The organism is Clostridium sp. UBA4395, assembly GCF_002390995.1.
Lineage (GTDB): Bacteria > Bacillota > Clostridia > Clostridiales > Clostridiaceae > Clostridium_J > Clostridium_J sulfidigenes.
In genome coordinates this window covers 115,343-173,013 of the sequence record NZ_DGRF01000077.1, presented here as the reverse complement: position 1 = coordinate 173,013, position 57,671 = coordinate 115,343, and the positions used below count along the sequence as shown (strand labels likewise).

Genomic DNA, 57,671 nt, shown 5'->3' with positions numbered 1-57,671 from the left:
AACTACTCTTCCTTATCATCAAATTAAATTATATTTATTTTTACCATTGTATGTTTTTACTATTATATATTTTATAAAGTGGATATGTCAACACTATATTTAAAAGATTCTGTTGAAAATTACAGTGATAAAATATACAAACTATGTTGATACACCTTTACATTATTGCATAGAACTGTTTATTCTACGATATAAGTTATAACTTACATAAACTTTTAATGGAATGGCATATTTTAATATAATATGGATATATTTCTTTGTGAGGTGTTATTTTATGAATTTTATTAAATTTACAACTAAATCAGAAGTTACAACTTCAAAGCCTATAAGAAAAAAATTACTTTTTATTCTTTTTTTAAATATTAGTGATTTACTTTTTACTTGGCTCTTTGTGGGTAAGTACAGTGGTATATTTTACGAGGCTAATGCTATTGCAAAAGTCATTGTGACTAACTTTCCTCTATGTTTCTTTTTGAAAATATCTATAGTATTATTAGTTATCATTTACTGGAACTATAGGCTTAAAGGCGCAACCTTAAAAGGGCTTTTCATTTCAAATATCACTGCTAATTTAGTGCTTATAATGTATATATTAATCAATGTTCTTCACCTATTTAATCTCTTAGTTTTATTATATACAAAAGGATTACTATCTTAAATGCACTTATAACTAATTATCCATTTTTCATTACCATCCTCTACTTTTTATTTTATCATTGAATTTTTCATATAATTTTATCATATTAGGCTCATTACTATGTTTGTGAATTTCATCAATAGGAAGCCATTTAACACCACTATTTTCATCTTCTTTAATTTTAACTTTTTCCTCTTCATCAGCTTCTAGCAAATATGCAAGAGATAAATGAAGATGGGCTGAGACGTATTTACCTCTTTTAAAATGTCCAATAACCTCTATTATATCTAGAGATAATAGCTCTGGAGTAATGGCCCTTATATCTTCTACTCCTGTTTCTTCCTTTGCTTCCTTTATTGCTACATGAAGTAAATCTTCATCCCCATCAGCATGTCCACCTGTCCAACACCAAGTTTTATAAATATTATGGTGAATCATTAAAACTTTAGTTCTATTTTTATTAACAATATATCCTGAACTGGTTACATGAATTAATGGATTTTCTCTAGTTAACAAATTATTAAATTTACTTATACTTAATAAAGCTACATTTTTATCCTGTGACTCTTCCTCATTATGTGGAGTATAATTTTTTATATCTTCAATCCATCCCATGATTAACTCTCCTTTATAACACGCTATGATTTTAAATTTATATACTTAATAGTAACATAAAGGTTCAATACAGTGTAGAAATACTGCATTGAACCTATTATTAATCTAATTTTATATGGCAATATCCATTAGGATTTTTCTTTAAATACTTTTGATGATATTCTTCTGCTCTATAATAATTTTCTAAAGTTTTTACTTCTGTAACTATTTTCTTTATATAATTTTTCTGTATTTTTTCTATATTTTTTCGAATTATTTCTTCATCGAATTTATCAACATAATAAACTCCAGTTCTATATTGACTCCCTATATCATTTCCCTGTCTATTCAGTTCGGTTGGGTCTATTATTCCCCAAAATTTATTCAGTATTTCCTCTAAGGAAATTATATTTTCATCATAATCTATCACACATACTTCTGCAAAATATGTATTCCCATAGCACACATCTTCGTAGGTAGGATTTGTTGTTCTACCATTGGCATATCCTACTTCTGTATTTGTTACACCGTGAATTCTAGAAAAAAATTCTTCTACACCCCAAAAGCATCCTCCTGCTAATACAATCCTTTTCATCTTCTTAACTCCTTTATATTTTTCTTTAATCTATATTTTATATTACCATTACATATGCCGTATATTATTATTAAAGTCTTCATATAGATTCAATATAGATTCTATATTTTCCTTTTTAACATTTTCATTTTTCCCATATACTATTAATACCTTATATCCTACCTGTATCACATATTTATTATTAATAGCTATAAATTTATTAATCTTATCATCATTGTATTGAAGATTTCTCATATATAGTTTTTGACATAAAAGCGTAGAATGGATAATCAAATCCCTTATTTCATGAATCTGCTTATTACTTTGTAAAAATTCCATACTATCTTCTATAAGCTTTTTATTCAACCTAGCAATTTTATCTATAAGTTGTTCTACTCCATCCTTTAGTCTATATGGGAAAACAACTCTATTGACTATGACCACTACAGCTACCCCTATAATCACGTATACTATTCTATATAAAATCAATACATTTATATTTTCTGTTAAAGAGGCTATACATATAGATGCCATAGCTGCAAATAGTGATATTTTATAGTATTCCTTAAAGGCGTAGATAAGATAAAGAGATATAATTAAAATTCCCAAGGTAATTATTTGAGAACCTGCCACATTAATAAGTATACCTGTAAATAGAATTCCTAATATATTCCCTATAACTCTGTCTTTAGCCTTTTTAATGGTATCTTCATAATAAGGTTGCATAATAGACATTATTGTTATTGCTGCCCATATTATTTTATAAAATCCTAAAAACCCTCCTATTAGTAATGCTATAGTAAGAGTTATTGCCATTCTAATAGCAAATTTAAACCTTATAGTGTTAGGTCTGAAATATTCTTTAAAGGTTACTCTAGTTTTATCTATGTCAGCTCTAGCCCACTCTTTATATACCTTATTAGAACCTGTTTTTTCTATGGAGTTCAATTCTTTAATACTACCAAGAAGATTTTCTAGTATTATAGATATCTCTAAATGATATTCCTCACCTTTACTCCACTCTTTTATAAAGTTATCAGTAGATTCTTTTATAGTTTGAAATTCTATATTATCTTTACATAACTCTATTATTGCTTCTACTATTTCTTTTAATTTTTCTACATATTCCTTAGAAATACTTAGATTTTTAATACCTCTATACAATTGAATTATATATAAATTAAAGTATTCTACATTAATAAATATTTGAAATTGAACCTTTCCTAAATTAGTGGTCAAATATCTTCTATGCCTTGTTACATATACTTTATAAGCAATATCTCTCATTATTTTAGAACATTTATCTTCTATGGTATGATCATACTCTTCCTTTAAGATATTTATAAATTGATTATATATTAAAATAAAAGCCTCTTCCATGCTTTTTCCTAAAATGGATCTTTCATTTACTCTATTTATATAACTTGCCCCTACTACTATTAAAACTCCAAATATTACAGATAAAATCCTAAAAGGAAGTTCTCCTAATGATACCTGTGCATATTGAGTAAATACATATAGCATTATAAAGGGTTTGTAAAAAGTTAAATCATAGGGCGATACGATAGTATACATTATAAGAAAAATAGCAAAAAAGTTTATAGGTATGCCCCAAAATATATTCATGGATGAAAAATATGCTGTTAAAACAATAACTAAATCAATAAGGATTATTTTAATTGCTTTGTTAAAGGTCTTAACCTGAAAATTTTGCCTTCCCATAACTGTTGAAGTAAGGGCTATTGGAAAAGCAATCATTATATTCTTTATTCCAAATAATATACCTACTCCAAATAGAGTTATTACAGCTACAGAGCCATGCTTTATCATGGAATATGTATTTATATTGAATTTCTTTACTAGTTTATTATACATGACACTAACATCCTTATTATACATATTTATATACTTATTATTAGCTAATTTAATTTAGGTATTCTATATAATATCCTAGTATTTATCTACTTGTTATATATCATGCTCTATTTCATTAAGTCTATAACCTCTTCCTCAGTAAGATACCTCCACATACCTTCTTCTATTCCTTCTATATTTATAGAACAAATTCTTATTCTTTTTAAATCTACCACATTATATCCTAATGCCTTACTCATTCTCCTAATTTGTCTATTTAGTCCTTGAGTTAATATAATTTTAAATGTACATTCATCTACTTTTATGATGCTACAAGGTCTAGTTTTTTCTCCTAGTATATATACTCCTGCAGACATATTCCTAAGAAAATTATCATCTATAGGTTTATCTGCTTTTACTTCATATTCCTTTTCGTGGTAATTATCTGAATTTAATATTTTATTTGCTAGGTCACCATCATTAGTGATGAGAATTAATCCATGAGATTCTTTATCTAATCTTCCTACTGGAAATATATATTCTTCATAGTTTATAAAATCAATGATGTTATTTTCCACATCACTAGCTGCAGTGCATGTAACTCCCATGGGCTTATTAAAAGCTATGTAAATTTTCTTTTTAGCTATGATAGGCTTATCATCAATTAGAATTTCATCCTCTAGTTCTACCCACTGCCCAGGAATAGACAGTTCTCCATTTACTTTTACTCTTCCTTCTTCTATAAGCCTATTAGTATCTTTTCTTGAGCAAATTCCAAGATTACTAAATAATTTATTAATCCTCATATGTTGTCCTTTCCTTTGTCATACTAATATTTATTAAATAAACCAAACAAAAAAATATGATTACTATATATTTAGTATAGCAATCATATTTAAACAATTATATCATTTTATATTTATATTTTTCTAAAGTTTTTTAATGAAATATCAAAGGCTTTTACAGAATGCGTTAATTCTCCAGAGGAAATATAATCTACTCCTGTTTTGCCGTAGTCTGTAACAGTATCTAAGGTGATGTTTCCTGAGCACTCTGTTAATGTTCTTCCATTAATTAGTTTAACCATATCCCTTGCTAAGTCTGGACTCATATTATCAAGCATAATTATATCGGCCCCTGCTTCTAGAGCCTCCAAAACCTGATCTTTAGTTTCAGTTTCAACTTCTATTTTTCTTACAAAAGAAGAATTCTTTTTAGCAAGCTCAATGGCTTCCTTTATACCACCTGCATATCCAATATGATTATCTTTAATTAGTATTCCATCGGATAAGGAAAATCTATGATTTACTCCTCCTCCAATTTTAACTGCATACTTTTCAAGAGCTCTTAAATTAGGTGTAGTTTTTCTAGTATCTAGTATTTTTGTATTAAGTCCCTCTAGCTTATTTACATATTTGTTAGTTAAAGTAGCAATACCACTCATTCTTTGAAGTAAATTGAGGGCTATTCTTTCTCCTATTAATATATTGCCTGCGTGTCCTGTTACTTTACCAATAACCATAGTATTCTTAACTAGATCTCCATCTTTAACAAAGAGATTCACTTCAACTTCTCCTAAGATTTCAAATACCCTTTTAAAAATATCTAATCCACAAATTATCCCATCCTCTTTAGCTATTAAATCAACCTCAGCTCTTTCTAGGGGCGAAACTATGGCTGATACAGTTACATCCCCATAGGGACTATCTTCTTTTAAAGCCCTCTTAATAATATCATCAACAATTAAAAAGTTTAACATATTCACCATTTACCTTTCCCTTCAAATAACTAATAAACTTATACTTATATTCTTCATTTGCATTTTTAACATCACTTATAGCCTTAAGATTAATTCTTTCAACTAATTCTCCACTTAGTTTATCATCACCTTCATCTACAAGTAAATTAATATGCTGTGCTGCCTTTCTACTGAAAACTAAGCCCTCTAATAAAGAATTGCTAGCTAGTCTATTGCTACCATGTACCCCAGTACAACTAACTTCTCCTATAGCATATAAATCTTTCATAGATGTTTTTGAATTCAAATCAACCTGAATTCCTCCCATGCAATAATGATGAGCTGGAGCAATTGGTAATAAATCCTTCTCCATCCTATAACCACGTTTTAAACATTGCTCATAAATATATGGGAATCTATGTATTAAAAACTCCTTAGATTTATTAGTCATATCTAAAAAAACATAGGGTGTTTGTGGAGTCTTGCATATTTCCTTTAAAATCTCTCTTGAAACTATATCTCTAGGTAGTAAAGGATTTACAAATTTCTCTCCCAATGCATTTCTTATTACTCCCCCTTCTCCTCTAAGGGATTCTGATAGTAATAACTTTCGCCCCCTTACTTCTTCTTCATATAATGCAGTGGGATGAAGTTGAAGATAGGATATATCCTTCATAAGAATATTATGCTTTAATGCAATGCTAAGTCCATCACCTGTGATAGTTTCTATATTTGTTGTAGAATTAAAAATCCCCCCAATGCCACCAGTAGCTAATACTGTAGCCTTAGCATTAATAGGTATAATCTCACTTGAGTGTTCTATAATTCCACCTATACATCTATTTTTATATTGAATTATATCTAGTAATGTAGTGTCTTCCAATATAGTTATATTTTCTTTACTAGAAACATAATTTATTAGTTTTTCAATTACTTCCTTACCTGTTTCATCTTTAGAATGCACTATTCTAAACTTACTATGACCACCTTCTCTAGTATAGTTTAATTCATCAATATCCTTATCAAAATCTACTCCCAAACTCAATAATCTATTAATATTATCAGTAGAATTTTCAACTATCTGAGTAACAGCCTCCAATTTATTTTTATAATTGCCAGCTTTTAAAGTATCCTCTATAAAAGCTTCCTTGTCTCCAATATCCCTTAGGGTTGAAATGCCACCTTGAGCTAAATAACTGTTGCAATCTCTTAGCTTATTTTTAGTTATTATTAAAACTCTAAGATTATCCTTTAAATTACAAGCAGTATAAAGGCCTGCAATACCTGTCCCTATAATGAATACATCATATTTTATATTCATTTTACTTATTAGATAGAAGATGCATATTTTCTAAAGATTTATGAGCTTTCAATCTTAGCTCCTCTTCAATATGCACTTCAAACTCCTCATTAATTAAGCAATTATATAGATCTTTCATTGATATTTTTTTCATATTGGGACAAATCATTCCACTTTCTATAGGGATAAAGGTTTTATTGGGACTTTTTTCTTTCATCTGATAAAGAACGCCTTCCTCTGTTACTACTATAAATCCATTAGTTCCATCTTGAAAACTATAATCTATAAGTTCAGAAGTACTTCCTATAAAATCTCCCAAATCTCTTACTTTTTTAGAGCACTCTGGATGAACTAGTACCTTAAAATTTGGATATCTATTCTTTAAAGTTAAAACCTCTTCCTCTTCAACTCTCTCATGAACTGGACAAAACCCATCATAAAGTATAAACTTCTTGTTCTGTATATTTTCTTGCAAATAACTACCTAGATTTCTATCTGGAAGGAATATTATTTCTTCTTCCTCTATGTTATTTAAAATTGCCTTAGCAGAGGATGATGTAACACAAACGTCAGATAACGCTTTAATATCTCCATTTGAATTTATATATGTTACTACCTTTGCTTTAGGATTTCTTAATTTCATAGCTTTTAATTTATCTACTGTAGCCATATCTGCCATTGGACATGTAGTATCATTTACTGGAATTAATATTCTTTTATTAGGTGATAATATTTTGGCACTCTCAGCCATAAATTTTACTCCACAAAATACTATTATATCTTTAGAACTTTCCATAGCTTTCTTGCTTAAAAAATATGAGTCTCCTACTATGTCTGCAACTTCCTGTATTTCTGCTTTTTCATAAAGATGAGCTAAAACTAAAGCATTCTTCTCTTTTTTTAACTTTAATATGTCTTCTTTTAAACCCAAATTTTACACACCTCCGTCATGTAACTATACATCTGTATATACACCTAGTATAGCACCATCTTGGAGCTTGTCAATAATATGTGAAGTTATATTAGAAAATATTTATATAAATTTTCCTCTCCCTAGTGCTTCTTATAATAATTGAATAACCTAGTTTTATTTATGAATATGTTATATACTATTAATACATTTCTAATTGTTGTAAAAATATAGATATATTTGAAAATGAAACGGAGGAATAACTTTGAGTACTCAAATTATAATTGTTTTAGTTTTGAATTTTATAATTGCCATAATAGGAACATTAGCTTACTCTGTAAGACTTGTAGGTGTTAGAACAGGTAAAATAGCAATAACCTTTGCTGTATTTAATATATTATCTTTAGTATCAAGAACAGCCTTAACCTTCCAAGCTCCTTTACTAACAAAGTTTGTTGAGAATAGTGCAGGTGGAAATGATGTATTAAACCTTTTTAAGTTAATTATAATAGTTTCTGGTATAGCTACCATAGTAGGCGCCTTTTTAATTCCTACTTTTCAAAGATTATTTTATAAAGGTGTCATCCGATTTTCTATTGATAAATCTATACCCAAGCTAATTATGCACAGTTTTTCAAAGGCAGGTGTCCATTATATGAGGGACTGTATTTCAATTCCAGTGAAAGAAAGTGTAACTAAGATTAATTTTAAAAAGTTACCTTTAAAAATAATAATTTATAATATAATTGCAGTTGCAATATTAACTGTAGGAGCCTTAGCACCAATTTATGCTGGTACCATAGTTCCTGATTTAAGGGCAACTTGTATAACCCTATCCTCAGTAATAAATGGATTTGCTACAATCCTAATGTCTATTTTTATAGATCCACAACTATCCATTATGACAGATGATGTAATAGACGGTAAGTGTCCTGAAGAAGATTTTCGTAGCTGTGTTATTGCCATGATAGGAAGTAAAACTATTGGAACCTTCGCTGCTCTTCCACTACTTATACCAGCTTCTTATATAATAGTATTGGTAGCTAAAATTCTTTAATTTCTCAATGTAAAAATAGCTAGGCTTGTATGAATATAACCCTAGCTACTTTACATCTTTAGAGAATTTATTTTATTTTTTTGTACCATAAGATATAAGGGTACATGGCGTTTGAATAATATATGCACTATCTTTATTACTCATAACATATTCCCCTATTTTTGATTCACCATCTACGAATACATTAGCTTCCTGCTCACTTAATCCTCTATTAATCAAAGAATTTATATAGTCAACCTTCTCATTCTCTGATAGCTGTTTATTCCAATTCCAAGCAGCCGTAATTGCATCGAATTGTTTATCATGTTCTTCTTTATTACCATGGGGATTAATAAATTTAACCCTATCATTCATTCGCACATCAACATTATGTAATCCTAACTCTTGCATAATTTCAGGAATTTTAACACCAACTCTATAATCTCTACCTCCATTTTCTAATTCCTTCTTATACATTTTTCGATGTAAATGTATAATTCCAAGTTCAGTGTAATCTAATCCACTAAAATATTGACCTGTCTTTTCTATTTCTAGATCTGCTTCCATACAAACAACTAAACCACCACTTACAACTGATTGTATCATTTTATCAAGAATATTCTTTGTATTTGGAATATGTCTTAATGCTGCTTGCGATATAGCTAAATCATAATCTTCAGTTGGTATGTACTCATTCAAGTCTGCCTTTATAAATTTTGTTATATATCCTGAATTTGCAAAAATCTCTTTTGCATCATCTAAGAGAGTATCACTAATATCAATACCTGTATATGTACTTCCTTTAGGTAATATGGGCAATAATAGTAATCCAACATATCCAAAGCCACACCCAAAATCAATGATATTTAAAGGCTTATTAATTTTCCAAACCTTCTCTACAAGGAATTCTATATAGTCATCATTACACCATCCAGTACGTATAGCTTTTAAAAAATCTAATCTCCCATTCCAATATGATTCATTCACAATTTCCCCTCCTTAATATAATAAAGATAATATTACCTGTTCTGTCTACTCAACAAGCTCCTCAAATTATTTCTTTTAAAAAAGATTTTCTATTACATATAATTGAAATTTATAGTTTATATGGTAACATATTCTATTATAAATATCTATACATTAAAAAGAAACTACTTCAAATTCTATTTATTTTGAAGTAGTTTACTATACTAATATATTATAAAATTTAAATTTTTTATTAATTTCCTTTAATCATTTTTTTACTACCAGAATAGGTTGCTAAGAAGTATCCACCATAAACTATTACTAATACCACCGATGCAACTACTATATGATCCACCATGCTTGCACCTCCAAATATAGCTACTATATCTGAAGCCAATTTTAATCCTACTATAGAGTGAACTATAGCTAAAGATAAGGGCATCATAAAGTAAATTGCTACTTGGGTTAATACAGAGTGATTTATCATAGATTCATCTACTCCAACTTTTCTTAGAAGATTATATCTTTCTGTGTTATCTGCAGATTCTGATAACTGTTGAAGGGCTAGTACTGCTGCTGAAGTAATTAGGAATATGATTCCCATGTATATGGCAAGGTATGATGCTAAAGCTCCTAGCCCTGTAGACTGCTCCTTAATCTCTTCCTTAGTAATATATCTAGTATTTAAATCATCATTGCCACTATATTCTCTAATATTAACATCTAAAGCTTCTCTTATCTCACTACCATCCCCACTATAGTTTAAATTCAAATATCCCCTAGTGGGAGTTAGTCCCTCTACTATAGAATCCTCTACTAAAAATACACAAATATTTTGCTTCATCATAGAAGAATAAGTTACCGCCTCTAAAACATTACCATGATATGGTTTTAGTTTATTACCACCTATAGTAATTTCTTTTCCACTATCTACAGTTTCTTGTAAACTTTTAATCATATCGCTTATATCACCAAAGACCGCATATTCTCCATCCTTAAGTTTTACTTCTTCTCTATTTAACATTTTCATTATTTTATTAAAATCCGATACCTTCATAACACTAATTGGTAAATTCTTAAATACAGGATAATATTTATTTCCATCTTCTAAGCTTTTTTTACTTAAAAAATCTCTATAGTTAACTCCACTATCATATTCCTTATAGCTTACATAGTTATCTTCATATTTTGATATATCTACATTATATTTTTTTAACACAGTGTCTATATCTTCTCCTTCATTGTCCCAAAAGCTCATATCGAATTGAGTTAAATCCTCAATTTCAGTATTCATAGCGGTACTAATTCCAAGTCCTCCTGAAAGAGTACATATAGCTACAAATAGCATCAAACATATAAAGGTCATAGATATAAAGGTAGTGTTAATTTTACTATTTATTTGTCTTAACACAAACATATTTAAATTTCTTAAATAAAACTTCTTACTGCTTTGAACTACCTTGAGTAAGAATCCTGCAAGGGAAAAGAAAAATAGAAAAGTTCCTACTGCTCCAAGTGCAATGGCTATTAATATATTTTTATCAAAACTAGATATTCCATTTTTAAGCACTATGTAATATCCACTGCCTATGGTTATTACACTAATTATAAATATAACTACAGAAGTCCATATGTTTTTTATTTTCATTTTTTCATTAAACTTAGCAGAAGTTAATAGATTAATTAGTTTTACTTTTCTTACTATAATGGAATTAAAAATAAGAATTATAAGGTATATAACACCGAAACAAAGAATAGTTTTTATAAAGGCATCCATAGAAAATATAAATCTAAACCCTGTTAAATCCACTTTAAAAAGTTTTGCTGTAACTACAGATAGTCCTTGTGATAAAAATATTCCTAATATAAGACCTAATGCTAAAGAAATTACTCCTATCATCATAGTCTCTATAAATAATAGGGAGGATAATCTAGAGTTTTCCATACCTAAGGTCATATAAACTCCAAATTCCTTTTTTCTTCTTTTAATTAAGTAATTATTGGCATAGACTATCAAAAATCCTAATATAAAGGAAATAAATATTGATGCCACTCCCATAATTTCACTTATTAGGTGAAACATATTTTTATGCATTTCACTAACTTCCATTAAAATACTTTGAGCTTCAATGGAGTTAAAGGTGTAAAATATACATACCCCAAATACTAAAGTTAAGAAATATATAGTATAATCCTTAAAACTTCTTTTTAGATTCCTAGCAGCTAATTTAAAATACATCTCTTTGGTCACCTCCAAGTAGAGTTACCACTTCAATTATCTTATTAAAGAATTCCTTCCTTGAATCCTTTCCTCTAATTAACTCGTTAAATATCTTACCATCCTTTATAAATAGAATTCTACTAGCATAGCTAGCTGTAAAGGCGTCATGAGTTACCATCATAATAGTAGCTCCTAAATTAGTATTAAGCTCCTCCAAGCTTTCTAGTAACATCTTTGCAGATTTTGAATCTAAAGCACCTGTAGGCTCATCTGCAAGAACTAAAGATGGATTTGTAATTATAGCTCTAGCTGATGCGACTCTTTGTTTTTGACCACCTGACATTTCATAGGGATATTTATTTAAGACTTCCTCTATATTTAAACTCTTAGCAACCTCTTCAACTCTTCTATTAATCTCTTTGTGATTTACCTTTCCAATAGTTAGTGCTAATGCAATATTTTCATAGGCAGTTAAGGTATCTAAAAGATTAAAGTCTTGAAATATAAAACCTAAATTTTCTCGTCTAAATCTAGCTAATCCCTTAGAATTTATTGAAGTTACATCCTTTCCTTCAATATGAATATGACCACTAGTTACCTTATCTATGGTGGATATACAGTTTAATAAAGTTGTTTTTCCACTACCGGAAGCACCCATTATTCCTATGAATTCTCCCTCTTCAACAGAGAAACTAATATTATTTATGGCCTTAGTTATATTACCATTACTTCCATAGTACTTTTCTATATTACTCACTTTTAATACTTCTTTTTTCATCTTCTTTCCTCCTGTTCTCTATACCTATATATTACATGTATAGAAAATATCCATCCATAGAAAAACCTAACAGAAATCTTACATTTTTGTTAGGTTAATCTTTTAATATGAACATTTTATTTATAGGAAATAAGATAGATACTGTAGTACCTTTATAAGTTTTAGACCTTATCTTTATACCAAGCCCTAATTTCTCGCAGAGATTTTTACAAAGATATAAGCCTATTCCTGTAGATTTTCCAAAGATTCTTCCATTTTCTCCAGTATACCCTTTTTCAAATACTTTACCAATAGAGCTTTCGCCAATACCTATACCATTATCTTCTATGCTTAAAATAATGTCCTCTTCCTTTTCTATGCAATATATTTTAATAGTATCTTGGTTTTTATGCTCTTCACCTAATGAGTTTTCTCTACTACTCTTAGGGAATTTCATATATTTAATAGAATTTGATATAATCTGATTTAATATAAATTCTACCCATTTACTATCTGCATAAACGATTTTATCTACATTACCAATTTCAATTTTAATTCCTTTTTCAATAAGGACTCTAGCATTTTTTTTTATTGTTGCATTAATACAGTTTTTAAGACTTATCTCTCTAATCATATAATCCTTCTCTATATTATTACTTCTAGTATAAAAAAGAGCTTGTTCTATATAATTTTCTACCTTATCTAAATCTTCCTCTATGCTCTTTGTAATTGGAGATGGGTTATTTTCTATGGTTAATCTACTAGAGGCAATAGGTGTTTTAATTTCATGAACCCATAGCTCTATATAATCTTTATACTCACTATTTTTAATGGTTAATGTAGATATTTCATCATTCATAGCCTTATCTGTCTCTTGAATTACTTCATATAAAATTCTTCCCTCTAAGAAGTTAGGCTCCTCTATAACTTCAGAAATAAGATATTTCTTATCTAGATTATTTAAGCCTTGCAAAAGATTATTATAAAATTTTCTTTTTGTAAAATAATCATATATATAAAACAGGGATGAGCCTATAAAATTCAGAACCTCCACAAAAAAAATGGCATATATATCTACCTTTAATGCTTTTAACAATATTCCTGTAAATAGAAAAATTATTGCATTTATAATCAAAAAAACAATTTTTTCTTTTATATACTCTTTAAAACTCATTAAAATTTCCTTCCTTTAGTTTTAATTTATCCTAATGTTTTAACCTAAAATATACCCTTGGCCTCTTTTAGTTTGTAAATAGTCAACAGCTCCTATTTCATCTAATTTTTTTCTTAGCCTATTTATGTTTACAGTTAAAGTATTATCATCTACAAACTCATCAGATTGCCATAGACATTTCATAAGTTCATCTCTGGATACTATTTTTTCTTTACTTTTAATTAATGTATATAGAATTTTACTTTCATTTTTAGTTAATTCTTGTTTTTTATCCTCAAACTCTATTTCACTAGTAGAAAGATTATATTTAAGTCCTCTACAAGGAAAAATCTCCATATCACTACTTCTATACGTTCTTCTAATAATTGATGCAATTCTAGCTAATAATATTTCAGTATTATATGGTTTAGTAATAAAATCATCAGCCCCTAGATTCATACTCATTAATTCATCCATATCACTATCTCTACTAGTTACAACAATAATAGGCACACTAGAAGTTTTTCTTATTTCTCTACATATATAGTAGCCATCATAATAAGGTAAATTAATATCTAACAATACTAAATTAGGTTCTGCCTCTAAAGCCTCCTCTACTATGTTCTGAAAATTATCAGAGGTTATAATGTCATACCCATATCTATTTAAAAAAGTACTTAGCTCTCTTCTAATCTTTTCTTCATCTTCAATAATAAAAATCTTTTCTTTCATAAGTTAACCACCTCATCTATGATTATATGTATTTTGGTTTATTTTAACAAAATCTATTATATTTTTTCAAAGAAAATTTTTATCTTATTCTAAGCTTTCCATACTCTCTTAATATCTATTATACTTTTTATATCATTAGTTTCAAATCTCAATAAATATACATCTGGATTACTTAAATTTTTCCAAAAATCAAAACCTGAAACCTTATCAAAGTACCTCATTATTAAAGAAAATAACTCTCCATGGGTTACTATTACTACATTTTCCTCTTCCAACTTTAAAATATCAGTTAAAGCTTCAATGGCCCTTTTAGTAGCTTCATTTGAAGATTCTCCTCCATGAAAGGTTATATCCATATCTTCATAGGCTGCTAATAAATAAGGTGTGTAATCATCTACCACATAAGGTATCAATAACTTTTCTCTCACTCTTTCATCAATATTTACTTCTAACCCTAAATGCTTTGCAAAAGGTGTTATTGTCTTTATAGCCCTTACATAGGGACTAGATACTATATGCTTAATACTATACTTTAGTAAATAGTCCTTTAATTCTAATGCTTGATCTATACCAACCTCTGTTAACTCTGCCTCAGCTGGCTGTCCAAATGCCTTACAATGTCTAATTAAATAAATGTTCTTCATGCTATCTCTCCTATATTGTCATTTAAAATTACTTATTCTCATCTATTAAAATTTGAATTTGTCCTAAAGCTTTTTCCTCTTTGTCTATCCCGCATCTTGTCATTATGTATATCTCATAAAAACTTCCACTAACTATTATATTATTTTTTTCAATATACTCAACTAACTTTTTGTAATATTTACTTGTATCTTTATAATCATCATCAAAATTTATTGTAATATGATTTCCTGATTTTAGTGTAATTACTTTCTTTTCATCTATATCCATGTTTTCATTTATACTTATCATTAAATTATTATAAGTTAACTTTTCTTGATTTTTAAAGTCTTCATAGGATGTTGGAAAAACTAACTCTTTATTAGTGCTTCCATACTTTTTTTCAATATATCCTAAGGTTTTAGATAGATTTATTTCAAATTCTTCTGTATATCTATGGGTATTACTATATTTTATAAATTTTCTTTCAGTACAATATTTTATAAAAGGCTCATTTATTCCCTCTTTTAATACTGTTTGAATTCTATCCTCTAAGAAACATATATTATTTTTTATGCTATCTAACTCTTTTATCTTTTCTTCTACTATTTCTTTTTGCTTTGTTATTATATCTAAAATAGAGTTAATGGAAGTGTAATTATTCACTAGTATTTTTATTTCATCTAGAGATAACCCCATAGCTTTACATTGTTTTATCAAATCTAAAATTATAAAGTGTTTTACTGAGTAGTATCTATACTTACTCTTTTCATTTACATAGGCCGGCTTTAACAATCCAATTTTGTCATAATGCCTCAATGTTTGTATAGAAATATTATGTAATTTAGATACTTCACCAATTGAAAATCTTGTATCCATATACTCTCACCCCATTATTATTATATCCTAAATTTCAAAAATAGGCTGTCCAAAACCCTTAAATTTTGGACAGCCTTCTACTATTCTAAATTTTATGCACTTAATACTTCTTTAGTAGATACTCTTATATTAGCCACTATACTTATAGTTATAAATGTAAGGCTTTCCGATAATATTGTACCTGCCCAAATTCCATTCGCTCCAAAGACTTTATAAAGTATCATTAGTGAAATTGGCAAGTATATAACAGACCTTAAAAGACAACTTAAATTTGAGTACTTTGGCATCTCTAAGGCTTGGAAATAAACTAATGTATTTAAATTTATTCCAACGGCAAAATAACTTACACTTGCTATTCTAAGTGCTATATATGCAAGATTTGCAATTACAGGATCTGCTGTAAATATACCTATAAGTGCTGGACCAAATATAAAACATATTATAACAGAGAAACCACTAATTATTGTTGAAGATATACATGTTATCTTGAAAAATCCTAGCATTTGTTCTCCATCTTTTTTACCAAAATTATAGCTTATTAGAGGTTGTACTCCTAAAGTCAAGCCATAAAGAACCATATATATATTTGTTGTTATATAGTTAATTATACTATAGGCTGAAATTCCTTTTTCTCCAAGAAACATAACTAAAACAATATTATGTATTAATACCATTATTGAATAACTTCCTTGAGCAAAAAAGGACGGAAATCCTATTAAACAAAATTCTTTTAAATCCCTTTTATTTATTTTTACATTACCAAAGGTTAAATAACCTTTTTTCATAATAAAATGTGGCAATAACACAGATACTGTAATAATTTGACCAAGACCTGTAGCTATTGCAGCTCCCCTTATACCTAATCCAAATTTAAATATAAATATATAATCTAAGATAATATTAGTTATTGCTCCTGCAATTGTTGATATCATGGCAAGCTTTGGCCTTCCATCATTTCTTACAAAACTACTTAGTACTATTCCTATCAAGTTAGGGATACAAAAGATTGCATAAAATCTTAAATATTCCACTGCTAATCCTTTTAAACTAGTTGTTGCTCCTAAAATAGTTACTATCTGTTCTGTGAATATAATACAGGTAATACTTATAATACCGCTAGCTATTAAAAGAAACTTAAATACTTGTCTAAAAATAATTACTGCTCTATCTATATTCTTTGCACCTATGTTTTTAGACACTAAAGTTCCTCCACCTATAGCAAACATTGAAGCAAGTCCAAATAACATCACTGTAAAGGGAAGTACAATATTTACTGATGCCAATGCTAAATCCCCGACACCTTGCCCAACAAATATTCCATCTACTACTGTATATAAAGATGATATGAACATTGCAAGGGCAGAAGGTACTGCATATTTAAAAAACTCTTTCAATCTATTCTCTTTTCCCATACTTTATTCTCCTTTGTTTTTTATACTACCTTATACATAATAAAGTCTATCCTTAGTATAGAGTCAATAGTTTTTTTCATATATATCCATAAATCATATATCTATCTAATGAATAGATTGTTATTATCTTTAGAAAAGGCTGCAGTAAAGAAAAAGATTTCATAAATAATCAAAGAATATTAGTAAACAGCATATATTATAATCACTTATCATTTAATATGAAAAAATGCATTAGTGAACTTTAATGTGGTTGATAATTTTCTAAACACATAATAGCAATTTTTATATTGCAATAAAAAATAAAGATGATTTCAAAGTGCATAATTACTTCAAAATCATCTTTATTTACTATTATAACCTAAAAAATCTTAATATATTTAAATTCACTTTCCAATATTCCAGGTATAATTTTTCTTATAATTCTTTTTCAAGCATAGCCAAAAGTTCATCAAATCTATTAATAGTATCTTCTAAAGGCTTTGGTGTAGTCATATCTACCCCAGCTTTTTTTAGTATTTCAATTGGATAGTCACTACATCCAGCTTTTAAGAAGCCTTTATATTTTTCAACTGCCTCTTCCCCTTCATTAAGAATTTTTTCATAGAAAGAGTTAGCTGCTGCAAAACCTGTTACATATTGATATACATAGAAATCTCTATAAAAATGAGGAATCCTTGCCCATTCAATGTCAATTTCACTATCCACCACCATAGTATCTCCAAAGTAGTTAACATTTAAGTCATGATAAATCTTGCATAAATCATCACTAGATAAAGCTTCACCCTGCTCCATTTTTTCATGGACAATCATTTCAAACTCTGCAAACATGGTCTGTCTGAATACAGTAGTTCTAATTCCTTCAAGTTGTTGATTTATTAAATATAATCTTTTAGCTTTATCTTCTTCATTTTTTATTAAATAGTCTATTAATAAACACTCATTAGTAGTAGATGCAACCTCAGCACAGAATAATTCATAATCAGCATATGTATATGGTTGATTATTTCTTGAATAATAGGAGTGTATGCTATGCCCCATTTCATGAATTAAGGTAGACACATCATTCACTTGATTTTTATAGTTTAATAAGATATATGGCATAGAGGTATAGCTACCACTAGAGTAAGCTCCGCCTCTTTTTCCCTTGTTCTCATAAACATCAATCCAACCTTCTTTAACACCTTTACTAAAGATATCAATGTACTCTTTCCCCATTGGCTCTAGAGCTTTTTGACAAAGAGCTACTCCTTCTTCAAAAGCTATATTAAACTTTGGTGCATCAATAATTGGCACATATAAATCATACATATGAATTTCATCTAAGTTAAGTAATTTCTTTTTTAACTCTACATATCTATGAAGGGAATCTATTCTTTTATTCACTGTGTTTACTACATTTTTATATACTTCCACAGGAATTTTATTAGGTTTTAAAGATGCTTCAAGACAAGAGTTATATTTTCTAATTTTACTTTCAAAAATAAAGTTCTTAACAGAAGCAGTATAGGAAGTTGACACGGTATTTTCATAATTCTTATAAGTTTTAAATAGAACCTCAAAGGCTTCTTTTCTGACTTTTCTGTCTTTACTTGTGATAAATACTGAATAATTTGAAGCTGTAAGCTCTACTTCGTTACCATCTTCATCCTTTATTTTTGGAAAGGTTATATCAGCATTAGTAAGCATAGTGAATATATTACTTGGCGCACTTAGACAATCACTAACATTTGCTAATATATTCTCTTCTGCTTCACTTAAAATATGAGGTTTACCTTCAAATATATTTGTAATATATCTTTCATAATGTTTTAATCCAGAAGTATTTTCTATAAGTTTCTTAATATCTTCCACTTCCATAGCTAACAGTTCTGGAAGGAAAAATGAAATTAATCCACTAAATTCAGCTCCAAAAGTAGATATTTTATCCATCATAACTTGATATTTAGAGTTAGATTTATTTTCATCACTTCTTAAGTGAGCATATACTATTAAATCCTCATATAAACTTGCCATCTCTTCATATTGATGTAAGTAATCTAATAGTTTAGCTCCTATACTAAGGTGTCCCTTAAATTCTAAAAGACTTGGAGATTTTTCCTTTAATTTTTTAAAATCTTCTTCCCACTTTTCATCAGTGGCGTACATTTTATCTACTTTCCATTTATATTTTTCTTCGACTTCTTCTCTTGTCTTTATCTTTTCCATTGTTGCCATATTGCACCTCCATATTACTATTTAATGATAAAATTTTCCTTAATCACTATTATACCCTAATATATTTTTTTGTAAAATATCTACTTATTTATGCAGAAACCTCTAGTGTTTTCAATAACAGCTGCTCTAATTTTCTCCTTTATGTATGGATTATTATATATATGATCAGAGTTAAATTTACAACTATTCATTAATGAAATAAAAGTAATTCTTCTATTTCCTTTATTTAATCTAGCTATGGCTCTATCTATTTTTTTATCTATAGCTTGAATTTCCTTTTCAAACTTTATTTTTTCTAAAATATATCCTCTTAATTCAGGATACTTAAAAACAGTAATATTAGTAATATCAGCTACCTTTACTACACTGGCAAAAACTAATCTATCTTCCTTAGAAATTATAGCTTTGATTGCTTCATCTATGTCTAATTTATACTTACTTAAATTATCTGCATTCTCCACATCATTATAAAATTCATTATCTTTAGTTATGTAGTTTTCCATCTTAAGCTCCTTTTTAATCCTCTTATGTGTTTGCTTTTTAACTTATCATACTAATGAAAAGAACTAACAATATAGCTATTAGCTCTTCATGTTTTGGCATATTTTTAATGCTCTATTTAAATGACAAACTCCTGAAACCGGCATGAACAGAACAACTATTTAAATAGTTATATAGTTATATAGTTACCTATTTAAATAGGTATATTTTGAAATAGATTCATATTTAAATAGTTTATATTATCATTTCTAATAATCATTATAACTTATTTTATTAATACTTTAAAACCTGAATTAAATTGTAAGCTTAATATAAAAGGATATCTTAGCTTATTTACTTTAATAGCTTTAAGATATCCTTTTTATTTTTTTAATTTCCCTCATTTATATTATAATCTTACTTGCAAGGCAAATTTTTTTCACCCCACAAAACCATTTGCTCAATAGTTGGGAGTAAGGATTTCCCCTTAGGTGTAAGATAATAAACTGACTCTACTTGATTGTTGTTTATCTCTTTTTCATTATCTATGATCTCGCTATTTATAAGAATTTCTAGCTGCTGAGATAGCATTTTCTTACTACAACCCTTCATTCGTCGATTTAATTCTCCAAATCTTTTACTATCCTTACTTAGTGACCAAATTATATTAGCTACCCACTTCTTGCCTAAAATATTTGCTAAAGCTTCTACTGGACAGTGATATTCTTCATTATTTGCTACAAACATAACTTCTCTCCTTTAGTATATACCTCTAAAAACTTTTATATAATTAAATAAGTATACGCTATTAAGTATATATTATACCTGTATCATTTTTCTTTAGCTACTCTTAATACACTTTTTTCACTAATTATTAATAGTTTTATCTATTTCTTAATCCTCTCTATCATAGCATCTAAAAATTCTTCATTGACTATCCCAATTCTTTCCATAGTAATGAATCCATCCTTATCTATAAAAACAGTTCTTGGTATACTTGCAACATTGTATTTATTAGCAAAATCTAAATCCGTATCATATAAAGTTAGCATATCATATTCATTATCTGCCATGAACTTTTTAGCACTTTCTACAGTTTCTCTTTGCCCATCTGTCATATTTATCATTAATATTTTAACATTGTCTCCATATTTATCATTTGCCTCCTTAAACAGAGGCATTTCACTCTGGCAAGGATCACACCAACTAGCCCAATAGTTTAGTACCACTGGTGTACCCTTGTAATCTGATAGTTTAACTTCCTCTCCATCTTCATCATATACTGTAAAATCTACAGCTTTGACCTTTGTATCCTCTGTATTCCCTTCCTCACCAATGATAAGACTATCACTTATTCCTTTATTGCTATTTTTGTCATTTTTATTATATCGAGATGATAGTTCATTATATCCTAAATAAACCAATATAAAAAATATAATGAAACCTATAATCCATATAATTATATTTTTATTTTTCATAACTTCCTCCTAAAAACTTAAAATTGAAAGTATTTTATTTAAATATCCTGTCATCATTGCAATTCCTATGACTACAAGAATTATTCCAGAAATCCTATTAATTATTTTATAATTTCTTTTTATAAAATCTAAGGTTCCCTTTAATTTTCCTATCAAAATAGCAGATATAATAAAAGGGATTCCTAATCCTATACTATAAACAAATAGCATTAAAGCACCCTTTAAAACCTGCTGACTATTAGCAGCAATCATCAGGGCTGATCCTAAGAATGTACCTACACATGGCGTCCATCCTATGGCAAAAACTACTCCAAATAAGATTGAAGAAATAAATTTTAGAGACTTAATCTTCATATCCATCTTAAAGCTTCTCTCCAAAAATGGAATTCTAAGTAAACCCATGTAGTTTAGACCAAATATAACTATTATTGTTCCACCTATTATATTAAGTAGTGTATAGTAATTTCTAATAAAGCTTCCAAAAGTCCCTGCTAAGGTTCCTAACAATGTAAATATTATTGTAAAACCAATTACAAATCCTAACGCATTTATTAAAGTATTATTTTTCTTTCCATCTTCTAAATTATTATCTCCCGCAAAGTAAGAAATATATATAGGCAACATTGGTAAAATACATGGAGATATGAAGGTTATAATTCCTTCTAAAAATAATAAAATATATTCCATATCTTACTCCTTTCAAAGTTATTTATACTAAATATATCAATATACACTTAACCTTTCAATTGGTCACCTTTTAGTAACCTTTATTATGATATACCTATATGTAATAATTAATTCTTAATAATGTTAAACTTTATAAATTCATTGAAACATATTAAATAAACTTAAATACACTAATATTAAGTAATGAATAGGAGAGTATTTATGAGTGATTTCAAAGAATCTTGCGTAGATTTATATCCAGCTCTAACAAATACACAAAAAGGAAGCCTATATGGATATATTAATTCTAAAGGAAATTTTATTATATCACCTAGCTTTTCTACAGCATCAAGCTTCACTGAAAATAGATTAGCTATAGTTTGCAAATATAATAACTGTGGTGTTATTAACATTAATGGGGAATATGTAATTCCACCTATATATAATTCTATAGAACCCTTTGTTGAATCTAGAGCTGTGTATGTACAAGGAGACATTATGGGTGTTATAGATGAAGAGGGAAAAATAATTACTAAAAATCCATATACCTTTATCTCTAGCTATAGTGATTCTCTAGCCCTTGTTAGTATTAAAACTTCTTCAGATGACCAACTATATGGTTATATAGATATGGATGGTAATGAAGTGCTACCACCAAATTATTTGGAAGGTAGTGACTTTAAAAATAACTATGCACTAGTTAAATCTCGTGATGGTACCTATCAAGTCATTGATAAAAGTGGAACTGTTATTACAACCTTTCCTTATAAATTTGTAGGTAATTATAATGAAGGTGTATTTACTTTTTCTGAAAGCCTAGGAGGGCTTATTGGTTATGTAGACATATATGGTCGTGTTCTTATAAAGCCTAAATTTACATCTGCTTCTCCTGTAAATGATGGATACATGGTAGTAAGCACCGCACCTAATTATAAAGGTAATTATGGAGTTGTAACTTTATCTGATCATATTCTATATCCTTTCATTTATGACGACATAAGATATGTTGGAGATAATAGATTTGCCCTAGGCATTTATCGTGGTAATAATGTTAATACTTCTTTTAATAGTATCTACGCGTTAGGAGACAACAAGGGCAATACCCTTACAGATTTTAAATTTTTAGATATTCAAAAATTTAAAAATGGATTAGCCTCTGCTTATAATCTTGAAAATAGTTTCTTTATAGACCTTAGTGGTAGAATTGTTAGAAACCTACCTGTAGTTAAAGGAACTGGCACCTTAGAGCTTCAATGTGACATTGTTTATGGCGATATAGACTATATTCCTTATTACCTGAATACGAAGGGTGATATAATCTATAAACCCAATAATCGAATTAAATTAAATGATGAATATACTATACTAAAACTAAAATATAAGCCTAATGTAGATTATTTAGTATATTATCCTCAAATTAATCAGTCTACTCCATCTACAGTAATTGAAAACATCAATTCAAAATTAAGGGAATTGTGTGCTCTTAAGATAGTTGATAGTAATGAAGTTTTAGATTATAATCTCTATGGAAATTTTGAAACTTTATTCTTTAAAAAAGACTTATATATTCCAGAAATAAATACCTATTATTATCCTTTTGGCGCTGCTCATGGAATGACAGCTAGAAGCACACCAAATATTAACTTAAGAACTGGAGAGTTTTATTCCTTATCAGATTTATTTGATTGTACTACTCGTTGGATAGATGAAATAAATAAAATCATAGAAAATATGATAGAAACTGATCCTCAATATTCTTATGTATATGAAGATGGATTTAAAGGTATTACCAGTAACCAAAATTTTTATGTAGATGAAGATAATCTATATATATATTTTGCACCTTATGAGATTGCACCTTATGCTGCTGGTTTTGTTACCTTCAAAATTCCTTTTGCAGATATAGATTCTCTACTTTGTAAAGACGGAAGTTTTTATAACTCATTTAATTGATGAATAAGGATGTCTCCAAAGCCTTACCTTAAGTTTATTTTAGTAAACTTATACTTTGGAGACACCCTTTCATATCCTTAAATTTTAATGTTTATATTATTATTTATCAGTTCCAGTATATATGAATATAGCATCCCTTAAAAAAGCTGCCATTCCTGGTTGTTTATCATCATAATATGCTGTAAATCTTTCATCATCCACATACATTTGGGCAATTCCTGCATGGGCTTCTTTACTGTAACTGCTCCAGTAATATTCTATCCATTTGCGATGTAATTCTGCTGTTTTCTGAGCTAGTTCTCCAGCTGGATTACCTGTTTTAAAAGCTGCTACTAAAGTATTCATAATTTCTTCTGCAAGGTTTGTTACTTCCTCATATTCTTTTTCTGACATACCTTTTACTTTTGCATTAGATTTATTTACTTCCTCATCACCATATTTTTCTCTTATTTCTTTACCGTATTTCTTCTCATTTTTATCTATTAGTTTTTGTTTGAACCCTTCAAATTTTTCTTTATTACTCATCTTAATTCCTCCTTTTTTGTTAGCTATGGTCTTTTCAACATTAGCTATTAACAAATCTATTTGTTTTCTTTTTTCAAGGAGTTTAAGGCGATGTTCTATAAGTGCATTAATCCCATCAAAGGAAGGTTCATTTATTATATTTTTTATATCTATTAAACTAACCCCTAATTCCCTATAAAACAGTATTTGTTGCAGTCTATCAAGTTCTGATTGCCCATAAATTCTATATCCTGATGAATTAATTCTTGCCGGCTTAAGAATTCCTATTTCATCATAGTATCTAAGGGTTCTTGTACTTATCCCTGCTAACTTACCTAATTTTTGCACTGTATATTCCATATTCTCACTCCTCCTAATATTTAATATACAGCTTTACGCAACGTGAATGTCAACAGTTTTATTAAAATTATTCCCCTTATAATTTTAATACACTTATCTCATGTCTTTCTTTTAAGTTATGTTGAAAATTACAGTGATAGAGTATTTTTATAATTGACTTACTTTACTATAGTTTATTTTTTCTTCAACTAACTTGTATACACCTCCAAATACTATACCAATTAGTGCTGGTATCACCCATCCTAGTCCTTTAGAATAGAGAGGTAACTTGCTAAATAAATTCACAATAAAGTTCCATTGAATTCCAACTTGTCCTAATGCATCAGCAACACTTACAATCCCTGTAAACAATATCGTTAATCCATATACCACCGTACTTCCATTAAAAAACTTATCTAACATTGCAAGGACTATAAGCATTATTGCTATTGGATAAATTGCATTTAATACCGGTACTGATATAGCAAGAATTTTTGTTAATCCCATATTGGCAAGAATCATACTAGAAAGTGATAATATTCTAACCCAATTTTTATATGATAATTTACTAGTTAATGCGGAAAAATATTGACTACAGGAAGTTATAAGTCCAACACAGGTTGTAAGGCAAGCTAATGTAAATATCACTGCTAACAGTACAGCACCTGGTTTTCCAAATATATAAGTCATGATATTTGTTAAAGTTTGTGCTCCATTTTCTGTAGCTCCAAATCTTCCTCCACTAGTTGCTCCTAGATGTGCCAGTATAGAATAAACTACTAATAATAATCCGCCTGCACCTACACCAGCCTTTACAGATGTAGAAATAATTACTTTTTCATCCTTAATTCCTTTAGATTTTATAGCTAAGGCCATAACTATTCCAAAATTTAAAGCTGCTATGGTATCCATAGTTAAATATCCATCTAAAAAACCTTTAACAAAAGGTGAGTTTACATACTCTTCTGTGACTACTCCATAACTACCTAATGGTCTGAAAATTGACGCTATAAAAATTAGTGAAATTAGTACTAATAGGATTGGTGTCAAAAACTTACCCATACGATCCACTAATTTAGCAGGGGTTAATGAAAGCCAATAAGCCACTGAAAAGAATATTAAAGTAAATATAAAAAGTGCCCAAATTTTTGATATACTTTCTGGCAAATATGGTGCTACAGCCATTTCAAAAGGTAAACTTCCAGCTCTTGGAATACCTAAACAAGGTCCAATAGATAAATATATAAGTACTGTAAATACCCCTGCAAATAACGGATTAACTCTTTTAGCCAAATTATGTAGTCCCCCTGATTTAGCTACTGCAACTACTCCTAAAACAGGAAATCCTACTGCCGTTATAAAAAATCCTGCCATAGAAATCCAAGTTGCTCCCCCTGCTAATTGTCCTAGAAATGGTGGAAATATTAAATTTCCTGCTCCAAAGAATAATGAGAAAAGCATTAAGCTTATTAATATTAAATCTTTTTTTGATAAGTTGTTCATTTTTATTCCCCCTCGTTTATGCTGTGAATTTTCTACTAGCTAATAATATCACCTGTAATATCCATAATATTCCCCCTTTTCAGTTTATTAGTGCCTTAGTTCCTTTCTTTTAGCACTGATATACATCCAAAAGATCTTCTATGCCTTTACTTATTTACATTTTCAAATTTTAATGTAAAATAAAAAACCCGTCCCTTGAAAAACAAGGGACGGGTTAAACCGCGTTACCACCCTAATTCTGTAAACAAATCTAAAAACAATACATTAATAGATTCAATTACAACACTTAGATACGTATCTAACAATACGCTTTTCTTTTAACGGTGAAAGACTCCGGCAAAACCTACTAAAATATTTCGGCGTTGCTTCTCAGAGATGATTTTCAGTTGTATATTGAACATTGGCTTTCAGCAAAATGCCAACTCTCTTTGGAACAAAAATACTACTTACTTTTTCTCTTCATAGAATTTCTTGAATTTATATGCTATTAATATTATATTCATATTGAACTTCTGTCAATACTTTTTAATATTTTTTAATTATTTTTAATTTAGTCTATTACATATTCCCTATATTTTTCATAATCTATATTGGAACACTCAATAGATAACTCAGTACCATCATTTCTATATTTTCTATCTATAACTCTTGCATTATCATTTAAATAAGATAACAAATTTCCTTTATCATAAGGTATAAACATATTACAATTTATATAATTATTAAATACCTTATTAGATATAGTTTCTACAAGTTTATCTATACCTAAATTTTTCTTTGCTGATATATAAACTCCATTTTTTTCAGTTAAATAATCATCTACTAAGTCAATCTTATTATAAACATAAATCATAGGAACTGATTCTGCTCCTATCTCTTTTAATGTTTCATTTGTTACTTTAAGATGATGTTTATAATCTGGATTAGAAATATCTACAACATGGAGTAATAAGTCAGCTTCACAAACTTCCTCTAGGGTAGATCTGAAGGCCTTTATTAAATTGTGTGGTAAGTTACTTACAAACCCTACTGTATCTGACAATAAAAATTTTTTATTATCATCTAACTTTATGCTTCTTATAGACGTTTCTAAGGTTGCAAACAACATATCTTTTTCAAAAACCTTTTTTTCTTCACTATCTTTAAATGTATCTATCATACTATTCATAATTGATGATTTCCCTGCATTAGTATATCCAACTAAGGCTATTTGAGGCACACTAGACTTTCTTCTTAAATTACGCTGTGTTTCTCTTTGATGTTTTAACTCTTCAAGCTCCTTGTTTAAGGCAGCTATTTTGGCCTCAATCTTTCTGCGATCAAGCTCTAACTTTTTCTCTCCAGCACCTTTGTTTTTTGTTCCTACACCTCCACTTTGACGACCTAAATTTTCATTAGCCCCAATTAGTCTTGGTAATAAATACTGAAGTCTTGCTACCTCTACCTGAAGTTTTGCTTCTCCAGTTTTTGCTCTTTCAGCAAATATACTTAGTATTAGTGCAGTTCTATCAATAACTTCACATTCAATAGTCTTTTCTATATTTCTTAATTGTGATAATGATAGCTCATTATTAAAAATTACTATGTCTACTTCTTCACTATTTACTAATGATTTTAATTCATCTAGCTTTCCACTTCCAATATAATGTGCCTTATTGATTTGTTTTGAATTTTGTACAAGCTCTCCCTTAGTTTCAATATCACAGGCCACACATAAATTCTTAAGTTCAACCATAGATTCTTCAAATCCATTTTCATTATTTATATTTATTCCTACTACTATTCCTTTTCTTTCCATTTCCATAATCTCCTTTAATCATACTATTTAAGCTACTATAGTACGGATTCATGATTATAGAATTTTAACTTTAAAGTTTACTTCTTTAAAGAAATCTCCATGATATATACGGAGTAAATTCTACTATCTAAATCATATGTTTAGATAGCCACATTTAAGGCAACTCATAAATCCACCTTTTAGCCTCTTAATCTAACACTAAAAATTCCACTCTTAATTCTCATCTTACACGCCTCCATAACCTTGAATTATTTAATAAAAAAATACCTTGGCATAGAAAATTATCCATTTCTCTGCTCAAGGTATTATAATTACTTAATTAAAAAATATTATAAATTACATAAATAAAGCCTTAAATAACCCTATTATTATAAGCAGTATGGATTTTATTAAATTTCTTTAAAACTATAAATAATTTTTTCATTTCATACCGCTCCTTTTCTTTGTAATCATTTACCAATAATATAGCATACATTACTTAAGTTGTAAACATTATAATAAATTATTTTATTTCTTAGGTCTACAAAATTTATATTTTATATTTCTTACTCATAATCGTTTTAATGAATTATTAATTGCAAATCACTTTCATTTTATGTATAATACATGTTAAATAACCATAAACTTACCTAGAGGAGGTAATAAAATGTCTGTATATCAAATAACTTATTATATAGCTGAAACTCATAATCATGAATGTGACCATGATCACCAGCATGATGAGAATTGCAACCACGACCATCATCACCACCATAGTAATCTGCCTAGAAAAATTAAATCTTTAGGGGCTTGGGCAAACATTATGCCAACCACATTTCTTTTACATACTGAAATGAATTCTAAGGATATAAAGCTAGCTTTAGATGAAGTAAAAGAAGATAATGAAATATTTTTCATTTCTCAAGTTACTTTGGATAATGATGGTTCTATGCATCCAGGTGCCCTAGCTTGGATTGAATCTCGACTTAAATAAAGAAATCTATACTAAATTAAGAGGTTCACTAGAATATTAATTTTAGTGAACCTCTTTTAATAGTTACATATTGGGCTTAATTATATATTTATTTTTTCAACTACATTTCCATGAACATTTTCATATCATCTTCTACATTAGTGATTCCACCTATTCCAAAGTTTTCAACTAAAACATTAGCTACATTTGGAGATAGGAATGCTGGAAGCGTTGGTCCTAAGTGAATGTTTTTTACTCCTAAGTGTAGTAGAGATAATAAAACTATTACAGCCTTTTGCTCATACCATGCAATGTTAAATGCTATTGGTAATTCATTTATATCTTCTAACTCAAATACTTCTTTTAATTTTAAAGCAATTAATGCTAGTGAGTATGAATCATTACATTGACCTGCATCAAGTACTCTTGGAATTCCTCCAATATCACCTAAGTCTAACTTGTTATATTTATATTTCGCACATCCTGCAGTTAAGATTACTGTATCTTGTGGTAATGCCTTTGCAAAGTCAGTGTAGTATTCTCTTTTCTTTTGTCTACCATCACAACCTGCCATCACAAAGAATTTCTTTATAGCTCCAGTTTTTACTGCTTCTACAATTTTATCAGCCAAGGCTAATACTTGATTGTGTGCAAAACCTCCAATGATTTCACCATGTTCAATTTCTATTGGAGCTTCACAAGTTTTAGCTAATTCTATCAATGCTGAAAAATCTTTATTTCCTTTTTCATCAGCTTCAATATGTGTACATCCTGTATATCCTGCAGCACCTGTAGTAAATACTCTTGCTTTGTAGCTATCTTTAGGTGGTACAATACAGTTTGTAGTCATAAGAATTGGTCCATTAAAGCTCTCAAATTCTTCTGTTTGCTTCCACCATGCATTTCCATAGTTTCCTATGAAGTGTGAGTACTTTTTAAATGCTGGATAGTAGTGAGCTGGTAACATCTCTGAGTGAGTGTATACATCTACTCCTGTACCCTCTGTTTGAATTAATAATCGCTCTAAGTCTTTTAAGTCGTGTCCAGACACAAGAATTCCAGGCTTATTACTTACTCCAATATTTACTTTTGTAATTTCTGGATGTCCATAGCTTTCAGTATTAGCTTTATCAAGTAATGCCATACCGTCTACTCCAACTTTACCAGTTTCTAATGTTAATGCTATATACTCATCTATTGTTATCTTATTATCTGCTGTTGCAGCTAAAGCTTTTTGCATAAATGCACATATGGCTTCATCATCATATCCTAATGCATTAGCATGTTTAACATATGCAGCTAATCCTTTCAATCCATAAGTTATCATTTCTCTTAAGCTTCTAATATCTTCATTATCAGTAGACAGTACTCCTACTAAACCAGCTTTACTATCCATTTCAGCTTCTGTTTTAGCTGTCCATAATGCAGCGTCACTTAAACCTTCTTTATTGCTTAATTTTGAAAGTAATTCTTCCTTAAGATTTAAAGTTTCTTTAACCATTTTATAGAATACTGCATCATCAAAATTTGCATTGGTAATTGTAGTGAAAAGATTCATAGTCACAGCTCTATTTATTATATTAGAAACAGTTACTCCTTCTTCCCTAGCTCTTGTAGCTACTTCTGATACTCCTCTTGAACTGTATATTAATAAGTCTTGAAGTTTTGCAAGATCAGGAGTCTTACCACAAACTCCTCTTACAGTACATCCGCTGCAACCAGCTGCTTCTTGACATTGAAAACAAAACATCTTATTCTCCATATTTAACTCCCCTTTATTTCTTAATAATATTTTTTACTTTGTTGATTTAATAATTGAATTCATTTGAACTATGGTCTTATTGTACATAAAAAAAATACAGGAGTCCGTAACCTATGTTACGAACTCCTGTAATAATATATTTTTTAAATGTTTTTATTTACATTATTTGTATTTCATATTTATTAATACTTATCTTTTATATAATGTTTAATTAAACATTTCTTCTTCTAAAGCTTCTATATCTAATATTTTTATATTGCTTCTATCAAAATCTATATATCCCATATCCCTAAGATTTATTAGCTCCCTTGACAATGATGGTCTTGGTATTCCTAAAGCTGCAGCAATACTTTCTTTACTTTCTTTTAATTTAATTGTACTATTCTTCTGTAGTTTCATAGCTTCTAATATGTAATTTATAACTCTATGCCTTATATTCTTAAAAGATATATTTTTAATTTTAGAATTTAGCATTAGCACTTTATTACTAAGAAGTTCTAAAAAATTCTCAAGAATTCTTTTTTCTCTTGAAAATAGTTCTAACATATCTACCTTATCAATGTATAATATACTGCATTGATTTAGTGCAATAACTGTTGCTGGATAATTCTCTTGCTTTGAAAATATTATGGCTTCTCCAAATACATCACCAAGGGTAAGTTTATTTAAAACTATATATTTACCACTTGGATATATCCTTTGAAGTTCAATGGTTCCTTCTAATATAAGTCCTATAGTACTGCATTCTTCTTCTTCATGGGCAATAATTTCCCCTTTATCATATTTATTAATATGATATTTTGTTTCCTCATAAATTTTTTTTAGATTCTCAGAATCAATTCCTTTAAAAAGGAAATTGTTTTGTAGTAATTTTAATATATCTTTCATTATTCATCCTCTTCTTTTATTGTATTAACTTATTTTATTCTCGTATATGATTATCTAATTTATTTGACCTTAATACTACTCTTCCTACCCATAGAATTACTCCAATAATCCAAGGTATTATAAAGTAATATAGTCTAAATAAAAGCGTTATAGATAAAGCTGAGTTAGGCGAAAACCCCAGAGTCTTTAGTCCTATTATAGCTACTAAATCAAAGGACCCTACACCTCCTGGTATAAAGCTTATAAGTGCAGCAATACATGCTAATATATTTACTCCTGTAACTGATACAAAGCTTGCATCACCTTTAAAATATTTAGCTATGGTAAAAAACATCATGCTTCTCACTATCCACTCACAGGTAGATAGAAGGGTTAATCTTACCTTTAAATTTATACTTCCTTCAAAGTATAAATTAAATTTTTCAAGTTTATTGCTTAACCAAGTGAACCTATCTAAAAAATAATATATAGGTAGAAAAGCACAAAATATTAATATTACTATCCAAAGCCACTTTTGGTTATGTAATAATGGATATATTTTAAATACGTCTAATACACCTAAATAGCACATAACTGATAAGCCCACTATAGTTGTAGGTATTAGTATCATATTAAAATTTATCATGTCCTTAGTATCAATATTTTCATCTTTAAATAAAACAGTTCTAAGTGTAGCTCCTGTAAGCCCTCCAAACCCTATTATGTCATTAAAGCTATGAGCAATCCATGCAACTACAAATACCTTAAACTTATTTATATTGTATCTATAATGATCAGCTAGTACTACATCATAAAAGCATAAAAATGATATAGATATAATTGCAGATATTAAGAATATTACAAGATATGTATTAGGTATATTTCTTAATATGTCTAGAACCTGATTTATATCTATCTCCTTAAATATACTCCTAGCTTCATAAATTACAAAAAGCATAATTATTATTGGAATTAAAATCTTTCCTCCACTTTTCACTTTACTTTTTCTTTGATTACCGCTCACATTATGTCCCCCTAATCCAATTTGAAAGCTAAATAAAATATATATATTTTACTTAGCTTATATTTTCAACATATTACCATTCTACTACTTATATGCATTAAAATCTATATTTTAGATTATATAGATACTTTTATTTATTTTATCTCCTTGGAGGAGAGACTTTAGATCTCTCCAACTTTTGTTTTACTCGAGGATTTTTCTCAGTATTGCATGATACTCATTTAAAACCACATCGAGTTTTTGGCTTGCGATGATTACTTCTGGATCTAGTAAATTAGTTTTTTCACTAATTAACTTTTGTAAATTTTGTCTCATTTCACAAACCCTTTTATCCATTTCATCAATTTTTCCCATATCGCCCCTCCTTTCGCTATAATTATAGCAATAAGAGGTTAATAACTTGAATATAAAATTAATTATTTTATAGGGTTATAAATATTAAAACAAATAAAGCAAATCTACTTATTTATAAAGTAAATTTGCTTTCCCCTAGATATAATAATTTCAATATATTAATCTTCTAATGTGTTATAAAGATATCCTTCTCCCTTTTCTATGGAATTTTCTATAGACTCCTTGTTCCTCTTTGTATTAGCTTCACTCTTTAATTCATTATCACTAACCTTATTTCTTACTTCCCTTCCAAGATCTCTTTCTATAGTTCCTGGATTATTATTTAATAAAGAATGATGTTCACTTTTTAAATTCATAATCTTACCTCCTAAAATGTAATTTATATTATTATCTTCATTAAGTAAGATTCATATACTTATTTATATAATAGAAAAACTTAATTATTATCTATTCTTTAAAAGTTATTTTCAATATAAAAAATTAAAGGACTTAACTATAATAGCTAAATCCTTCAATACAATATGGTAGCCTGTAGGGGGATCGAACCCCTGTTTCCACCGTGAGAGGGTGGCGTCTTGACCACTTGACCAACAAGCCTTATTAACAGTTTGATTACTTCTTTTCTCTACCTGTTAATAATATCATACAATTTAATTTAATTCCATATTATGAATTATTTTATTATACAATAGATTTCTTAATATCTATTCAGATTTATAATTAAACAACTTTTTTAAAATTTGTAGTTTTACACTAATGCAATTTCCTTATCTATATCACTATTAATATCTTTAGGATTGATATTAAGTTCCTTATGATCTAGTTGTTCCTTTGCAATGGCAAGCATAAGTTTAATTCTATTTTCCTGATTTACTCTAGTAGCACCAGGGTCATAATCTATAGGTACGATATTAACATCATGATGAATGTTTTTTATTTTTCGTACCATTCCCTTACCTACTATATGATTGGGCAAACATCCAAAGGGTTGAGTGCATATAATATTTTTATATCCTAAATTATTCAATTCTAACATTTCTGCTGTAAGAAGCCATCCTTCACCCATATTATTACCATATCCAACTACACCCTTTGCTAACTTTTTAGTTTCTTTAAAGGATGATGGTGGTATAAAATCTGAATTTTCCTTTACTGAAGATATAAGTAAACTCTCAATTTTAAATAGGTAATTCATAAATTTTTGAACAATAAACTTAACTGCCTTACTTCCACCATAAAGATTTATATTGTCTATTCTTTCATCTGTACAATAAAATACAAATCCAAGAATTCCCGGTATCATAACTTCACAATTCTGTGTAGCTAAAAATGCTTCTAAATCATTATTCCCTAAGCTTGCATATTTAATATATATCTCTCCCACTATACCCACCTTTACTTTAGGAGTTTTTTCAATTTTTATATTTGCAAAGTCTTTTGTTATGTTATCCATATTGGTCTTAATTTTTTTTAGAGAATAAGCCTTATTATTTTTAAATTGCAAAGTCAACTCTTCAATCCATTTTTTTATTACTTTATCACTTTCACCTTTACTTATTTCATAAGGTCTCACTTGATTGCTCAAATGCATCAAAAGATCTCCATAAATAACTCCTGATAACATTTTATGAACCATAGGCAATGTTATTTTAAAGCCACTATCTTTTTCCATTCCAGCTAAATTAAAAGAAATAACAGGAACCTGTCCATATCCAGCCTTTTTTAATGCCTTTCTAAGTAAGTATATATAGTTTGATGCTCTGCATCCTCCTCCAGTTTGAGTGATAATTAAAGCTGTTTTATTAATATCATACTTTCCACTATTTAAAGCATCTATCATTTGACCTATAACCAGTAAAGCTGGATAGCAAGTATCGTTATGAACATATTTTAGTCCTGTTTGTACTACTGATTCACCTTTATTAGTTAACAGTTCTATGTGATATTTACTATTTAGGAATACATTTTTTAAAATTTCAAAATGTATGGGTGCCATCATAGGCATTAATATAGTATAATCTTTACTCATTTCTTTAGTAAAGGTTACTTTATTTTCATTATCCATTACTTATTCACCCTCCCCTTGATGGATTGCTGCAAATAAACTACGAAGTCTTATTTGTATCGCTCCTAAATTTGTAATTTCATCTATCTTAATTTGGGTGTATATCTTATTTGACTCTTCTAAAATTTCTCTTACCTCATCGGTAGTTATTGCATCCACACCACAACCAAAGGAAACCAACTGAACTAAATTCATATTAGGCTTGTCTGCTATATACTTAGCTGCCTTATACAATCTAGCATGATATGTCCATTGATTTAACACCTGAAGGTCTACCTTATCTACCTTATGAGAAATCACATCTTCAGATATAACTGCAGCTCCATAGCTATTAATATACTTATCAATTCCATGATTTATCTCACTATCTATATGATAAGGTCTACCAGCAAGGACAATTATATCTTTACCCTCCTTTTCTGCTTTCTCAATAATTTCTTCACCCTTTGTCCTTACTTTTTTTAAATATCTATCATATTCTTTGTAAGCAAGAGTAGTTGCTTCCTTAACTTCTTTTAAAGATATGTCCTTAAAATATTTTAACAATATGTTATGAATCTTCTTTGGAAAATCCTTAGGTCTATGAATTCCTATATAATCATAAATATAGGTTACCTTTGAAACATCTGGCATATTTCCTTGAATTACTTCAGAGTAATATGCAACTACTGGGCAGTTATAACAGTTATCAGCTGAACTATCCTGTATATTATAGGTCATGCATGGATAAAAAATTGTATCTACTCCACCATCTATTAGTGACTGTACATGTCCGTGAATTAGTTTTGCTGGAAAGCATACTGTATCTGATGGTATAGTTGTTTGCCCCTTCAGATAAATTTCTCTTGAAGATGGTTCAGATTTTTCTACTTCAAACTGTAAGGTTGTAAAAAATTTATACCAAAATGGGTATAATTCATACATGTTTAATCCCATAGGAATCCCAATTTTTCCTCTTTTACCTGAAATTTTAGGATAACTATCTAGTAAGCTTCTCTTATACTCATATATGTTGGACACTTCTCCATGATTTTTATTACTTATAGGTCTATCACATCGATTTCCACCAATATACTTTCTACTTTCTCCAAAGGTATTTATAGTTAATCTACAATGATTATTGCAAAGCCCACAATTAGTCATTTTTACTTCATGATTAAAATTCTCTAATTCACTCTTATTAAGAATAGTACTTTTATCATTATTTTTTCCATGAGCATACAAAGCTGCTCCATAAGCACCCATAAGCCCAGAAATTGTAGGTCTAAGGACTTGTACATTTAATTCTTGTTCAAAGGCACGAAGTACAGCATCATTTAGGAAAGTTCCTCCTTGAACTACAATATTTTTTCCTAGAGACTCTGCATTACTGGCACGAATTACTTTATATAGTGCATTTTTAACTACACTAACAGATAATCCTGCTGATATATCTTCTATGGTAGCTCCATCCTTCTGCACCTGCTTTACAGAAGAATTCATAAATACAGTGCATCTAGAACCTAAATCTACTGGATTTTTAGAGAATAATCCTAAGTTAGCAAATTCTTCAACTGAATATCCTAATGCATTAGCAAAGGTCTGCAAGAAAGAGCCACAACCTGATGAACAAGCTTCATTTAAAAATATATTATCTATAGCTCCATTATGTATTTTAAAACATTTTATATCTTGTCCTCCTATATCAATAATAAAGTCAACATTATTCATAAAATGTTTGGCTGCTGTAAAATGAGCTACCGTTTCTACCATACCATAATCTACCTTAAAGGCATTTTTTATTAATTGTTCACCATACCCTGTTGCTGCAACTGCTGAAATTTTAACTTCGGGATATGTGTTATATATATTTTCTAAGTATTCCTTAACTACCTCTACAGCATTTCCACTATTAGGTCTATAAATTGAAGATACAATTTCTTTATTTTCATTAATAGCAACAATTTTTATAGTTGTAGAACCAGAATCTATTCCTATAGTTATTGGTGATGAAGTTTCAATTTCATCCTTGACAAGCACCTTGCTTTTTTCATGTCTAAGCTTAAATTCATCATACTCTTCTTTTGTTTTAAATAGTGGTGGTGCCATAGAATAAGTTTCATCTTCACGATAATTATTTAAAGTAATAATCAAGTTATCTATATCTATCTTTTCACTAGCATAATAGGCTGCCCCCAAAGCTACATAATATAGTGAGTTATCTGGACACTTTCCTGTTAAATTTAAAGTTTTGTCGAAGGCTTTTCTCAATTCTGAGTTAAAGCTTAGTGGTCCTCCTAGATATAATACATTACCTTTTATAACTCTACCTTGAGCTAATCCTGCAATAGTTTGATTTACAACAGCAAAGAAAATACTTGCTGATAAATCACTTTTAACAACTCCTTGATTTAAAAGAGGTTGAATATCTGACTTAGCAAAAACTCCACATCTAGAAGCAATAGTATAAATCTTTTTATAATCCTTAGCAGTCTCATTCATTTCTTCTAATGACATATTTAACAAAGTAGCCATTTGGTCAATAAATGCTCCTGTTCCACCTGCACATGAGCCATTCATCCTTACTTCCATACCATCCTTTAAAAATAGTATTTTAGCATCTTCTCCCCCTAATTCAATGATAACATCCACATCATCTTCTAAAGTAGTTGCAGCAATCCTTGTTGCATAAACCTCTTGAACAAAGGGTACCTTCCATTTTTCAGCCATGCCCATAGCAGCAGATCCAGAAATGCTTAGTTCCATGGACTTCTCTCTTGGATACTTGTCTCTAATTTTCTTTAGCAGTTCTGAAGTCCTTTCTTTTATTTTACAATAATGACGTTCATATGATTGATAAATAACTTTTCCAAAGTTATTTAAAACAACAGATTTAATTGTGGTTGAGCCCACATCAATTCCTATTTTCATAGTAAATCCTCCTAAATAAATGCCATACTATATAGCTTTTACCCTCTTAAAAATAACAATTAAAGATTTAGTTTTATAAATCTTCTACACATTATCTAAACACCATATTATACCATATTATTTACTAAATAACATATATTTAACTATTATTTAACATACTGTAAACAACTATTTCTCTATGTTTAGAAATTATAGTTTTTCAATTTAATAAATATTACTTTATTATTAAATATTTATAAATATATAACCATATACTTTAATTTATATTACTTATATAAATTATTTTCAAGTTACTGTTAATGTGCTTTAAGTCGTTATTTCATGATATTTATAATAAAAAGCAAGATATAGAATAACTTCCTTTCTATATCTTGCTTAAGCTCTATTCATCCATTTTCATCCAAAAACTTTCTATTTCTCTTATATCATTAGTTCTATTTTTAATAGGGAGGGAATCAAACACTATATTTTTATACGGGCTATTAGACAATTCACCAATTCTAGAATCTAAGATTGCCACTATCCCCTTATCATCATGCTTTCTTATTAACCTTCCTACTCCTTGCCTAAGTTTTACTATCATTAATGGTACACTTACCTCCATTAAAAAATCTTCTGATAAAGTCCTTTTATATTCTATAATTGGATCTGGTACCGGAAATGGTAGCTTAAATATAATTAAATTCGATAATGATTTTCCAGGCACATCTATTCCTTCCCAAAATGTTCCTGTAGCTAATAATACGGAATTCTTATCCTTTTTAAATTCTTCAAGTATATCATCCTGAGAGGACATATGTTGCTGTTTTAAAATCCTATATTCTAAATTTTTATGTTTTAATATCTCATAAACTTCCTTTAGATCACTTTTAGATGTAAATAAAATTAATGCTTTTCCCTTTGTAATATTCAGAAGCTTTACTATTTTTTCTGCCCCCAATTTTATAAACCTTTCTCTCGCCTCTACTGGATGAGGCATATTTTCTGTATAATATATCATGGCATTGTAATTGTACGGAAAAGGTGATGGTTTTGGTGTTGATAAAAATCCTGTACTGGTTGGAAACCCTGTACTTTTAATAAAATACTCATATCTCTCTTCTTCACTACCTTGACTCTTATCTGCAATAGTTGCTGAAGTTAATATAGTAGTTTTTAACTTATCAAAGTATAAAGAATTTATCTCCTTACTTATATTTTTAGGACATGCAAATATATGAATATCATTAAAATTTTCTAACCAAAATAAATCCCTACTCTTTATAGATATCAAACTTTTTATAAAGTCTTGAAGATTCTCTAGCTCTTCGAATACTTCTTCACATAAATTATCATCACTATAAAATTGTACTTTATAGTTTATTAAATCAATTTTACTATTTAAAAGTAAAAGCTCTTCTCGTATTTCATCTATATTAATAAAATACTTTTCCATTTCTTCACCCTTAGGTGATGAGTTAATTTGTTTTTTTACTTGATTATTTAGTTTATTAAAAATAACATTCAAAATATGAGTTATATTATTAAAATATTCGTAACTCTCTCTTCTTATAGCTGATATTTTTATGGTTTCAATTACATCTCCTAAAATAGATTTTATTTTATATTTATTATAGCTTTCTATTAAAGATGCTCTAACTTTTTCCTCCAAATTATGAGCTTCATCTATAACAATTAAATCTATTTTCTCATTTAAAAGCCCCTTTTGTCCTTTCTTTAACTTCTGAAAATGTACAGTTAATAAATCCTGATTACATAAAATTATTCCATTAGTATTTAACATATCTCTTCTTAGGGACATAAAACTGCAACTATTATAATGTTCACACCTATTATGATCTGTTGCCTTTACATTAACATTGTCCCATACATTATTATCTACATCTAACTTTATATTTTTTCTATCTACTACCCCATTATTTATGTAATTACATAATATTTCTAGATTATCATTAAAATCTTTGCTATTAATCTCTTTAAAGTATTTATCGGCTCTACTTTTACATGCAAAATGAGTCATACCTTTAGCCAAAACTATTTCTGGTTTATGATTTATATAAGAACAAATTTTTTTTACATCCTTAATAAGTTGCTCTTGCAGAGCTATAGTTGACGTAGCTATTAATACAGGTTTATTAAAAAGTTTATTATAATAAAGCAAGGGAACTATATATGCATAAGATTTTCCTATTCCTACTCCTGCTTCCACTATAGTATGTTGTCTGTCAGCTATAGCGTTACATATATCTAAAGCCATATCTTCTTGTCCTTCTCTTTGTTCAAAACCTAATTTGGGAATTTTGTTCATAAAGAAATTCCATACTAGCTGCTGTAATTCATCTTCTTTTGAAAGATTTTTATCTACCTTCTTACTATCTTCTGAAAACCAAAACATCTATATCCCTCCTTATTAAGACTTTTTGTAACATAGCTTTATTTTCACATTTTTCTCCTTAAAATACAACCGTAGATTTCCATATTTAATTTCTTAAATATAGAAAAAGATGTGACTAAATAGATAAATCCATCTAACCACATCTTAGTGCCATACTCTCATCTGTATATTTATTTATCAAGTAAATCTAAGTACTCTTCCTTACTTCTTTTCATATATTTATTATTCGTAACATATATCCTCCAAAATAAAAAAAGATAAGCTTATGGGATTTAATCAATAAAGCTTATCTTTTTTATAAATTTACCATAAGATTTTTTAATTATTTTTATCTAATATATCTTTTATAATTGCTATTCTGTCTTCCTCTAGAATATTTGCAATCTTTATTTCAACATCTCCATTTTTAAAGAATCTTTCTACATTAGAATCTACAATTTTAATAACCTTATCTGATAATTTTTCATAGGTCATTAAATCATCTCTGTATAAATCTACAATATCTCTTAAACAAGCACCTAATTCCTTAGGATTTTTATAAATTGTTCTCATGCTATAATCCTCCATAGTTTTACAATAATAAATATAATGTTAATATATTAGCAAAAATTTATTTGTTAGCTACTATATTTACAATATACATATTATACCCTACATTATTTTTAATTACCAAGGTTATTTTACATAAAAATATGGATTATATCATTAAAATATAATCCATATTAAAAATGTTAAATTTTCTTGACTTATCTAGATGAGGTAAATATATTTTAGCCTAAGAATATTATGATTTATACAAATATTTTTATACATATTTTTTTCTGATACCTATCTTACATAGTCCTTTATTAATTTTACAACTTCAGCTCTAGAGAATATAATGCCTATAAGCTGTTCTTCAATTTTTCCTAAATTTATATTCTCCAAAGTGTCTGAAAATATTTTAGCCTTTACTATTTTTCCTGACTCCACTGATAAATTTATGTCTATATTGCCTATAACAGTTTTTTCTTCGAGAACTACATCATATTGTGGACTCTCACCATAATTCCACAACCTACTAGAGTATTTATCATATAACTTAGGTACATAACTACTCATATTATAAATATATGAGTTTTGTAAATCTCCATAAACATTATTAAAGGAACTTACCAATGACTGAATTAAATTGTCTACATTTAATTCACTACAAACCTCTATTAAATTTATAACCCTACTTTTTACTGATTCTATTCCTTTAGATTTTAATTTTAACTTAGATGGAGTAAGAACCTTTTCAAGTTTAGTAATATCTACATCAATCATAAGAGTACCATGATGAAAATAATTACCATCTTCACAATAAAATGCATGTCCTGAAAACTTTCTATTATTCAAAAGTAAATCATTTCTTCCTGAAAACTCAACCTTAAAGCCATAGGACTCTACAGCACCTTTTATAACCTTAAGTTGTTTATCTAAATTACTCTCAATTTCCTTTGTTATAAAAGTAAAGTTTAAATTTCCTAAATCATGAAAAACTGCTCCACCTCCAGAAATTCTTCTAGCTAATGTAATATGGTTTTCTTTCATATAATCTAAATCGCATTCTTTATAAGGGTTTTGATTTCTTCCAATAACTACAGTATTTTCGTTTTGCCAAAGATATAATATGGTTTCTTCAGACTTTATATTTTTTAACAATTCTTCTTCTAGGGCTAAATTATAATAAGGATTAACTTCCTTTGAAATAATTACTTTATTCATTATAATGTATTGCTCCTATAGATAATCCTAATACTGCTTCATGTATACCTTCACCTGTAGTTGGATGTGCAAATACAGTTTCTGCTATGCTCTCTTCTGAAATATTCTGCTGAATAATAAGAGTTAGCGTACTTATTAGTGATGAAGCATCTGGACCTATTATTGACCCTCCAACCATTTTACCTGAATCTAAATCTTTTATTATTTTAATAAATCCATACTCTTGACCCATAGTTAAGGCTTTTCCATTAGCAGCAAAAGGGAACTTGCTTATTTTTATATTAAGATTTTTATCAATACATTGCTTTTCAGTAAGACCAACTGAAGCAATTTCTGGAGCTGTAAATATTACATTAGGAATACATTCATACTGCATTTCTTTATTTTCACCTAATATATTATCTACTGCTACAATTCCTTGATGTGAAGCTACATGGGCTAATTGGATCTTACTATTAACATCTCCAATGGCATATACTCCCTCTACATTTGTCTTTAAATTACTTTCAACCTTTATACCTCTATTTCTATCATTTAGTTCTATATCAGTATTTTCAAGATTTAGTCCTTCCATGTTAGGTTCTCTTCCGATTGCAACTAATACATTTTCTGAAACTAAAAGCTTTTCATTACCTTCATTTTCAAATATAACTATACCTTCTCCTGATTCAGATTTTTCAATTCTAGTAACCTTTGAATTAGTATATATACCTATACCCTTTGATTTTGCTATATCAAAAATTTCCTCAGAAACATCTAAATCTACCATGTTAAGAATTCTATTTTCGTATTCAACCACATTTACTTTAACTCCAAAATTTGAATAAAGGAATGCAAATTCCATCCCAATAACTCCACCACCAATTATAGTAATTGATTTTGGTAATTCTGTGTTACTAAGTGCTTCTGTACTATTTAATACAAAAGGTAGTTCTATACCAGGAATACTTATTTTTGATATTTTAGAACCAGTAGCAATAATAATATTTTTAGCTTCAATAGTGTATTCATCTTTACCTTTTTTCACTAATACTTTATGGTTATCTATAAAAGATGCTTCTCCCTTAATATGTCTTATATTATTTTTATTTAATAAATAGTCGATGCCACCAACTAAATTATTTCTAATTTTATCTTTTCTAGCTATGACCTTTTTCATGTCTAGCTTTATATCTTTTACTTCAAATCCAAATTCTTCTCCATTTAATGCCTCATTGTATGCTTCAGCAGATTTAACTAGAGATTTTGTAGGAATACATCCTACATTAAGACAAGTCCCTCCTAAATTATCCTTTTCAACTATTATAGTTTCCAAACCTTTTTTAGCTCCATATATAGCAGAAACGTATCCTCCTGGTCCTGCACCTATTACTAAAAGGTCTATATTTAAATTTTCTTTTTTACCCTTTATTAAGCTACCAAAGTAATCAACTTTTTTAGTTTCTTCTGCTAAAGCTTCTCCACTTACTATAAGTAATGTATCTCCAACCTTTACCTCTTGTCCCTCTGTAACCTTTATTTCTTCAATTTTATAGCTTCCTTTAGCTTTTACAGGTGAATTTCCTTTATTTGTTTCTAGCTGAAACAATACATCATTTAACTTAACATTATCCCCAACTTGTATATTAATTTTGCCTACTTTAGCAGACTTACTTTTTCCTGATAGACTTTCCAACTTAATATCCATTTCAACCTCTCCTTTAATACCAAATATATATTAGTTTAAGATTCTGGATTTAAGACCCTGAGTATAATACTCAAGGTCTTAAATTTAAAATCTTATTTAGTTAAAATCTTTTTCAAATTCATCAACGGCATCTTTTAATAAAGTTACAGAATATGCCATACTAGGACCTCCACCAAAGGCAACAGATACCATAGCAGTTTCCATTATTTCAGCTCTAGTTGCTCCTGCTTCTAAAGCTTTGTAAACGTGGAAAACTATACAATATTCACATCTGTTATATGCAGCAATTCCAACACTAATTAATTCCTTTGTTTTAGTATCTAATGCACCCTCTTCATAAGTCTTACCTAACAGCCCCATGAAAGCGTTAACATTTTCTCCATTAGTTTCGCCTAATTCACCAAGTCCGTTCATAAAGTCATTTAACATTTCTCTTACATCTTTTTTCATATCTATACCCCCATATCATTTAATAGTTGCTAGTGCAATAGTTAGCACTACAAGTATTTATGATATAAAAATACCACCATGGGGTGGTATTGTCAATAGCTAACATATATTATCTATCATCCTTTGCAAAACTTCTTTAAAAATCTCTAAATTTTCTTTCGATATTCCCTTTAATACATCATCTTGGAACTCTTGTCCTCTAGGCATAAGTTCTTCTTTTAAAAACTTACCTTTATCAGTTAATATTATCTTTGTTATTCTTCTATCTTCTGAATCCTTTCTTCTCTCAACTAACTCTTCCTTTTCCATTCTATCTATAAGTCTTACCATTGAAGACTCTTTAATATCCATATAATCCGAAAGTTCTTTTTGAGAAATTTCTCCTGCTTTACCTATATAAAATAAAGCTATCCATTGTACTCTAGTTGTACCATTCTCTTGTAATCTTCTATTAAATTCGTCAGCTAATTTCTTTGCACTTTTATTTGTTATAAATGCAATGCAATCATCTAAATCAAACATATATAATTTACATTCCCTTCTATACTTATTTAAAATAGCTAAATCATTAAAACCTATTACCTATATAATTAATTATCTTACTAAATATATAAATAGTGGAATAGTTATAACGGATAAAACTGTAGTTATAAATACACACTGTGAGCCATACTTACCATCTCCACCAGCAGATAATGCAATTACAGGTCCTACCACCGCTCCTGGCATTGCCATAAGTAAAGTGCATATAGCTACCAACATTGAATCTATACTAAACATATTCATAGTAAAATATGTTGCTATAGGAACTAAAATTAGTCTAACTATAGATAAATAGTATAAACTAAAATCTCCTATCATTTCCTTTATGTTAGAACCACAAAGCATAGAGCCAATGATTATCATAGATATTGGAGTCGTCATATTTCCTACACTTTTTACCGTTGAGTTAATGGCAAAGGGTAGTTTAATTTGACCTACAAATATTACAATTCCTATAATTACAGCCCATATAGAGGGATTCTTTAAAATGCTTTTACTAGCTTCCTTCATAGATATTTTCCCTGTAAACAAAGATACCCCTACGGTCCACACTAAAGCAGTGAATACCATAGTAAAAATTGAAGCATAAAACACTCCTATTTCTCCAAATATGCTGTTTAATACTGGATAGCCCATAAATCCACAGTTGGAAAAAGATGTTGTAAATATAAGTAGTGGTTTTTTTCTATCACTAGCCTTAATATAAATATATCTTGATAAAATAAGTAACACCAAATGTATAACTATGGAATAGAAAAATATCTTTATAGCATTTCCCATAATAGCTTTATCAAATTCTAAGCAAAAACTATTTATTATCATTAATGGTAAAGTTATATTTATTAATATTGCACTTAATCCCTTCTCTACTCTATCATCTATAAAGCCTTTCTTTCTAGCATATATTCCTATAACCATCATAATGGATAGAACTAAAACTTGATTTACTGCATCCATTAAATTATCCCCCATACATAAAAAAATTAAATTCCATACTAATTATACTCTATTTTCTTTGGTTTTTAATTATTATTTTATTGTTACCTTAATACTATTCTAATGGGCAAACCTCTTAAACCCGCATGAACACAACAAATAGTTAAATAGTTATATAGTTTTATAGCTAAATATTATACTAGTTTTATATGTATATAGTAAAATAGTCTCATTCATAGTTTTTAAGAATAGTATACTTAATTGGCCATTTTTATACTTATGTCTACCAACCACGGCTATTAATAATTTTCAACATAATTAACTATCTTGAAATACAGTAATATATAATGATTCATCATCTTCAATTATATCTACAACTATATTCATATCAGGGAATCTTTCATTAAAACCTAAAGTCCAAATTTTTTTTAATATATTTCCTAGTGCTTGTATTTGTTCATTTATATTTTTATCTTCAAAATCTGTATTCATATGAAAAAATTCTTTAATTTCATATGAATTAATAGCCTTCTCTAAAGTTTTTTTATCATTACACACAACTTTCCATTGTTCATACCTTTCGCTTGAAAAGTTATCCTTTATAAAGATACAGTTGTCTATCTCAATTATTTCGGGATAGAAAAACTTAGCGAATCCCAGTGCAATTTGAATATCTGACTTCATATTTACATAATTCCACCATGAAAAACTTTTAGGATTAGCCTTTTGCCATACAATATATTCTTCAATTATTTTATCTTCGAATAATTCCATCTTTTCACTTCCTATCCCATTTTATTATTTCCTATTAAATTCATAACAATAAAGTCCATTTAACTCTTTTAACAAACCTTAATTACTTATCTCTAAATTTATTGTTTTTATATTTATAGAATCCTAAACTATATACAGTTACTATTAGACTTAAAAATAGGATTGCCATTAAAGTTACAAATATGGGCTTGTATCTATAAGAAATATCCTGGTATTTATTTTGTACAGTTACTGAAACTACTAATATAATTACTAGTATTGCAGCTTGTATGGTCATAACTAATAAATATATTCGTTCTTTTTTATCACCTTTATACTTAAAAACAAATATAAATAAGTATAAAATAATCAATAGTAATATAGCAAAAATTATTGGCTGTGGTATATCATCTATGCCATAATCCTAATAAATGCCATTATTATAAGAATTATTATAGTAGCTAAAATATTTTTCTTGCTTATCATATAAATTTCCTACTTTCTCAATTTTATGGTATTGCAATTCCTGGCCACTCTATTGCATAATAGACTAAATTGCTCAGCGTCATTTAGTCTCAACCCTACAAAACCACTATATTCATAATATTTATTCATAAACTATTTTTATAATAAATTAAATGATTATATAGTTTATTCCTGATTTTTAAAATATTCGATGTTTTGCTTAGTTGCAAGATTTTTAATATCATTATAGAATTGTTCACTCTCTATATTAACTATATTAAACTTATAATTATCTGTTGATGTTTTTATGTACATGTATTTTACACACCCTTGAATCCTGCTCCCCGTAAAAGAATTGCTAATTTCTATTTCTACTATATTTTCTAATGGAATTTGTGTCTTTTTTATAAATGATTTATAGAGCACAATTTCTTCATCAGATATTACTAATTTATAATTATTATACCGTGCAATTAGAATTGGTACTGTTGCTGTTATACTACTAATAATAGCAACTATCTTGGAAATATTTATTGTGTTAACAAGAATTATAGTTCCAATAATGTCTATTATAATCCAAATAACTATCTCTCTAATAACTGAATATTTCCTGTTCATATATCTTAATTCCCCCCACCTTTGACTTTATATTAAACTACAATTTACTTCATACTTCTCATACAAGCTAAAAACTCTGTTATTCTACACAAATTCCATTAGTTAATTCTTTATAAAATACATCATTTCCTTCTAGGGTATATCTAAGTTTAATATCAAAATTCAGGGATTTAGTTATTAAAACCCACTTATACTATTTAAGGTAAATTTACATAGAAATACTTTTAAATCTTTAAATCTTTTTATATAAAACTAAGATAATAAATTAATTCCATTATATATAGAATAAAGAAATTTATAATATATTAGGTATACCGAAATTTAATTTCTAATTTTTTATTTAATATAAGTAATTCTAGATTATAACCATATCTTTAATAATATCCTTCTTATATATCATATATAAGTTTTAATTATAGAATATCTAATTTCGATATTTTTTTATAATTATCATTGATATAATAATTATACCTAAAAGTGATAATATAATAATCATTAATAATATTAACAACAATACTTTATATTCTTCTACATTTTGTGGAAAGTAACTTAAAAATATAATTGCTATTATAGTACTAACAATCGCAACTGCGAATAAAATTGAAAATACTATATAACAAACCTTCTCTCCTCCTGTTAATTTTTTATTAAGTATCCCAATTAAAAACATAGCGTATGAAGCTGCTAATAAACCTATGATAATTGGTACTGGTATATTCTCTATTCCTAAACTTCCAAGTATAAGCTTCGATATAATAAAGACAGCTATTCCTACTACTGCATATGTACCTTTATTATTGACATTCATCTTTCAACTCTCCTTATATTACTCTAATCAAACTTCTTAATTATCTCTGTAACTCCCCATTTAACAACTTCTGTACCTATTACAATACCTAAACCTACACTAGCACCATATACCCATACTCCAATTTTAAAGATATAAAAATAATAAAGGTAAAGTTCATAAAATTTTCTATGTTCTTTACCTTTATGTAATGTGTTATTTATTTCTTTATCATATTAGTTTTCTTTGCAATAATTAAAAATATTACTACTCCCAAAATTGCTGCAGAAATTCCACTACGCATTATAACCCTCCTAAAAACGCTCCCGAACTTTATTAATTTAATATGTTTTGGGAAATTTTTTATCCTTAACACTATACAAATAGTTAGATATTGCTATTATATAAACAATACTTAAACATACAGTAACTCCTATCAAAAAAATACCTGAAATAAATTTATCTCCATTACCTTCTTCAATTATTATTGGACTAGAGTCTATAACTTTAGCAATTGTTAATAATATTGCAGTTACAATTAATGAAACACTTAAATCTCTCTTTATATATCTTCCATGGGTACCTTTTTTAACACTGCTAATATAGTCTTCATTTTTTACTATTATTCTTTTGTAGAAAATATATAAATTTACTAATATATAGTTTGAAAATATTATTATTTTTGTAATTGTGCTTTCTAGTGTTAGGCAATTTACAGCTTCTAGATATAATGATAATACTACTAGAATTCCTTGTATTGGAATTAAAATGTAAACACTTTTATATATTGGTTTCTTATTAACGTTTAATACTATATTTATTACATTTAATATTAAAGTAAGTACTAATAATACTGGAGCTATGCTATGGTACACTTTATCATCACTACTTAATATCAAATTAAAAAGTATACTTCCTAACATACATCCTATTGAAATAAAAACATTTAATTTCTTTAAATCTTTAACTTCCATCTCATCTGCTTGTTTAATTTTAGCTGATTTCATTTTCTCCTCCTTCTAAACCCCTGATATAACTGAGTTCTTTAATCTACCTATATCATCTTCATAAGATTTTGCTACACCATAACTAATACTAGCTGCTAAAAGAGCAGTCCCCCATAATGGGGCTGTTATTCCAAGGTAAGCTACTCCCGCTGCTATCAATGCTGCTGTTGCTGTCCCTATTGCTATATCTGCTAAAGTATCCACTGACCATCCTATTGCAGTATGATTAATCTATATTTTTCATTACTAACCTAATAGAAAAAGTGACAGCATTCAATTATACTAATAACTATCACTTTTTTCCATAAGTTTTTTATTCTATTTATGTAGTAATACCGTTATTAACCCTTCACTATTTTAAAGTTTACTTTTTTTACTGCTACTCTAATACATACATTACTTATTAAATAATTTTATAGTTTATTCCTGATTGTTAAAATATTTAATATTTAGCTTAGTTGCAAGATTTTTAATGTCATCATAAAACTGTTCACTCTCTATATTAACAATATTAAACTTATGATTATCTTCCGCTGTTTTTATATAAATGTATTTTACCACCCCCTGAATCCTGCTCCCCGTAAAAGAATTACCAATTTTTATTTCCACTATATTTTCTAATGGAATTTGTGTCTTTTTTATAAATGATTTATAGAGTACAATTTCTTCATCAGATATTACTAATTTATAATTATTATAACTTGCTACTAGAATTATTACTGTTGCTATTATACTAATAATAATAGCACTTATCTTAGAAATATTTGTTGTATTAACAAAAATTATAGTTCCAATAATAGACATTATAATCCAAACAACTATATCTTTAATAACTGAATATTTATTGTTCATAGATCCTAATTCTCCCTTTTAATTTCTATTTTAAATTACAATTTACTTCATATTAAGCTCTAAACAACTTATATTTATATGACATTAATGGTATATTTAAATTAATTCCCACTGATGGAGCACTAATTATTGGTTGACATGTCCAATCAACCATAATTTGAATGTTTTCTGGCATATAATCATAAGCATCCTTTAATCCTCCAGATCCTATTCCAACAATTGCTCCCCATGGTTGTGGTAGAGAAGCAGAGCCTAGAGATACAACAGAAATTTGACGTTTAAACCAAGATTTTTCTGTAGCAAAACTTTTTATATCCATAAAACAGGATTATAATATCTTAAATGTACATTCATTATTTCTTCATTTAATGCTCTTTTTCCTTCTATATAATTTACTAACAAGTAATATCATATAAAAAGAAAAAGTGATAGTTATTCCACTTGATTGGAACAACTATCACCTTCATAAGTATTTTCCTTTTATTTTTAAAATTACTTATCTTTATTTTATAGATACATAGGTTACTTCTTAAATCTCCATTTATACTAATTTAGGGATTGTATAAAAATGCCTACTTTATACTTTATTTATGTTTCCTATATAATATACTTAAAATCGGGTGTATCACATATATTTTACGCAACCAACTTCATAGTACTCCTTTATTTACCACATTAAGTTTTTTCTAGATATTTCTTTCGACACTTTATATAGTAAAGTTTTCTTTTAAAAAATATATTTTTAAAAAACAATTAAGTTTTCTGTACTATATTTTCATTAAATATAATATTATTTCTACAATAAATTTAATTATTATCATTCCACAACCATATATAGAAAAACCACATAGTAATCTGAGCCAATTCAGCATGAACTTATCTTTACCAATATATTTTTTTGATTTAAGAGATTTAGAACTTTCCTTAAATCCAACATAAGAAAGTAAAAAAATCATCAACATTAACATAGTATAAGCAATTTTTAATAAAATATCTCCTACAATATTCACGATAACCTCCCCATCTAGTTGTTAATGTAATTTAATTAAAATTAAATTAGATATAACCGTATATATGATTATAATAATAATATACACTAATCCTATCTTTAATTCTTTCATTTTAACTTTCTCTCCACTTGGCAACCCCTTCATAATATGCTGTACAGCTTTAAATGTTAAAATTATACATGGAATTGTAATAAATATAATTATTAATCCAACTTTTATATTCATAATTGATATACTACCTCCTTAAATATACCCCATTTTAGTATTACTTAACTAATGTTTAATCCAGACTTTTAATGATGTTTCTAGACCTAAAATTTAAAAAATTCTCCTATATAATGTATAATTATAATATTATTTAATACGAAAAATAGAGATAGGAATCACTCCTGTCTCTCACATAATAATTGGTATAAATCAAATTCCTACTTATATTTTTCAGAATAGTTATATGTAACTTTAAGTAGTAACTAAGCTAGTTCATACTTATTTTATTGAATACTAACTATTAATTTTAGATGGGATAGGAATTTGATATCTTTTAAATAATCCAACTATGAATTTTTTTTCTTCATTTGTTATATTCTTATCATAATATAGAAATAATTCCCTTCCATTTCCAATTACTTCTTTTATGGATTGCACGGTGTAAATAGCATTGAAGAACATATTTTCATCTGCCATGCTGTAAAATCTTGGTAGTTTATCAATCTTAACTTCAACAAGATTTTCTTTTTGTTTTGTATTTTCTTCTGTTTTGCTTTTGTTTAGGTTTATAAGCAAACTTTCAACTAACAAAAAAGCCCTTTCTTGAGTTGAAGCTTCTCTCCAATCATCATCAAAACAATCACTAGGCTGATTGTATTTATATATTTCTCCCGGAACTGAAAAAATTATATCCTGAATTTTTTTTAATAATTCATCGCTGTTCATTTTAACCCCTCCTAAACATGTGTTTTTATGGACAAGCAACATTTGCCGGATTACTTTTCATTTGTTACTTTAATAAAAAAAGTTATAGCATTCAATTATAGAATCACTACCACCTTTTTTACATATACTATTTATTCCATTTATCCAGTAATTCCTTTATTCTTACATCTATAAAAACCTCTGAATTATCCTTTGTTCTTTTATATACGATTCTTACTATATCTCTATATACTTTTACTTCATAGCTATAACCATATCGTAACTTTAAGTAAGTAAATCTATTATCTTTAGCATTAAGTTGCTTATAAATATAATGCTAAAAACAATAAAAACTAATGCTAGAACCTTATAATAATTAATCCAAAACTTATATAATACTTCAGAACTTTTTTCTTTTGGTCTTTTAGATAAATCTTTAAAGAATACCCATACAACTAACATTAATATAAATAATAATATTATGTATGTTACATTAATTAAAACTTCTACAACTACTTGATTTATATTTATCACCTCTCATGTGCAGCAAGCACTATCAAATTATAACACTAACTCTTCATTTTATATTACCTTCTATTATTCAAATAATAAGTAACTATAGCAACATATATAACTGTTATAACTAAATATTTTACTCCTTTCTTAAGTTCCTTTTTTCTTTCATATTTATCCAAATTGTTACCAAAGGATGTAACTGTCCTTAGAATAGGAAAGACCCATTTGTAATTTAAATATATACTTATAATAAAAATTATACTATTTACTATATTGTTTTTGCTCATACCTTATATCCTCCATACCGCTATTTAATTTTTTTATACCTTAATTCACAAAATTCATACAGAGTTTTTATATACTTATTACACCTATATCTGTATCATATCTATATCCTCTATATCTATAAGGATTCTTTTCTCCTAATGCCTTAAGTGACACTCCGAATTTTAATTTGGTTAGTGGAACTTACTCATTTGAATGAATCTGAAAAGGAGTTTCCTTTTTAATCCACAGATATTAACTTACCCCAAGTATCGTAAGTATAAGAAACAACTTGTTTTCCAATAGAGTTTATTATGCCTATAATACCACTCTGAGCATTTCTAATGTTTTATTAATTGTATATTTTTATTTATATATTTTAAAATTAATATACACAGAGGGCTTTCACAAAATAAATAATTCTATTTTATGAAAACCCTCCCTCATTTTTAAAGTATATTATATATAATTTACTTCGCTTCAGAATAAGATAAATTTATATTATTCAATTTCACTATAATATAAATATTTTATAGGTTCTGGTTATAATCATAATATATATCGAAATATTTCAAATATTAATTTAAATATATATGTAACACTAAAAATTATAGTAAGTATGCCTAAAAACTTATAATAGTTCATAAGAAATTTGTATCCCAGTTGCTGCTTCTTTTCTTTTGCACTTTTAGAAAACTCTTTAAATATTACATATCCAATTAATAATAAAATTAATAGTAAAGCTATATATACTATATTTATTATAATTTTTATTGACAAATTTTCTATAATTAATCCTCTCCCTCATAATAACAATTTTTTATTATAAAGACTACTATATATTTAAAAAAGTTTATTTATTATAATAGTATATATAATCGTAATAAATAAATATTTCACTGCTTTTTTTAACTCATTTTTTTTCTTTTTACTTTCTAAATTAATTTGTGGCATAATACCTCTCAACATATGATATACCCATTTAATATTTAAACATGCACTTATTATAAAACATGAAATATCTACTAAAATATCCTTACCCATTACGTTCTCTCCTTTCGTAGATATTTAAACTTCGTACCTTATTACTTAATAAAAATTTTAGTAATGCAATAGTCTCCCTAAAAATTGCTCATGTATTCTCTCTTAATTTATTTTTAAACTAATAATTTAGGGTAATACCTTAAAGTTCAATTCATATTTTCCCAGTAACTTCAGCTCCAAAAAACCAACTAGCTGCTGCCCCTAATACTATCCCAAATCCACTACTGTCAGCATATCCTCAAGTCGTAAAACTACCTCCAATTCCAAGAGATGCTCCAACTTGTAACTCGCAGTTGAAAATCCCAATACCTCCTTTGAGTCTCTCCCCAGCTTTAAGTGGCGTAAGATGTAGACCTGCTTCATAGACATTCCATTTATTATCACCATTCCATACTGCTCCAATACCTGTTGCTCCTCCTAAAAAGGCTTGTATTGGAAAGTCGGGAGTGCTTATTTCACAACTTCCAAACACCCCAGACTTACCATAAATTCCAGTAACATTTGCAATCTCAGCATCAGCCACATGTCTCGTATACCCTCTAGTAGTCCTTGTTGTAATTACACCACTAGTACTCTTATTTTTTCTTTTTCCATAATTATTCATAACCTTATAAGAAGCATCTCTCATTGCAGCTGTTTCTTCACCTTGAGTATACATAGGTCTAAAACCATTAGGATCTTTACCATTTACAGGATTATTATTACAATAAGCAAATATATTATGTGATAACAATGCTCCTACATTTCCACCAATAGCATCAACATTCAAGAATCTTCCCCACTCAGGATTATAATATCTTGATTGTACATTGATTTTTTCTTCATGAAATACTCTTTTTCCTTCTATATAATTTTTTAACATTCAATATCTTGTATAATTATTTTATTTTTATAATTCTATTCATAATTAAAATATCTTTAAAAATACTAGTAGTTTTAAAAATATAAAAAACGCCAACAGATATTCTAGTCTGTCGACGTTATACTATTACTTTTCTAACTTACTCTTAGCACTTTTGATCTTATATATTTATACTACTTTATTAATTATATTTTTTATTTTCAGTAGCCCATACTCTAAATATTTTTAATATTTCCTCTAACTTATCTATACTACCTCCGCCTTTAAATACTCCATCTGCAACACTACAATGGATCCAATTTAAATCATCAATATATTTGAACTTTATTAAATTCTACATCTTCTAAATAAGTATCTACCAAGTCTATATCTACTTTCCATCCTGGATTATCAAGTGTATCTATTTTTATTCCATAATAGTGTTCCCAATCACCATAACAATTGCTTTTGTACCATTAACTTAACCATGCTATCATATCCAGCTTATTTACACCTCTTATTTTAAATTGAGTTATATAAACACAAGCTTATATAGAAGATTACCTATAAAATATTAACTAAAGGAATATTTTATAGGTAATTATTAAGCTAATTATCTTAAATTAAATATATAGCTTTAATCCACTTTCTCTATTGAATAGGGATAATATGAGTAATCATCTTGAAAAAAACAATTATACACACTTACTGGAGGTTCTTTTAGTTCAAGACATATATCCGGAACTTCTCTCATTAGGGTATTATCATCCAAAAGAATAAGGTGATAATCTGAAATAAAATTATTTATTATTTTATTAAACTCCATATGCTTTTCACAATAAGGTATAGAACTAGTTTCACATTTTGTCTGACCATCAATATAATATCTTGAATATTTAAATACACAATAAGAAGCTAATACCGAAATTTCTATAATTATCCCATATACATCTTTTTCATTTTCTATATGCTCATGAAACTCTTTAGATCCTATATCAGCTCTAATATCTGATAAATTGATATACATAGAAAAGCACTTAGCATAATTAAAATCAGTAATATTATTAATATAACTATTTGGAAAGTATTTCTGCAACTTGTCAATCCAATAATCTCTATCAACATATTTGAGCAACAAAGAAGATCCTGCTGGATTTCTATATAAACTTTTAACGATTTCTACAATATCCATTTAATCACTCCATTTCTATTTAACCGGATAACCGTGTATTGTATCTTTACTAGGTGCATATTTAACATTAACTTTTGTTTCTCCATTTGCTCCTATTGGCCTTCCTGTATCCCATACCCTTACATTAGGATTATTTAATTTCGGCTCACCTTTTAACCATCCTTCCTGTGTTAAATCTACTCCATTTTCTCCTTCAGGCCATAGTGATTTATTTTTCCCTTCTGATTCAAGAAATTTATTGTTCGGATGGTTTATTACATGCTTACCTTGATTACCAGCATCTACAGGCGGTGCACCTTTTACATTTCCAAACACCTTTCCTTGATTAGGTAAATTAGATTTGTTATTATTTCTTTTGGCCTTAGAATTATCATTTTTACTGTTGTTACTAGAAAAAGTTATAATTTTCCAAATAGCTCCTATTGTTCCAACAGTGCCATACCATGCTCCTTTTACGGTGTCTGCTAACGCTCCACTACCGCCAATAGCAGCGGCACCAAAACCGCCTCCACCACCATATTCATTTGACATACAATGCGCCAACCCTAATGGGTCTTTGAAAATTACGGGATTATTAGCACAATATGCAAACATATTATGAGATAACATACCTTGACCTGTAGATACTACTCCATCAGCATTCAAGAATCTTCCCCATTCAGGATTATAATATCTTGATTGTAAGTAGTAATATCCAGTCTCTGTATCATATCTATATCCTCTATATCTATAAGGATTCTTTTCTCCTAATGCTTTATCTCCTGTTATAGATATTAATTTACCCCAGGTATCGTAGGTATAGGTAACAACTTGCTTTCCAATAGAGTTTATTATTCCTATAATATCACTTTGAGCATTTCTAATGTAGAAATATTGTTCAGTATCATTTAGCACGAAGCCTACAAGACCTTTATCTCCATAGTTATATAAAATTTTGTCTGCTTTACTTCCATTAGTTATTTCTTCATATACTACATTACTTCCTTCTAGTGTGTACTTATAGTTCACTCCATCTACTGTTTTTTCTGTTCTTATTCCATCGCTATTATACTTATAACTAATGTTTTTACTATTTCCTGTTATAGAAGCTAATGTTCTTCCACCTTCCCATTTAAAGGTATAGCCATCATAAGTTAATGGATTTCCTATTGCATCATAGGTTATGGCTTTTCCATTGTAAGAGGTTAACTTATCCTTCCAATTACTATCACCATAGCTATAATCTACAGCTTTAGTTGCTGCTCCTAGTGTTGCGTTACTTGTTAGTGCATATTCTGCCGCCTTTAGAATGTTTCCACTTTGATCATAGGTATAAGCTATAGTTTTATTAAGTTCTCCATTATCTTCTCTTATAACCTGTCCTAAACTATCATAATAATACTTTATTACTTTACCAT

The 57,671-nt window shown here is 28.1% G+C and carries 58 protein-coding genes, 1 tRNA gene, 1 pseudogene and 1 other annotated feature (1 of these 61 cut by a window edge); of the genes and pseudogenes, 4 read left to right on the top strand and 56 right to left on the bottom strand.

Translation table 11 applies throughout. From position 1 onward, the window contains the following. Window positions 1-274 precede the first annotated feature (274 nt). Complete coding sequence (locus B2694_RS14635) at window positions 275-658, top strand: DUF5658 family protein (protein WP_346886367.1); 384 nt, start codon at window positions 275-277, stop codon at window positions 656-658. Window positions 659-688: 30 nt separating this feature from the next. On the opposite strand, the gene B2694_RS14630 is transcribed toward B2694_RS14635, so the two are convergent. The 7 genes from B2694_RS14630 to nadA form a co-directional block, all read right to left on the bottom strand. Continuing rightward, entirely contained in the window at window positions 689-1,252 is a 564-nt protein-coding gene (locus B2694_RS14630; RefSeq protein ID WP_346886366.1) for an NUDIX hydrolase, read from the bottom strand. A 100-nt stretch (window positions 1,253-1,352) separates the two neighbouring features. Continuing rightward, window positions 1,353-1,826 carry a peptide-methionine (S)-S-oxide reductase MsrA gene (msrA, locus tag B2694_RS14625; RefSeq protein WP_346886365.1) on the bottom strand — a complete coding sequence of 158 codons (474 nt, stop codon included), beginning with the start codon at window positions 1,824-1,826 and terminating at the stop codon, window positions 1,353-1,355. 48 nt (window positions 1,827-1,874) lie between these two features. Continuing rightward, window positions 1,875-3,680: an FUSC family protein gene (locus B2694_RS14620; RefSeq protein ID WP_346886364.1), complete on the bottom strand. Its 1,806-nt coding sequence runs from the start codon at window positions 3,678-3,680 to the stop codon at window positions 1,875-1,877. A 107-nt stretch (window positions 3,681-3,787) separates the two neighbouring features. Further along, entirely contained in the window at window positions 3,788-4,465 is a 678-nt protein-coding gene (locus B2694_RS14615; protein WP_346886363.1) for a pseudouridine synthase, read from the bottom strand. A gap of 113 nt (window positions 4,466-4,578) precedes the next feature. Further along, the gene (gene nadC / locus B2694_RS14610) at window positions 4,579-5,418 is read right to left on the bottom strand and encodes a carboxylating nicotinate-nucleotide diphosphorylase (RefSeq protein ID WP_346886412.1); all 840 of its coding nucleotides are present in this window, start codon (window positions 5,416-5,418) and stop codon (window positions 4,579-4,581) included. Next, window positions 5,396-6,718, bottom strand: coding sequence for an L-aspartate oxidase (locus B2694_RS14605; RefSeq protein ID WP_346886362.1), 1,323 nt, complete (start codon window positions 6,716-6,718; stop codon window positions 5,396-5,398). Before B2694_RS14605 ends, nadC begins: the two co-directional genes overlap by 23 nt. 1 nt (window position 6,719) lies before the next feature. Further along, on the bottom strand, window positions 6,720-7,628 hold the full coding sequence (nadA, locus tag B2694_RS14600) for a quinolinate synthase NadA (protein ID WP_346886361.1): 909 nt from the start codon (window positions 7,626-7,628) through the stop codon (window positions 6,720-6,722). 244 nt (window positions 7,629-7,872) lie between these two features. Between nadA and B2694_RS14595 the strand changes: the two genes are divergently transcribed. Further along, complete coding sequence (locus B2694_RS14595) at window positions 7,873-8,664, top strand: lipid II flippase Amj family protein (RefSeq protein WP_346886360.1); 792 nt, start codon at window positions 7,873-7,875, stop codon at window positions 8,662-8,664. Between the two features lie 72 nt (window positions 8,665-8,736). On the opposite strand, the gene B2694_RS14590 is transcribed toward B2694_RS14595, so the two are convergent. The 13 genes from B2694_RS14590 to B2694_RS14530 form a co-directional block, all read right to left on the bottom strand. Further along, on the bottom strand, window positions 8,737-9,630 hold the full coding sequence (locus tag B2694_RS14590; RefSeq protein WP_346886359.1) for a class I SAM-dependent methyltransferase: 894 nt from the start codon (window positions 9,628-9,630) through the stop codon (window positions 8,737-8,739). Between the two features lie 232 nt (window positions 9,631-9,862). After that, window positions 9,863-11,848, bottom strand: a complete 1,986-nt coding sequence (locus tag B2694_RS14585) for an ABC transporter permease (RefSeq protein ID WP_346886358.1) — start codon at window positions 11,846-11,848, stop codon at window positions 9,863-9,865. Continuing rightward, the gene (locus B2694_RS14580; protein WP_346869407.1) at window positions 11,838-12,608 is read right to left on the bottom strand and encodes an ABC transporter ATP-binding protein; all 771 of its coding nucleotides are present in this window, start codon (window positions 12,606-12,608) and stop codon (window positions 11,838-11,840) included. Before B2694_RS14580 ends, B2694_RS14585 begins: the two co-directional genes overlap by 11 nt. 94 nt (window positions 12,609-12,702) lie before the next feature. Beyond that, the gene (locus tag B2694_RS14575) at window positions 12,703-13,761 is read right to left on the bottom strand and encodes a sensor histidine kinase (RefSeq protein WP_346886357.1); all 1,059 of its coding nucleotides are present in this window, start codon (window positions 13,759-13,761) and stop codon (window positions 12,703-12,705) included. Between the two features lie 39 nt (window positions 13,762-13,800). Then, window positions 13,801-14,472 (bottom strand): response regulator transcription factor, encoded by a 672-nt coding sequence (locus tag B2694_RS14570; protein ID WP_346886356.1) that lies wholly within the window; start codon window positions 14,470-14,472, stop codon window positions 13,801-13,803. An 89-nt stretch (window positions 14,473-14,561) separates the two neighbouring features. Then, a complete protein-coding gene (locus tag B2694_RS14565) occupies window positions 14,562-15,116 on the bottom strand; it encodes a histidine phosphatase family protein (protein ID WP_346886355.1) in 555 nt (184 codons plus the stop codon). 28 nt (window positions 15,117-15,144) lie between these two features. Continuing rightward, entirely contained in the window at window positions 15,145-15,972 is an 828-nt protein-coding gene (locus B2694_RS14560; RefSeq protein WP_346886354.1) for a MerR family transcriptional regulator, read from the bottom strand. A 92-nt stretch (window positions 15,973-16,064) separates the two neighbouring features. Beyond that, window positions 16,065-17,384, bottom strand: coding sequence for an MATE family efflux transporter (locus B2694_RS14555; RefSeq protein WP_346886353.1), 1,320 nt, complete (start codon window positions 17,382-17,384; stop codon window positions 16,065-16,067). 414 nt (window positions 17,385-17,798) lie between these two features. Then, window positions 17,799-19,598 carry an oligoendopeptidase F gene (pepF, locus tag B2694_RS14550; RefSeq protein WP_346886352.1) on the bottom strand — a complete coding sequence of 600 codons (1,800 nt, stop codon included), beginning with the start codon at window positions 19,596-19,598 and terminating at the stop codon, window positions 17,799-17,801. 80 nt (window positions 19,599-19,678) lie between these two features. After that, window positions 19,679-20,101 (bottom strand): hypothetical protein, encoded by a 423-nt coding sequence (locus B2694_RS14545; RefSeq protein ID WP_346886351.1) that lies wholly within the window; start codon window positions 20,099-20,101, stop codon window positions 19,679-19,681. 394 nt (window positions 20,102-20,495) lie between these two features. Beyond that, on the bottom strand, window positions 20,496-20,825 hold the full coding sequence (locus B2694_RS14540) for a winged helix-turn-helix transcriptional regulator (protein ID WP_035133205.1): 330 nt from the start codon (window positions 20,823-20,825) through the stop codon (window positions 20,496-20,498). 140 nt (window positions 20,826-20,965) lie between these two features. After that, entirely contained in the window at window positions 20,966-21,556 is a 591-nt protein-coding gene (locus B2694_RS14535; RefSeq protein ID WP_346886350.1) for a TlpA disulfide reductase family protein, read from the bottom strand. A gap of 9 nt (window positions 21,557-21,565) precedes the next feature. Further along, window positions 21,566-22,243, bottom strand: coding sequence for a cytochrome c biogenesis CcdA family protein (locus tag B2694_RS14530; RefSeq protein ID WP_346886349.1), 678 nt, complete (start codon window positions 22,241-22,243; stop codon window positions 21,566-21,568). Between the two features lie 201 nt (window positions 22,244-22,444). Between B2694_RS14530 and B2694_RS14525 the strand changes: the two genes are divergently transcribed. Then, the gene (locus B2694_RS14525) at window positions 22,445-24,175 is read left to right on the top strand and encodes a WG repeat-containing protein (protein ID WP_346886348.1); all 1,731 of its coding nucleotides are present in this window, start codon (window positions 22,445-22,447) and stop codon (window positions 24,173-24,175) included. Between the two features lie 99 nt (window positions 24,176-24,274). Here B2694_RS14525 and B2694_RS14520 read toward each other — a convergent pair whose 3' ends face one another. The 3 genes from B2694_RS14520 to hflX all read right to left on the bottom strand — a co-directional run bounded on the left by B2694_RS14520 (window position 24,275) and on the right by hflX (window position 28,319). Further along, window positions 24,275-25,039 (bottom strand): MerR family transcriptional regulator, encoded by a 765-nt coding sequence (locus tag B2694_RS14520; protein ID WP_346886347.1) that lies wholly within the window; start codon window positions 25,037-25,039, stop codon window positions 24,275-24,277. A 147-nt stretch (window positions 25,040-25,186) separates the two neighbouring features. Further along, on the bottom strand, window positions 25,187-26,521 hold the full coding sequence (gene brnQ / locus B2694_RS14515; RefSeq protein ID WP_346886346.1) for a branched-chain amino acid transport system II carrier protein: 1,335 nt from the start codon (window positions 26,519-26,521) through the stop codon (window positions 25,187-25,189). A gap of 202 nt (window positions 26,522-26,723) precedes the next feature. Continuing rightward, window positions 26,724-26,993: a binding site (T-box leader), on the bottom strand. A gap of 78 nt (window positions 26,994-27,071) precedes the next feature. Beyond that, a complete protein-coding gene (gene hflX, locus B2694_RS14510; protein ID WP_346886345.1) occupies window positions 27,072-28,319 on the bottom strand; it encodes a GTPase HflX in 1,248 nt (415 codons plus the stop codon). A gap of 646 nt (window positions 28,320-28,965) precedes the next feature. Between hflX and B2694_RS14505 the strand changes: the two genes are divergently transcribed. Further along, a complete protein-coding gene (locus B2694_RS14505) occupies window positions 28,966-29,292 on the top strand; it encodes a hypothetical protein (RefSeq protein ID WP_035133196.1) in 327 nt (108 codons plus the stop codon). A 100-nt stretch (window positions 29,293-29,392) separates the two neighbouring features. Here B2694_RS14505 and hcp read toward each other — a convergent pair whose 3' ends face one another. The 33 genes and pseudogenes from hcp to B2694_RS14335 form a co-directional block, all read right to left on the bottom strand. After that, window positions 29,393-31,033, bottom strand: a complete 1,641-nt coding sequence (gene hcp, locus B2694_RS14500; RefSeq protein WP_346886344.1) for a hydroxylamine reductase — start codon at window positions 31,031-31,033, stop codon at window positions 29,393-29,395. A 207-nt stretch (window positions 31,034-31,240) separates the two neighbouring features. After that, window positions 31,241-31,921, bottom strand: a complete 681-nt coding sequence (locus B2694_RS14495; RefSeq protein WP_346848273.1) for a Crp/Fnr family transcriptional regulator — start codon at window positions 31,919-31,921, stop codon at window positions 31,241-31,243. A gap of 34 nt (window positions 31,922-31,955) precedes the next feature. Next, window positions 31,956-32,924, bottom strand: a complete 969-nt coding sequence (locus tag B2694_RS14490; RefSeq protein ID WP_346886343.1) for a lysylphosphatidylglycerol synthase domain-containing protein — start codon at window positions 32,922-32,924, stop codon at window positions 31,956-31,958. Window positions 32,925-33,107: 183 nt separating this feature from the next. Continuing rightward, on the bottom strand, window positions 33,108-33,278 hold the full coding sequence (locus B2694_RS14485) for an aspartyl-phosphate phosphatase Spo0E family protein (RefSeq protein ID WP_346848271.1): 171 nt from the start codon (window positions 33,276-33,278) through the stop codon (window positions 33,108-33,110). 158 nt (window positions 33,279-33,436) lie between these two features. Beyond that, complete coding sequence (locus B2694_RS14480; RefSeq protein ID WP_035133185.1) at window positions 33,437-33,634, bottom strand: hypothetical protein; 198 nt, start codon at window positions 33,632-33,634, stop codon at window positions 33,437-33,439. 166 nt (window positions 33,635-33,800) lie between these two features. Next, window positions 33,801-33,875, bottom strand: a tRNA-Glu gene (locus B2694_RS14475). 151 nt (window positions 33,876-34,026) lie between these two features. Continuing rightward, window positions 34,027-35,343, bottom strand: a complete 1,317-nt coding sequence (locus B2694_RS14470; RefSeq protein WP_346886342.1) for a 2-hydroxyglutaryl-CoA dehydratase — start codon at window positions 35,341-35,343, stop codon at window positions 34,027-34,029. 3 nt (window positions 35,344-35,346) lie between these two features. After that, window positions 35,347-38,253: an acyl-CoA dehydratase activase gene (locus B2694_RS14465; protein ID WP_346886341.1), complete on the bottom strand. Its 2,907-nt coding sequence runs from the start codon at window positions 38,251-38,253 to the stop codon at window positions 35,347-35,349. A gap of 382 nt (window positions 38,254-38,635) precedes the next feature. Continuing rightward, on the bottom strand, window positions 38,636-40,648 hold the full coding sequence (locus tag B2694_RS14460) for an ATP-dependent DNA helicase (protein ID WP_346886340.1): 2,013 nt from the start codon (window positions 40,646-40,648) through the stop codon (window positions 38,636-38,638). A gap of 318 nt (window positions 40,649-40,966) precedes the next feature. Beyond that, complete coding sequence (locus tag B2694_RS14455; RefSeq protein WP_035134530.1) at window positions 40,967-41,200, bottom strand: TIGR04540 family protein; 234 nt, start codon at window positions 41,198-41,200, stop codon at window positions 40,967-40,969. A 276-nt stretch (window positions 41,201-41,476) separates the two neighbouring features. Further along, on the bottom strand, window positions 41,477-42,397 hold the full coding sequence (locus B2694_RS14450) for a lipoate--protein ligase (RefSeq protein WP_346886339.1): 921 nt from the start codon (window positions 42,395-42,397) through the stop codon (window positions 41,477-41,479). After that, entirely contained in the window at window positions 42,390-44,084 is a 1,695-nt protein-coding gene (lpdA, locus tag B2694_RS14445; RefSeq protein WP_346886338.1) for a dihydrolipoyl dehydrogenase, read from the bottom strand. Before lpdA ends, B2694_RS14450 begins: the two co-directional genes overlap by 8 nt. A 96-nt stretch (window positions 44,085-44,180) precedes the next feature. Further along, window positions 44,181-44,534 (bottom strand): carboxymuconolactone decarboxylase family protein, encoded by a 354-nt coding sequence (locus tag B2694_RS14440; protein ID WP_346886337.1) that lies wholly within the window; start codon window positions 44,532-44,534, stop codon window positions 44,181-44,183. A 99-nt stretch (window positions 44,535-44,633) separates the two neighbouring features. After that, the gene (locus B2694_RS14435; RefSeq protein WP_035134522.1) at window positions 44,634-45,056 is read right to left on the bottom strand and encodes a MarR family winged helix-turn-helix transcriptional regulator; all 423 of its coding nucleotides are present in this window, start codon (window positions 45,054-45,056) and stop codon (window positions 44,634-44,636) included. A 72-nt stretch (window positions 45,057-45,128) separates the two neighbouring features. Next, entirely contained in the window at window positions 45,129-46,034 is a 906-nt protein-coding gene (locus tag B2694_RS14430; protein ID WP_346886336.1) for an AEC family transporter, read from the bottom strand. A 297-nt stretch (window positions 46,035-46,331) separates the two neighbouring features. Further along, window positions 46,332-46,787 carry a hypothetical protein gene (locus B2694_RS14425; RefSeq protein ID WP_343827183.1) on the bottom strand — a complete coding sequence of 152 codons (456 nt, stop codon included), beginning with the start codon at window positions 46,785-46,787 and terminating at the stop codon, window positions 46,332-46,334. 82 nt (window positions 46,788-46,869) lie between these two features. Further along, complete coding sequence (locus B2694_RS14420) at window positions 46,870-47,064, bottom strand: hypothetical protein (protein ID WP_346886335.1); 195 nt, start codon at window positions 47,062-47,064, stop codon at window positions 46,870-46,872. A 353-nt stretch (window positions 47,065-47,417) separates the two neighbouring features. Then, window positions 47,418-47,849 (bottom strand): hypothetical protein, encoded by a 432-nt coding sequence (locus B2694_RS14415; protein WP_346886334.1) that lies wholly within the window; start codon window positions 47,847-47,849, stop codon window positions 47,418-47,420. A gap of 424 nt (window positions 47,850-48,273) precedes the next feature. Further along, window positions 48,274-48,657, bottom strand: coding sequence for a hypothetical protein (locus tag B2694_RS14410; protein WP_346886333.1), 384 nt, complete (start codon window positions 48,655-48,657; stop codon window positions 48,274-48,276). 320 nt (window positions 48,658-48,977) lie between these two features. Beyond that, window positions 48,978-49,643: a hypothetical protein gene (locus tag B2694_RS14405; protein WP_346886332.1), complete on the bottom strand. Its 666-nt coding sequence runs from the start codon at window positions 49,641-49,643 to the stop codon at window positions 48,978-48,980. Between the two features lie 12 nt (window positions 49,644-49,655). Next, the gene (locus tag B2694_RS14400) at window positions 49,656-49,847 is read right to left on the bottom strand and encodes a hypothetical protein (protein ID WP_346886331.1); all 192 of its coding nucleotides are present in this window, start codon (window positions 49,845-49,847) and stop codon (window positions 49,656-49,658) included. A gap of 216 nt (window positions 49,848-50,063) precedes the next feature. Beyond that, entirely contained in the window at window positions 50,064-50,495 is a 432-nt protein-coding gene (locus B2694_RS14395; protein ID WP_346886330.1) for a hypothetical protein, read from the bottom strand. 52 nt (window positions 50,496-50,547) lie between these two features. Then, on the bottom strand, window positions 50,548-50,814 hold the full coding sequence (locus B2694_RS14390; RefSeq protein ID WP_346886329.1) for a hypothetical protein: 267 nt from the start codon (window positions 50,812-50,814) through the stop codon (window positions 50,548-50,550). Window positions 50,815-51,262: 448 nt separating this feature from the next. Next, window positions 51,263-51,505 carry a hypothetical protein gene (locus B2694_RS14385; RefSeq protein WP_346886328.1) on the bottom strand — a complete coding sequence of 81 codons (243 nt, stop codon included), beginning with the start codon at window positions 51,503-51,505 and terminating at the stop codon, window positions 51,263-51,265. Window positions 51,506-51,526: 21 nt separating this feature from the next. Then, window positions 51,527-51,730: a hypothetical protein gene (locus B2694_RS14380; protein WP_346876389.1), complete on the bottom strand. Its 204-nt coding sequence runs from the start codon at window positions 51,728-51,730 to the stop codon at window positions 51,527-51,529. A 276-nt stretch (window positions 51,731-52,006) separates the two neighbouring features. Beyond that, complete coding sequence (locus B2694_RS14375; protein WP_346886327.1) at window positions 52,007-52,438, bottom strand: hypothetical protein; 432 nt, start codon at window positions 52,436-52,438, stop codon at window positions 52,007-52,009. Window positions 52,439-52,702: 264 nt separating this feature from the next. After that, window positions 52,703-52,951 (bottom strand): hypothetical protein, encoded by a 249-nt coding sequence (locus B2694_RS14370; RefSeq protein ID WP_346848239.1) that lies wholly within the window; start codon window positions 52,949-52,951, stop codon window positions 52,703-52,705. Window positions 52,952-53,004: 53 nt separating this feature from the next. Then, window positions 53,005-53,220, bottom strand: a complete 216-nt coding sequence (locus tag B2694_RS14365; RefSeq protein WP_346876386.1) for a hypothetical protein — start codon at window positions 53,218-53,220, stop codon at window positions 53,005-53,007. A gap of 820 nt (window positions 53,221-54,040) precedes the next feature. Continuing rightward, entirely contained in the window at window positions 54,041-54,241 is a 201-nt protein-coding gene (locus B2694_RS14360) for a hypothetical protein (protein WP_346886326.1), read from the bottom strand. A gap of 238 nt (window positions 54,242-54,479) precedes the next feature. After that, window positions 54,480-55,103 carry an RHS repeat-associated core domain-containing protein gene (locus B2694_RS14355; protein WP_346886325.1) on the bottom strand — a complete coding sequence of 208 codons (624 nt, stop codon included), beginning with the start codon at window positions 55,101-55,103 and terminating at the stop codon, window positions 54,480-54,482. A gap of 181 nt (window positions 55,104-55,284) precedes the next feature. Continuing rightward, window positions 55,285-55,546 (bottom strand): annotated as a pseudogene (locus B2694_RS17825) (immunity 53 family protein); the annotation flags it as partial. Window positions 55,547-55,719: 173 nt separating this feature from the next. Continuing rightward, entirely contained in the window at window positions 55,720-56,274 is a 555-nt protein-coding gene (locus B2694_RS14340) for a hypothetical protein (protein WP_346886324.1), read from the bottom strand. A gap of 15 nt (window positions 56,275-56,289) precedes the next feature. Further along, on the bottom strand, window positions 56,290-57,671 hold the 3' portion of the coding sequence (locus B2694_RS14335) for an RHS repeat-associated core domain-containing protein (protein ID WP_346886323.1). 6,430 nt of this gene lie beyond the right edge of the window; 1,382 of the gene's 7,812 nt are visible here — the last part of the coding sequence; its start codon lies beyond the right edge, outside the window — the gene reads right to left on this strand; it ends in the stop codon at window positions 56,290-56,292.

Coding starts and splice junctions, on each gene's coding strand:
- B2694_RS14635 (WP_346886367.1), top strand. CDS start 275: ATGAATTTTATTAAATTTACAACTAAATCAGAAGTTACAACTTCAAAG.
- B2694_RS14630 (WP_346886366.1), bottom strand. CDS start 1,252: ATGGGATGGATTGAAGATATAAAAAATTATACTCCACATAATGAGGAA.
- msrA (WP_346886365.1), bottom strand. CDS start 1,826: ATGAAAAGGATTGTATTAGCAGGAGGATGCTTTTGGGGTGTAGAAGAA.
- B2694_RS14620 (WP_346886364.1), bottom strand. CDS start 3,680: ATGTATAATAAACTAGTAAAGAAATTCAATATAAATACATATTCCATG.
- B2694_RS14615 (WP_346886363.1), bottom strand. CDS start 4,465: ATGAGGATTAATAAATTATTTAGTAATCTTGGAATTTGCTCAAGAAAA.
- nadC (WP_346886412.1), bottom strand. CDS start 5,418: ATGTTAAACTTTTTAATTGTTGATGATATTATTAAGAGGGCTTTAAAA.
- B2694_RS14605 (WP_346886362.1), bottom strand. CDS start 6,718: ATGAATATAAAATATGATGTATTCATTATAGGGACAGGTATTGCAGGC.
- B2694_RS14585 (WP_346886358.1), bottom strand. CDS start 11,848: ATGTATTTTAAATTAGCTGCTAGGAATCTAAAAAGAAGTTTTAAGGAT.
- B2694_RS14580 (WP_346869407.1), bottom strand. CDS start 12,608: ATGAAAAAAGAAGTATTAAAAGTGAGTAATATAGAAAAGTACTATGGA.
- B2694_RS14575 (WP_346886357.1), bottom strand. CDS start 13,761: ATGAGTTTTAAAGAGTATATAAAAGAAAAAATTGTTTTTTTGATTATA.
- B2694_RS14570 (WP_346886356.1), bottom strand. CDS start 14,472: ATGAAAGAAAAGATTTTTATTATTGAAGATGAAGAAAAGATTAGAAGA.
- B2694_RS14565 (WP_346886355.1), bottom strand. CDS start 15,116: ATGAAGAACATTTATTTAATTAGACATTGTAAGGCATTTGGACAGCCA.
- B2694_RS14560 (WP_346886354.1), bottom strand. CDS start 15,972: ATGGATACAAGATTTTCAATTGGTGAAGTATCTAAATTACATAATATT.
- B2694_RS14555 (WP_346886353.1), bottom strand. CDS start 17,384: ATGGGAAAAGAGAATAGATTGAAAGAGTTTTTTAAATATGCAGTACCT.
- pepF (WP_346886352.1), bottom strand. CDS start 19,598: ATGGCAACAATGGAAAAGATAAAGACAAGAGAAGAAGTCGAAGAAAAA.
- B2694_RS14545 (WP_346886351.1), bottom strand. CDS start 20,101: ATGGAAAACTACATAACTAAAGATAATGAATTTTATAATGATGTGGAG.
- B2694_RS14540 (WP_035133205.1), bottom strand. CDS start 20,825: ATGTTTGTAGCAAATAATGAAGAATATCACTGTCCAGTAGAAGCTTTA.
- B2694_RS14535 (WP_346886350.1), bottom strand. CDS start 21,556: ATGAAAAATAAAAATATAATTATATGGATTATAGGTTTCATTATATTT.
- B2694_RS14530 (WP_346886349.1), bottom strand. CDS start 22,243: ATGGAATATATTTTATTATTTTTAGAAGGAATTATAACCTTCATATCT.
- B2694_RS14525 (WP_346886348.1), top strand. CDS start 22,445: ATGAGTGATTTCAAAGAATCTTGCGTAGATTTATATCCAGCTCTAACA.
- B2694_RS14520 (WP_346886347.1), bottom strand. CDS start 25,039: ATGGAATATACAGTGCAAAAATTAGGTAAGTTAGCAGGGATAAGTACA.
- brnQ (WP_346886346.1), bottom strand. CDS start 26,521: ATGAACAACTTATCAAAAAAAGATTTAATATTAATAAGCTTAATGCTT.
- hflX (WP_346886345.1), bottom strand. CDS start 28,319: ATGGAAAGAAAAGGAATAGTAGTAGGAATAAATATAAATAATGAAAAT.
- B2694_RS14505 (WP_035133196.1), top strand. CDS start 28,966: ATGTCTGTATATCAAATAACTTATTATATAGCTGAAACTCATAATCAT.
- hcp (WP_346886344.1), bottom strand. CDS start 31,033: ATGGAGAATAAGATGTTTTGTTTTCAATGTCAAGAAGCAGCTGGTTGC.
- B2694_RS14495 (WP_346848273.1), bottom strand. CDS start 31,921: ATGAAAGATATATTAAAATTACTACAAAACAATTTCCTTTTTAAAGGA.
- B2694_RS14485 (WP_346848271.1), bottom strand. CDS start 33,278: ATGGGAAAAATTGATGAAATGGATAAAAGGGTTTGTGAAATGAGACAA.
- B2694_RS14480 (WP_035133185.1), bottom strand. CDS start 33,634: ATGAATTTAAAAAGTGAACATCATTCTTTATTAAATAATAATCCAGGA.
- B2694_RS14470 (WP_346886342.1), bottom strand. CDS start 35,343: ATGGATAATGAAAATAAAGTAACCTTTACTAAAGAAATGAGTAAAGAT.
- B2694_RS14465 (WP_346886341.1), bottom strand. CDS start 38,253: ATGAAAATAGGAATTGATGTGGGCTCAACCACAATTAAATCTGTTGTT.
- B2694_RS14460 (WP_346886340.1), bottom strand. CDS start 40,648: ATGTTTTGGTTTTCAGAAGATAGTAAGAAGGTAGATAAAAATCTTTCA.
- B2694_RS14455 (WP_035134530.1), bottom strand. CDS start 41,200: ATGAGAACAATTTATAAAAATCCTAAGGAATTAGGTGCTTGTTTAAGA.
- B2694_RS14450 (WP_346886339.1), bottom strand. CDS start 42,397: ATGAATAAAGTAATTATTTCAAAGGAAGTTAATCCTTATTATAATTTA.
- lpdA (WP_346886338.1), bottom strand. CDS start 44,084: ATGGATATTAAGTTGGAAAGTCTATCAGGAAAAAGTAAGTCTGCTAAA.
- B2694_RS14440 (WP_346886337.1), bottom strand. CDS start 44,534: ATGAAAAAAGATGTAAGAGAAATGTTAAATGACTTTATGAACGGACTT.
- B2694_RS14435 (WP_035134522.1), bottom strand. CDS start 45,056: ATGTTTGATTTAGATGATTGCATTGCATTTATAACAAATAAAAGTGCA.
- B2694_RS14430 (WP_346886336.1), bottom strand. CDS start 46,034: ATGGATGCAGTAAATCAAGTTTTAGTTCTATCCATTATGATGGTTATA.
- B2694_RS14425 (WP_343827183.1), bottom strand. CDS start 46,787: ATGGAATTATTCGAAGATAAAATAATTGAAGAATATATTGTATGGCAA.
- B2694_RS14420 (WP_346886335.1), bottom strand. CDS start 47,064: ATGACCATACAAGCTGCAATACTAGTAATTATATTAGTAGTTTCAGTA.
- B2694_RS14415 (WP_346886334.1), bottom strand. CDS start 47,849: ATGAACAGGAAATATTCAGTTATTAGAGAGATAGTTATTTGGATTATA.
- B2694_RS14410 (WP_346886333.1), bottom strand. CDS start 48,657: ATGAATGTCAATAATAAAGGTACATATGCAGTAGTAGGAATAGCTGTC.
- B2694_RS14405 (WP_346886332.1), bottom strand. CDS start 49,643: ATGAAATCAGCTAAAATTAAACAAGCAGATGAGATGGAAGTTAAAGAT.
- B2694_RS14395 (WP_346886330.1), bottom strand. CDS start 50,495: ATGAACAATAAATATTCAGTTATTAAAGATATAGTTGTTTGGATTATA.
- B2694_RS14390 (WP_346886329.1), bottom strand. CDS start 50,814: ATGGATATAAAAAGTTTTGCTACAGAAAAATCTTGGTTTAAACGTCAA.
- B2694_RS14380 (WP_346876389.1), bottom strand. CDS start 51,730: ATGAATATAAAAGTTGGATTAATAATTATATTTATTACAATTCCATGT.
- B2694_RS14375 (WP_346886327.1), bottom strand. CDS start 52,438: ATGAACAGCGATGAATTATTAAAAAAAATTCAGGATATAATTTTTTCA.
- B2694_RS14365 (WP_346876386.1), bottom strand. CDS start 53,220: ATGAGCAAAAACAATATAGTAAATAGTATAATTTTTATTATAAGTATA.
- B2694_RS14360 (WP_346886326.1), bottom strand. CDS start 54,241: ATGGGTAAGGATATTTTAGTAGATATTTCATGTTTTATAATAAGTGCA.
- B2694_RS14355 (WP_346886325.1), bottom strand. CDS start 55,103: ATGTTAAAAAATTATATAGAAGGAAAAAGAGTATTTCATGAAGAAAAA.
- B2694_RS14340 (WP_346886324.1), bottom strand. CDS start 56,274: ATGGATATTGTAGAAATCGTTAAAAGTTTATATAGAAATCCAGCAGGA.